This is a genomic window from Woronichinia naegeliana WA131, assembly GCA_025370055.1.
Taxonomy (GTDB): Bacteria; Cyanobacteriota; Cyanobacteriia; order Cyanobacteriales; family Microcystaceae; genus Woronichinia; species Woronichinia naegeliana.
Window position 1 is genome coordinate 1,153,430 of sequence record CP073041.1, and the last position, 57,671, is coordinate 1,211,100.

A 57,671-nucleotide genomic window follows, 5' to 3' on the forward strand; every position below is an offset into this window, starting at 1 on the left:
CCTGGTTTATCAATGATTTGTTGATTGACCCTAACTTCCCCTGCCCGAATTAACCGTTGCGCGATCGCCCGTGATTCACAGAGATGACGGTCAACGAGGAGGAGATCGAGGCGTTGTTTAGGCAAAGTAGTGAGACTGGGAGAGGGGGAGACTGGGGGAGAGAGTTAGGCGCGTTCTAGGGCGAGTTGGATGAGGCGATCGACTAATTCGGGGAAAGCAATGCCACTGGCCAACCAGAGTTGGGGATACATACTGAAAGCTGTAAAGCCTGGTAGGGTATTAATTTCGTTGATCACTAAATTGCCACTGTCTTCCTGATAGAAAAAGTCGATTCGACTTAAGCCCGCCGCATCTACCGCCTTAAAGGCTTTAATGGCCATTGCTTGGATTTGACTCACGATTTGCTCTGGTAACTGAGCCGGAATATGAAGTTGAGCGCGACCATCGGTATATTTGGTCTCGTAGTCATAAAAGTCGCTGTCGTAGGTAATTTCGCCAATGACGGAAGCTTGGGGCTGATCGTTGCCTAAAATGGCACATTCCACTTCTCGAATATTGGCAATACCGGCTTCGACGATAATACGACGGTCATAGCTGGCGGCACTGTCCAGGGCGGCTTCTAATTCACTGCGCGAACGAACTTTGGCAATGCCCACAGAAGATCCTAAATTGGCTGGTTTTACAAAGCAGGGATAACCGAGTTTTTCTTCAATTTGATCACATAATTCGGGAAAAACACAAGGATTTGACCAAATTTCGCTCCGTTCCACGGCCACATAATCCACCTGGGGCAAACCGGCTTGAGCAAAGGCCATTTTCATCGCTAACTTATCCATGCCCACACAGGAACCAAGAACATTACTACCGACAAAGGGAACTTGCATCAGGGAGAGTAGGCCTTGAATGGTTCCATCTTCACCGTTTGGGCCATGGAGAATGGGAAACCACACATCTATCTCGGCAACAGGGGCTGGAAATTGCCAAAGGTTAGCACGTTGAATGTCTTGATCGGCAAGGGGTTTGCCTGTGTTTAGGATCTGAGCCGCGATCGCGGGTTCTGTCCAAGCCCCATTTTTCTGAATATAAAAAGGAATGACTTCGTACTTACTCAGATTTTCTGCCTGTTGAAGGGCCTGTTGGATAGTCCGTGCTGAATTAATCGAGACTTCATGTTCTCCAGAACGTCCACCAAAGAGCAAGCCAACCCGTAACTTTGTCATTCTAATGTTCCCAGTCCTTACAGAAATATACAGAAATATGGATTGGCAGTGAACTTTTTTAGAGTCAACACCATCACTTTGAAGCTTAGGGTATCACAAAAATTTAGCCTTTCTGCTCAATAGTTCGGATTTCGGGATGAGTTGCTGTTTAAGCGTTGGTTGGCCAGGCGCGTTGACGAATCGTTTCTAGGGATTGCTCATGTACTAATTGTCCATCTTCATAGACCACTTGCAATAAATCCTCCGCAGAAGCCGCCACCGTTTGATAACCTAACTCGGTTTTAATCAGGGCTAATCGTCCTTGTTTGCTGGTTTTGCCAGGGTCAGTAATGGGGTCTTTATAAACCGTGATCGCCTTGCCAGCAACGGTGACTTCACTACATTTCATGGCAAATTTTTGGGTATCTCGATTCAGTTTTTGCAATAAGGCTCCTCCCATACCAAAAGCTAAATTAGTGGTACTAAATCCAAGGCTTTCCGTTCTTTTTAAAATGGCGGTAATACTGTCTTCATCCACGCCATCCCCCTGAATAACGCGCACAGCATTTAAGACTCGATAGCCTTTTGGATTGATGGTACTGCCAAAACGCGCCTCTAATTTTTCGAGGGTTTTAGCCACAATTTCGACGGGATCGCCCGAATCTGGCCGAATCACCAGAGTTGCGCCCGAATCAATCACCTGTTGTCGCAGGCGATCGCCCCATAAGTTATCAATGGCATTCCAGAGATCATAGGAATCAGAAACGACTGCTAAAACAGAACCAGGTTTGGCAAACTGAGTCAGCATATTTTGATAGGCCAAAACTTCACCTTCCTTTCCCCAGGCGGTAATCGTGGAATGTTCGGCGGCGGGAATCGAGTAGGCAGCCAGGGGACAATGATAATACTTTTGACTGTAAACCAAAGCTTGCACGGTATCGGAACCTTGAAAATTGACCAGGTGAGCCAGTCCCCCAATGCCCGAAGATTCGCAACTGGAAACCCCCCGCGCCCCAAAATCGTGGAGTTTGAAATTAATTTCCGTATTGGGATCATCGGCAGTACGCTCTAAGGATTCATAAATTCGCTTTTTCAAATGCCAACTTTGGGTGGCGACGGTAATCGGATACCAGACCCGCATTAATAGGGTTTCGAGCCAGGAAGCTAACCAAAAAACTTTTGGATCGGTGGATTCTACGGTCATTAAAACATTATGAACAGGGATAACCGAGCCTTCGGGAACGGCTTTAATGCGTACAGGTAAATGACCGTTTAAATCTTCGGCAATATATCGCCAACCGTCATAATTAAAGGGTAAACCGTGAGCAGTTAAAAGCGTATTCGCTTCTTCTACCATCCATGGTTCTATGGGTTGGCAAAGATAGCGTTTTAAAATATATTGCAGTCCAAAAAAGACGGTGACAGGATATTTTCCACCACGACTTTCGACATAGGAATACATAGCCGTTGTTTCGGGTGGATACTGTAACCAATGGCTCACTTTGTAGGAGTCAATATCGAGAATTAAATTGGTATTCATGGTGACTAATTTAGTTTTGTTAATTGTTGCTGTAAGTTTGATCCCCCTAAATCCCCCTTAAAAAGGGGGACTTGGAAGGACTTGATTTTGTTGATTGTTGCTGTGAGTTTGATCCCCCTAAATCCCCCTTAAAAAGGGGGACTTGGAAGACTTGATTTTCTAGGGAGTTTTTGAGCTTGATTCCCCTAAATTCCTTTTAAAAAAGAGAACTTGAAAGACTTAATTTTTAGAGAGTTTTTACGCTAAAATATTTCAGAATTAGAACTTATTGAGATAAAGTTTGATCCCTAAATATTAAATATTCTCCCCCCTTTTTAAGGGGGGCTGGGGGGGATCAACCTAAACTTTGCTGACAAAATGCTGAATGATTTGGAAATGATCTTCGTAGATTTGCTCTTCTTGGGCATAAAGATCCGCTAAGGACATCCACCAGGCTTTTTGGGCATCATCCCCACCTTTCACCGCAGGTAATTCTCCCCCTTGCAATTGAATAAAATAGGCGTGAGTTATTGTTCTCCCACGCAGCGATCGCCCTGGAGCATCAAACACATGACTTTCCACAATGGAACCGCGTAAAACGGGCAAAGGAACTTTAAGACGGGTTTCTTCTTTTAACTCCCGTAACATTCCTTCAATCAGGGTTTCATCTTGTTGGATAAAGCCCCCAGGCAAAGCAATTAACCCCAGACCTGGTTTGGCTTTACGCCGTACCACTAACACATGACCCGCTTGCACTACTACGGCATCCGTTGTTACAAAAGTCGGGGGATAGGGAGCCGTTGCCCAAGCCTGTTTATAAGCTTGTAAAAATTGATATTCATCACAAAGAGCGGTGTAACGTTCACTCTTTTGAAAGGTTTGTAAATAGTGGGCGATCGCCTGGGGAATTTTATCGAGATAATCGGTTTCTTTGCCCTCAAAATAGGCGGCTCGAATTTGGGTAGAGTTTAAGTCTTGATAGTGACCTGTTTCTAAATAATCCCATTGGGGAAAGAGATTTAAATAATAGGAAGAAGCATCTTTACGATGACCTAAAATAACAACGGAATTACTGCCTTCGGTAATTTCTAAAACCTGTTGTTGAACGGCGGCTAACCACAAATTATCGCTATAGAGCCAATCCCGAACGGTGAGAAAATGAATCTGTTGCAAGGTTTCGGGGGTTAAACAATTCTGAATCATCGCAATCCGTTCCTGCGATCGCCAGGGGTTACGGGTATCTGCCGCCACACGATGACTGCCTAAAATGAGGATGACTTGCTCGGCTTTTTCGAGGGCAAGGTTAAGGGTGCGTAAGTGACCTAAATGGAAGGGTTGGAACCGACCGATGTAGATTCCGTATTGATATTGGGTTTTCATACCAGACTCCCTGGATGGTTAACATCCTCTCTCCGAGGATTGATTTAATTATAGTGGTTTTTACCAAAATATGTCAAGGGATAAGAAATGTAAATTTTTGTTACGATGTTAGTTTAAGTCGAAAAAAGGCAAGTATGATGCCGTCATTATGGTTAACTGTTCCGTCTAACTTTTTTTTGAGGTGTTATGCAGACGTTTTCAGTATATCGCTCTGATTTGGTAGTGTTATACAGAAAGTTTCCGTATAATGTTCCTCTCAGGGGTAATATATCGAAAGTCTCCGTACAATCGGCAGTTATATTGTTTTATTTGTTGATGAACATTAATTAGAAATATTTAGTTTAGATTTTTTTTAATTCATATATGCTAAATGATTTACTCGAATTTGCAAATAAGTTGTCTGAAGGTACCGATACTTTCAGAAAAGCCAGAGATGAAGACCGTCAGCGCATTGCAATTTATCTCGGCAAAATTGAAACCTGTCTTAAGACTTGTGTAGAGGATCTCAAAAGTGGTGCAGTATCTGGGAGTGGGTGGGCGGAACTTCAGGTTTATGCTCAAAATTTACCAAGAAATATTGGAAAAGAATTAGGGAAAGATAAAGCTAATGAATTGGCTGATCTTTTAAATAAAACTGCTAACTATAAACCAGAGATAAGCGACATTAATTCAATAGAAGCTGCTGCTGGAAATTTAAGAGGGCTTGCAGCTAGAGTTTTGGCAGAACCTAGTTCAAATTGGTTGCAGCAGTTTGTTCATGCGAAGCTACCTCTTTGGACGATTGTACCATTGCTTCTGTTAGCTGGATACCCCTTAATTCTTACTTATGTAAAACCATCCACAGTAAGTCAGGAACCTCAGGTAACATCCCTACTTCTGCCAGCGAATAAGTTATGGTTGAATACTGGCATTCAAATAAAACCTAATCAGACTGTGAAAATTACAGCCACTGGTTCGGTTAATCTTGGCATCCATCGGCTTGTAGAAGCTGCTTACACGCATTCCTATCCAAGATGGAATTGGACTGATCCAGCAGGAGAATCTGGACCATCGAGTTCAACCCCTATAGACAAGGGTCTGAAGGCACTTTTTATTGCACCAGGACTAAAACCATGCGTGCTACTCGCCTATGTTGATGTTACTGGCAAGAATGATTTAGGAAAATACAATCCAAAACCGCAAGGAATTGAGGAAATAGGTAGGGGTAAAGAGATTACTAGTAAAGAAGGAGGAACACTCTGGTTAGTTATCAACGATGCAGTTCTAGATGACAGTGATAAATCTAGGGATGCTTATGTATTGCCACAAGATAAGCTGGATGAAACTTACGGGAAAGGAAAGGTTACAGAGGAAAAGAGACAGGAAGAATGGGAACGGATAAAAACAGATGATTACTTTGATGCCTTTTTTGATGATAATGCTGGTGAGTTTTTAGTTCAGGTTCAGGTTGTTCAGTGAAGCGCAACATAACAATTGTATGCACTAGAACAGGGTGTTAAGCTATCGATTGAGTGGCAAAATGTATTGCTGTCCGATGATGAAAAACGTTATACCGCTTGAGTTGCAGGTTGGTTGAACCTTGCAAAACGGCACTGGTTCAGCTTCGTAGAGTTGGCTATAGGTAGAGGCATTGGCCCAGGGCTGGGTGGATTGGGGGGTTCCTAATATGCTCGTAATTAGTAAATCAGCAGAGCCTAAATGCCAGGGCTTATTAGGATTCAAATTTAACCAGAGGGGGGTTAATTTTTGGAATAAACTGTTGTCTAATAGGGAAATACGCCACCAACAGGGTTTATCGGTGGGAATCGGGCGATCGCATTTTGATGAGATTTGGAAGGGCGATCGCGGTCTGTTTTTTTATGATTGAAAAGGGCGATCGCTGTTGATATATTGCAATTCTAAAATATGCTATGTGCTTAATCAGCAAATAACTAGGCGATCGCTAATTTAAACAGACGGACGTAGTACTCGAATCAACTTCCCCCGCAACGATTCCTCTGCTTTTACCGCGTCATCAACCCTCGCTGCAAACTGTTCCCAATTACGATTATTCGTACAAACCACAATCCCGAAATGCTCATTATCACGACGATGTAAACGGATAAAATCAACTCTATTGATAGTCAAAATTGATCGCTCTTGATTGACAGCAAACGCCAACACCTGATCATCAGGTATCCGTTGATTAGCATTTCCTGCTTCTTGCACCGTCAAAACATCATGCCCCAAATTTCTCAACAATTCCACAACCTGAAAGGGAAACTGCTCATCCGCATAAAAACGTGCCATTCCCTAAGCCGCCTCATTCTGAGCGATCGCCAAATCAATCTCATCCCCATGAGCCGCCGCATAAACCCAAGCATTCGCTAAATCCGTAGCGGTAATCGTCGGATAGCTCGTCAACAAATCAGCATCACTATAACCAATACGACGGGCTTCCACAAGCACCCAAACAGGAATTCTTGTATTCACAATGCAAGCCTGTCCACCACAAACCCTAGGCGTTTTCTCAATTCCCTGCCAATTGCCACCAAGACTTTGAGCAAGTAACTGAATCACCTGCACCTTTTCACTAGGTCTGAGGGCAAGAAGTTGCTGTTCTAACTCTTTGACGATCACAGATGCAAATCCTCATGACGTTTTAGCAAATTATATTCATCATTTTACAACTAACCCAGTGCAATCGCGGTCTTTTGATTGGTAGTGGCAAATGGCGATCGCTGTTTTATTGTTTATGATTGGAAATGTGATCGCGGTTTTGTTATTTATGAAGGGCGATCGCGGTCTTGTTGTTTTTGAAAATGCGATCGCTTTCCTGTGATTCATGATTAAGAAAGTGCGATCAGGTTCAACAAATGGCGAGACTCTACTCTAAAAAAACTCTAGCTGTGTGCCAAAATCTAGCGACACTGACCTGGCGAATCGGTTCTTCAACACGATAAATAATGCGATAGGGTCTAAGAATTAATTGACGGACGTTAACATCGTTAAATTCTGGAACCACTCGACCTCGAAAAGGAAAAACCCCTAACTCTTTAGTTTTATCTAGTAATTGTTGACCTAACTTTTTAGCTAATTCAGGATTTGTAATTGCAACATAGCGGACGATAGTTTCTAAATCACGAATAGCTTGCGGCGAAAGAATTACCCTATAGTCCATGATTCCATCATTTTTTCAACAGTTTCAACTGGCACACCTTTACCCAAGTCAATTTCTTCAAATCCCTCTTGAATAGCCGCAATAAACCTGACTTCTTCCGCGATCGCTGTTAAGGAAACGTTCTCAGGCAAACGTTTAACAAGCTCAATAACTGCTTCTTTATTACTCATGGCTTAAGCCTCTGGAGTCGAACAAGAAACATTGTAACATACAGAAACAAGGCGATCACCCGAATTTTTGAGAAAGGTAAGAGCGATCACCGTTTTATTATTGATGATTGAAAAGTGCGATCATGGTTTTATTGTTGGTAAGTGAAAATTGTGATCGCTGTCTTGCTGGTTATTGAAAATGTGATCGCGTCTTTTTCATTTTATAATTGAAATAGTGTAATTATTACTAAATCACTAACCATGACTAAACTTTTAGAAAAGGCTTTTCAAGAAGCACAAAAATTATCTGATAATCTCCAAAATGAAATTGCCCAACAACTGTTAACCGATATTGAAAATGAACTCAAATGGCAGGAAACCCTTGCTGATCCCGATATTAACCTAAACGTTCTCTCAAAAATGGCCCAAGCTGCATTAATTGAAGATCAAGAGGGTAAAACTGAAGCAAAAGGTTTTGGTGAAGAGTGATGAAATCTTCAAGAACTCAAAATTTTCGGCAACAATTCTTAAAATTACCACCCCAAATTAAAGAAACCGCGAGAAAAAACTACGAACTTTGGAAACAAAACCCATTCCATCCCAGTTTAGAATTTAAACCCGTAAAACCCAAAGAAAATATTTGGTCAGTTAGAATTGGTATCGGCTGGCGAGCATTAGGTGTAATCAAAACAGATGAAGACAAAATAGTTTGGTTTTGGGTTGGGTCACACGCCGACTATGACAAGATTCTCGGTAAAAAGTAAACGGGCGATCGCTGTTTTGTTGTTTGTGGTGGGAAAGTGCGATCGCTGTCTTGTAATTTATGATTGATAAAGGGCGATCCCGGTTTTGTTCTTTGTGAAGGGCGATCACACTTTTGTTCTTTGTGAAGGGCGATCACACTTTTGTTATTTTTGAGAAGGCGATCGCTGTTTTATTGTTTGCGATGAAAAAGGGCGATCACAGTCTTGTTGTTTTTGAAAATGCGATCGCCATCTTGTTGTCTTTGAAAATGCAATCGCGGTTTTGTTCTTTGTAACAGGTGATCGCGGTCTGTTTTTTATGATTGAAAAGGGCGATCGCGGTTCCATTATTTATAGTTGATAAAGTGCGATCGCTATTAAATGGTAATATCGTAACCAATAGTTTTTAATGGTGTCGCTATGGACTGGGAAACTCGAATTACTCTGAATCCAAATATTTTAGTTGGAAAACCCATTATCAAAGGAACAAGACTTGCGGTTGAATTTATCATCGATCTTCTAGCACAAGGTTGGAGCATTGATGAAATTCTGCGGAATTACCCAGGTATTACAGTTGCAGATATTCAAGCTTGTCTTAGCTATGCTAGTATGATGCTCAAGTCCGAAAAAGTATATGGTATCCCCGCTTAACTGATGCGTTTTCTAGCCAACGAAAATTTCCCTCTGGATGCTGTTGAAACACTACGGCAAAATGGCCATGACGTGGTGTGGATTAGGGTGGAATCACCTAACATCTCCGATCCAGAAGTTTTAAGTCGCGCCCAAGCAGAAAATCGTATTCTCTTGACATTTGATAAAGATTTTGGAGAACTCGCCTTTCGCTCAAAGTTGCCCGCCAGTGTCGGTATTATTTTATTTAGAATAAAAGCACCTTCTGGCTCTGTAGTAGCTGAGAAAGTTGTTAAAGTTATCTCATTACGCGATGACTGGCATGGACATTTTACCGTTGTTGAAGAAGACAAAATAAGAATGAGAGACTTGAATTAGCAGTGCGATCGTGGTCTTATGGTTTTTGAAAATGCGATCGCTGTTCTGTTACCTGTGATGTAAAAATGCGATCACTGGTAGAATAACTAAATCAACTAAGGCTAACTGCTTTGTTCATCCTACCGATTTTTGATTACAATTGACTAATCGTTTACTCATGCCAACTCATGCTCAGCTAGAGGGTCTTTATCAGATTTGCTATTATTTAACCTATCGAGCCTTGCAACCAATTCATCTTATCTGTACTGATGAAAGAACGAAAAATCTTTTTATTCTGGCAGGGGATGAGGAAGATATTGAAGTAGAAATTACACCCATTGGGGAGGTAGTCTAATGTCTGAGATTAATTATGCCACAATGTCCACTCAAGCACTACGAGAATACTTTTTAGAACATCGGAATGAACAGTTAGCATTGCAAGCCTATTTAGAAAGACGAAATGAGCAACCCAGAAAAATTATTACAAAAGTGGGGGATTCTGCAGGGTAATCGCATCTTATTTGTTACAAAAAATACAGACAAAAAGAGAGAAATATAGTGTAAAAAAGAAGCAGTCATCTAAGAGAAGAAAAGGCTATTATTTAAAAAAAGTAAGTGAGTGAGGTCAAAGATGGCAAAAGGCTTCGGCGCAAGAGTTCTAACCCCACAACAAGAAAAAGAAGTCAAAATTATCAAAAGAAGCATACTGAAACATTTTCAGTGCCTAAAAGAACCGAGAACAGGGAGAAGGCAAGACCATAACTTAACAGCAATTGTCACCATAGGAATATTGGCAGTATTGTCAGGGGCAGATGGCTTCGTAGCAATTGAAGCCTATGGCAAAGCCAAACGAGAATGGCTAGAAATGTTTCTAGTGGTCTGTCAATTTTCTATTTGTGGATAAAGACGCTTGAGACGAATACGAGCCTCAGCCGTCGTGAATTGCCAATCTACCGACTTTTGGGAATGATTGCGCTGAGTGTACCAAGCCGTTGTTTCTTGCTCTAAAGTTTCCCGATCTGGAATTCGACGAGCTAGGCATTGCCGAGTCATTGCGGACAGCTCGTTTTCAGCAATATTAAGCCAACTGCCATGTTTTGGGGTATGGTGAATTTCCAACCGTTCGACTAGACGACGAGCCGTGGAAGGCTCAAATGCTTCATATAGTGAGGCAAGTTTGTGAGTATTTAGCTGATCACATACTAAAATGACTTTGTCGTTATCAGCATAGTCGTTATCGAGTAAATTCTTAATTTCTGTTGCCCAGTCAACCGATGTTCTACGTTCACTGACAACTGTCTTTCGCCACCCAGACAAGGGTTCTGTAAACATAAAGATATTGGCTGTTCCATTGCGTTCATATTCGTAATCATGCGCCTCTGGCTGTCCAGGTTTGGCTGGTAGAGGAAGGCGGGTTTCTTTGACCAATTGTATAGGTTGCTCATCCATGCAAATCACTGGACAATTGGGGTCATAGGGTCGGTGATAAATTTCTAGAACATCTTCCATGTTAGACACAAATTCGGCACTCTTTTCTGGTGGAATCACGTACATCTGTCGCAGATGAGGTTTTAGTTCATTTTTTTTAACACTTGACGCACGGTTTCGTGACTAATTGCTGGCACAATTTCTAACTCGACCGCCTTGTCGGCTAGTAACCTCAATGTCCAACGGGCTTGACCAGCAGGCGGTTCTCCACAACGTAAGGCGATTAGTTTTGCTTCTACCTCTCCATCAATAATCGGTTGACGAGGCGGCGTTTTGCGGGGCTTGCGGCTTAATGCTGACTCCACACCTTCATTGACCAATCGCTCCCTGAGATTGGCGACTGTGTTACGGTGACAACTAAAGGCGGCGGCAGCTTCCTCATCCGTCCATCCTTGTCCATTCACATCAATGTTTAACAGAATATTGGCGTGCTTAATTTTGTAAGCCGCTCCTTTGCCGATGGATACCAAATCTTTTAGGGTCTGACGTTCTTCTTGACTTAATCGGACAATATAGGTCTTGAGCATGGTTACTTATTACGATATCTGTTGAGGTAATGAATAGCCTCTCCATTTTCCCTCAAATTCACAATCTTTAGCTTGACAGACCACTAGAGTTACCAAAGGGAATTCCCTCTCACGATACCTTTGGAAGAGTATTTGGAATGTTGGAAACAGAAGAACTAGAAAAAAGTTTTCTGAGCTGGATAAGCAGTCTAACGGAGAAAATGGACATAGAGCTGATACAGATAGATGGAAAAACGAAAAGAGGTTCTTATGATAGGGAAAAAGGACTAAATGCGTTACACAGCATAAGTGCGTGGAGTAGTGAGCGGGGACTGATGTTAGCGCAAAAGAAAGTAGATAGTAAATCTAATGAAATAAAAGCAGTCTCCTTGTTACTGAAGTTACTTAACATCAAGGGGGCAGTAGTAACCCTAGATGCAATGGGAACGCAGACAGAAATCGCAAAACAAATAAAGCAAGGTGAAGGTGACTATGTATTGGCTCTCAAAGGAAATCAGGGCAAACTTAATAAACAAGTTAGGGATTGGTTTAAACAAGCGGTCGCTCAGAACTGGCAAGGAATTGAATACAGTTATCATGAGAAGACAGAAAAAGGACATTACCGTTTAGAAACTCGTCAAGTCTGGACAGTGTCAATCAATCAGCTTTCCGCATTGCATCGCCAAAATCAGTGGGTCGGTTTAGCAACTGTTGTGATGGTTAAAAGTAAAACTCAATTCGGTCATAAAACAACAGAGACGTTTCGCTATTATATTAGCAGTCTTCCTACGGATGCCGAACGTCATAGCCATGTGATTCGTTCTCACTGGAGTATTGAAAATAGTCTGCATTGGGTTTTAGGGCACTGGTATCGTCTAGCTAGAAGCTATAAACGTTGCAATACAAGAGGTTCAACAAATCAGGCGAATTTGGAGTAAGTCCTCCCAAGTTAACCCTTTTTGAATTATACCGAGAGCTACCGCAGGAACTTTTTTCGTCGTAAAATGGCTGCGAACAAAGTTATGAACCATCCAGAAAATATCTAGCACTCGCTGTAATCCCACAACAGATTTAGCATAAGTATTTGTTCGACGACGAAAGGCGGCTAAATAGCGTCGTAGAGAACTATTAAATGCCTCAACGTGGTTGGCATGAACATCCTTGTCTTCTGGTTTTTCTGTTGTCTCAGGATGTTCAGTTTTCGGAGTTTCTACTTTCTCTAGTTTACCCTCAGAATCTCGACGTTTACTACTCTTATTTTTTAATCTTACCACCATACCCTTCGGTAATACTTTGGTGGGACGACCTCGCTTCCCAGTCCTTAATACTTCGTGACAAATATTAAATAGCAGTTGACTATATCGCTTTTCTCCATCTGTAAATAACTGGAGAGATTCTGCACTCCTTTCAAATAATTCCGCTACCGTCATCATTGCTTCTAGAAATAATTTCTGCTCTTTTTTACCACATTTTAAATGCCAAATAAAGCGGCTAGCCCTGTCCATGAGCACGATTGTCCACCCCTCAGAGGCACTTGCTTCTTTATTTTTTCCAACTTTTGTGTATAGTTCATCCCCTTCTATTACTAATTTAACAAATTCATTCACTAAGGCGTATAAAAATAATGTCTCTTGTAATCCTGATAATTTCTTTTCCCAATTCAATATTGTTGTTTTTGCGTAGCCGAATACTCGGGCTGCTGCATTTAATCCTATTCCTTCCATTCTGGCTTTTAATACTTTTACAATTTCACTTAATGGGGTTTCTAAGCCAGCGATTACGCTACCATAAGTCTCAGCAAAACAAGAACCACATTCTTGACAGATGAACATTTTACGTTCCCCGTTACCTTTCGTTTGGTAATGAGAATGTATTTTTACTTTTTCACTATAGCAATGAGGGCAGTTTTTCTGAAATAAGGCTTCCTCTTTCTCTTGGGGTAAGCCAATATCACTTAGGAGGTCAATTGAGCTTTTATTCAATGTTGACATTGCTTTCCGTTTTCCCTTTCTTTAATATAATGACAATAATAATAGTATAACAAAAACGGGAATATGTCCAGTCGTAAGTTATTTTCTATTTTCTCAAACTCTTACACCATAACTTTTTCTAGCTTTGATCACACGATACCAGTACCGGTTTTAGATGTCACTTTTAATGAGGATGCGAGTCGAGTGCGTCAAGGTAATGCGGCTGATAATTTGGGCTTGCTCCGTCGTTTAAGTATTAATTTGCTTAAACATGAGCCATCTCAAAAAAGCTTGAAGATGAAGCGTTATTTGGCGGCGATGGACAACAATTTTCTTCTACAGGTTTTAGCAGCTAGTTCACGGGAGTGATATTCATGAGTATATTTAGCTTCAAATAGGGCTTGCTGAAAAAGTCCACAAAACGAACCTAGATGCCACAGGGCGCGAAAAATGGTGACTTCAGAGCTCAGTTTCCAGTTTTACCTCACATTTTTCCAGCAAAGTGCATGGATTTTGAGCCTCCAAATGCCATAACCTTGCATCTGATCGTTTGTAAAATGCCTGAAAGTATTGTATAGCAAGGATTTTATCCTTATTCAGCAAGCCCCAAATAGGAGGATTGGCAAAATATTGACACCAACAATTATGAATTAGCGAAATTACTTAATCTTTTAGAGTTTAAGTTGATTTTCTTCTCTTTTTAGTTTTTGATATAGTCTATTTTTAAGCTAGATTTCTTTTTTGATTCCACTCTACTAATATGCGATTACCCTGGCCCATCCCCCCTTTTAAAGGACAATTTCAGCCCAATATTAACCGTATCCAACGTTTTCGAGTCTGGTTTGGCAAACAAGGCTCCATGGCCCTGGTCAGTCATTTAGATTTAGTTCGTTTATTTGAGCGAGCCGTGCGTCGGGCTGCTTTACCCATTTCCTTTACGGGCGGATTTCGGGCTGGCCCTCGGATTTCCATTGCCAATGCCTTGCCCTTGGGGGCTACCAGTAGCGGTGAAATTGTGGATTTCGAGTTAACAGAAAGCTTAGAATTAGCGAATTTTCAACAACGTCTCAGTGCGGTACTTCCTGCGGATATCCCCATTTATCAGGTGCAAGAAATTGATATCAAAGCTCCTTCGGCGACAAAATTATTAGATCAGGCGGAGTATTCGATTACCATTGGGATAGAACAAGCTGTTTCTCTGACCCAGTGGCAGCAATGGATTGATCAAATTTGGCAAGCAACAGAGATTTTACTGGCCAAAAAAACAAAATCAGGGAAACCAGTTACTTTAAACCCACATTCCGTACATAAAAAAAGAACAAAGAAAATAAGAAAAGTCATTATGACAAAAGATAATACTGACAAGTAGTAGCCCCAAAAAAGCGCAAAATCCTCTCTCGCTCAAGCGTTAGATTGATTATTTGGGGACAATTATCCAGTACAACCCAATGAACTCCTCTCAACATCTGAAAAATCCAACGCAGTGTCGGACGCTGAGTCGGCTTTCCCAACTGATTAGGCACAGTCTCCTCCTGCTCTGCCAGAGCCAGTCTCAGTTTACGTTGTCCCAAGCTGTACACCAGTAAACACAACACCATGATGAAACTCAATGCCATAATCCGCTCAGGGGTTTTGAGAAAAACACTGGACGCCAAAAACAGAGGGTCTTTAAGGAAGCGAAAACCTCGCTCTACCCCTTGCTGTTGCTTGTAGTGGACAAGCAGTTGCTCATCGCTCAAAGAGTCTCCATCTAGCTGATTCGTCGCCAAGACAAAACGTCCTGCTGCCCGCTCTGAAGCTTGAACTTTCGCACTATTGAGGCTGAAAGTGGCTTGGGCATGATAGCTACGACGAATGGGCTGTTCATGGGGACGGGGTTTACCTCGATGACCGTAATGACATTTTTCGACGACAGTTAGGTCTTGAAGAAGATGCCATTCTAAACTCTTCTCCCATCGGCTCAGGGCGGTTAAAGCATCCTCCCGACAAGCAAATTCCTGACGCTGTAATTGTTCTAATTGTCTTTGAGCTTGAGCCGTTGCTTTCTCTGTCTTCTTCGTCAGTTGTTTGAGGTCTAAAGCTTTTTTTTGCTCGCTATCTACCACTATCCAACGTTGTTTGACTCCCCCATATTCACTTTCTAAGGAGGTAAGACGATAGCCCTCTAAATCAGTTGTGATGAATTGCTCCGAGGCTAATTGACTGACCGCATCCTGCACTTCTCTAATCGTTTTCGGCACAGAACATAACCAGTATATGCCGGTTAACTTTTGCAAGTTATCGGCACTGTATAAGGCTGAATCTGCTATATACAAACCATCGAATTGCCACTGCTCATTGAACTTTTTCAAGAGTTTAGCAAACTCTTTTTTATCACTTTGATTGCCATCTCCTAATTCGAGAAAAGCGGGAATGTCGCCATCCCCCCAACAGACTAGATTCAAGACAAATTGTTTCAAGTCTGGTCGCTTATCCTTTGAATAGCCATGAGTGATATGGATTATTTGGCTTTCTTTGTCTTCTCTCTCCACCGATAATTTATATTCCCCTTGTACCGATAATGAACTGGAGTCTAAATGGGAACTTTTCATCACTATTTTGAAGATTTCTACGGCTTTTAGACAAATTCCGAGAAACAAACGGCTGATGCCGGCCATAAAGATTAAATCTAAGACTCTCCCTAAACGGTCATCATTCAGGTCGCTGGCTTTTATTCCTTTTCCTAAAAGATGTTCTACTGGTTTATCTTCAAAAAAACGACTGAACAAATATAAAGGAGAGTTGATAAAGCCTAAGCCATTGAGAATCATCGCTTTCACTACCAGACCCGCACTGATTTTAGCACGGTCATTTTCTCCTAGTTGTTCATTGATATAATCCACTAGACCTAGTTCATCAACTATCGCCGCGATTATTCCTAAATGGTCGAGATTTTTAACGTTTAATTGGGTCATTTTCTCTTGGGTTTATTAGCTTTTTTATTTTAACTATTCTGTAGCCATTTTTGAATCTATTTTTATTTTTTCAAAACTAGTACGGAATACGGGCTCTAACACAGAAGTCGAAGAAATTAGCATAGATGGTGGGAAGGTACGACTCAGAACTCCCAAGGGAGAACCCTTAATTTGGCGTGATTATAAAGGAGTCAGTTTTCATCAATTGGGGGTAGCTGCCTTTTTTCAAGATAACTCGGCTTTATTAGATTTGGTTAATTCTCAAATTTTGGCTAAGCCTTTAATTTGTTTGGGAGATGGACATGATGGTATCTGGAACTTATTTCGTGAGATAGGACAGAAACATGAGCGAATTGAAATTTTGGACTGGTATCACTTAATTGAAAACCTCTATAAAGTTGGGGGGTCATTCCAGCGAATTGAGGAGGTCAAGTCTTTTCTTTGGACGGGTGAAGTGGATGCCGCTATCTCCTGTTTTGAGGGATGGTCAGAGCCTCAAGCTGAGAATTTTATCATTTATTTAGGGCTTGCTGAAAAAGTCAAAAAACGAAAGAAATGTGGGTTAGGGAAGTATGGACTGAAAAAGCATAGATAACTTATCCTTATGGAAACAAATCAAAATACAGATTTTGTTTAATCTATTGTTCCTTTCTGTCTAAAAAGGTCAACACAAATCACTCCTCACAAAAGAGAGGAAAATTAACACCATTTTTCACAAGAAAAACGACTCTACAACTTTTTACTTTTTGTCTTCTGAAGTAGAGTAGAAAGATTCATTACCAAAAAGTTCATCGCAATTACCGTTTCCGAGGTCTCAGGTAGTTTGGCCATCACTCGACCAAGACTAAATTTCCTCTTTCCCTGTCCGAATTTACCCTCAATGGCATTACGCACTCTTTCATCTGAGCGTGCCTCTTTCTTTTTTTCTTTGCTCACCTCTTTCGGCGGTCTTCCCAATCGGGGACCACTCATTCTTATATCCCTTTCTTTACAATAAGCTCGATTCGCTTTTGTTCGATAGATTTTATCCACATGAACCGATTCCGGATAACATCCTGTTTCCCTTTTATATTCTTCTATTCGCGCTTGTAAATCTCCCGATTCGTTGTAATTATCCCAACTTAATTTGTCTAAGAAGACAAAGCCATTCACATTACTTGCCGATATTTTAGCTCCAAACTCTACTGCTTTTCCCGCTTTTCCACGCACTATTGGACGCACGTGAGGTTGGCTTACACTCACAATTCTGTTTTCTACTTTATTTGTCTTTTTTTCATACATTTCTAACTGTTGCTCATACACTTTTCCTATCGTTACAAGCTCTTCTTGCTCTTTTTTCGTTAGTTTTTCTAACTTTGCTCCCTCTTCTATCATTTTTTCTATATCAGACAAGTTTCTTTTTATATATCCTAGTTGTTTTTTTGTTCCTTTTCTTCTTTCTTTTTTTGACACACGACGTTTTTTTGCTATGGCTAAGTACTCTTTTCTTGCCACTTCCCTATAAGTCCTCGGCTTTTCTTTCCTTTTCTCTTTTATTTCTTCATACAGCTTATCTATTATTTTTTCTGTTTTTTCTCTGGCATCATTCAATATTCCTATATCCGTTGGATATTTTATATCTGCTGGTGTACAAGTCGCATCTAACAATAACTTTCCTTCATTTTCTTTTTTTTCTGACGCTACACCCGTCGCTTTTTTTTCTATTTCTTTATTAATTTTATTTATTAATTCCATTCCTATTTTTTTACGAAAATGAACCATCATTGACGCATTAAATGCTTCTTTGCTACTATAGCTTTCCATTTCTATAAAGTACTGTAAATAAGGGTTCTCTTTTATTTGTTCTACTGTTTCTCTGTCACTTTTTCCTGAAATTTCTTTGATAATTAATGCTCCTAATGCCATTCTAAATGATTTGGCTGGGGCTCCTTTTTTTTCTGTGAAGTTTTTTGCATATTCTTCCTCATATTCTTCCCAAAGAATCATTTTTGACATTTCTATCCAACGATTTTCTTCGTCTAACTGCCCGCCGAACAGATTTTTCAAGTTTTCTGGTGTTTCAATTGAGTACTGTTGCTTTCGGTACATCTGCTTTCTCTCTTCTTAATGCAATGGTTTTGAGGCATTCTACCCTATTTTCGTGCATTCTAGCGGTTCTTAATTCGCCTACTATTTTTCTCCGTAAAGGTTTCAGCTTTTTTCAGCAAGCCCTATTTAAACAAGCATAAACATCGGATTGTCAATTATGGTTATTTGCAGGCAGAGGGCATTTCTATTGGCTCTGGCTCTGTCGAATCTCAAGTTAAACAAATTGGTCATCGTCTTAAAATTACTGGTGCGAGTTGGAATTCTGACAATGTACCACAAGTCCTTCGTCATCGCTGTTCCTATTTAAATGATTACCTTTTTTGACTCTTTCATTTACCTCGTTAAGTATTTCTACTTATTGCAAAGGTGAGATGCTCCCCAGATATTAGATTTCTATCATGCCTCTGGTTACTTAGGTGCCTTGGCAGAAGCGTTGCATCCGAATACCGTGTCAAAACAAAAAGAATGGTTGACTGAAAATTGTCGAGAACTCAAGCATGAAAAAGGAAAAGCAGGAGAACTGCTAAATCTGATGAAAGAAGTCAAAGAAGAAAAAAGTCATTCTAAGAATCTTACCGAGAAACTACAAGCGGCGATTACTTATTACGAGAATCATCAGCATCAAATGGATTATGCTGAATACATAGAGAAAAAGTATCCGATTGGTTCAGGTGTTACGGAAGCAGCTTGTAAGACGTTGGTCAAACAACGATTATGTTGTTCAGGGATGCGATGGAAGGAAAAAGGAGCAGGAATTATTTTGAGCCTACGAGCTTTGGTATTGACCAAGGAACGATGGAGTCAATTTTGGGCAAAACTTGATCAATATGGGTTCCCTGTAGAACCCTGATTACAACAGCTTTTATCAACTAAAGGTCGCACCCGCCTTCGCTACATAGTATAGACTCCGAAACACCATCTCTACTGAGATTTTTTCTTTCGGTTGATTTAGAGCAATCGCCACTTCCCCTACCAATTGATTTAAGACCGTATAGAAAATCAAAGTGCAAATAATCTGGATTTGGACACCATTCTTATTCCCTACCCATAAATAGGCTAGTCCTAAAAGTCTTTTCGTTAATAAAAAGGCTTCTTCGATTGTCCATCGTCTTCGATATAAATCACAGACCTCTTCGGCGGACAGTTGTTCGGGAGACAACACATTTGTTAAATACTGATACCAGATTGTTCCCCATAATACTGAGACTAATCTCACCGGATGCTTGCAAGGATTAGAACGGTAATTTCCCATAATGATAATCTCATCTCTGTAATGACTACCTTGAGACAATACTTGTTTGGTTTTGTAAGATGTACCCGCTCTAAATCTGGTTAGAAAAAACTTTTTAGCTTCTGTTAACAAATCAAACCACACAAAGCTAAAAAATCCCATATCTACGAGAATTAAACCATTTTCTGGTAATTTAGCTGCCAATTCTTCACACCATATTTTATCATTTGATTTATCATTTTCTGTGTACCATAAAGTAACGGGTCTTTGGGTAAAGGCTTCCACTACCATCATTATTTTACCCCCCAATTTACTCTTTTCTTCTTTACTTATTTTCATATTTTTCCTTATCTGCTCTAGCGTTTAGCCATCTGCTATCCACACTGCACTAAACTTTTCTCTTATTTTTTCCCATTTTTCTCCTACTTGGAGCTTCTTCCCTTTTTCGGCTGCTTTTTCTAACACTCCTTTTAGTAATATTGCAAATATTTCGGCTGGCACATTCATCATTCTTTTTGATACTGCCTGTTTGCTTACTTTTAATGATGCTACCCATAGCAATCCCTCTTCCTCTAACAGTCTTACCGCTTCACTTATACCCGCTATTTGACGATACACTATACTTAACACTAATGCCACCATTACTGGTAAATTTAGCACCCTATCTCTCATCATTTTCTCATGAGTTCCCTGTAAATATTTTAATGGTGTAAACATTGTGGGTTCTAGTAATTCAAACAACTCTTTTGTTATTTCAGGGATTTCTACCCCTGGCTGATTTGTCTTACGACGTAAGTCTGGGTTTCCTTTTCTCCGAGGATGTTGTCTTGCCATTTGTTTTTTGCTCACTTTTTTATATACTAACCTTTTTTTCAGCCTACTCTTACTTCCGCCTGCTTTTAGGCTAATCTTTTGTGAGTAGGCATTTTGGCTTAAGTTGACACCAATGAAAGCCCATGCACGTCGTTGGAAAACTGGGGGTTGAAATTGGAAACAACTCTCTGAAGTCACCATTTTTCGCGTCCTGTGGCATCTAGGTTCGTTTTGTGGACTTTTTCAGCAGACCCTAAGTAGGAGATAAGCTGTCATCACTCTAAGTGGATATAAGGTAGAATATATAGACTTACTTTTTTGTATGACTATGCTGACGTTAAACTTCTTAGACCAAAAGACCAAGAAAGAGCTACAAAAAGCCCTTAAAACGGAAGAGCACGCAGTTACAAGAGAGAGAATATTGATTATGTTACTGAGAAATGAAGGAAAAACGTATGATGAAATATCAGGATTATTAGGATGTTGCAAACGACAAGTGTGGTACTGGTGCAATAATGGAAATCCGAAAGAGATAGAAAGCTTAAGAGACAAAAGAAAAAAAGGAAATCACAGGAAAGTAACAGAAGAATACATAGAGAAATTGACGGAGATAATAATCAAAGAGCCTGAAGAGTTTGGATATGAATTTGGACGTTGGACAGTAGCAAGACTATCAACTCATATGGAAAAAGAAACGGGTATATTGTTAGGAAATACACAACTTAGAAATATGCTTAAAAAAAAGCGATTTGTCTACATCTGGGCAAAATATAGTCTAGAAGATAAAAAAGATGAGCAAAAAAGAGAGGAATTTAGAAAGAAAGTTGAAGAGTACAAGAAGCTTTTGAAAGAAAAGCCAGAATCAATCCAGATATGGTTTTGGGATGAAAGTGGCTTCAGCTTAAGAGTAATACGGAGAAAACATTGGACAAAAAAAGGAAAGCGTAAAAAAGTGAGGGGAGATAGAAGAAAAGGAAGAGTCAATGTAATGGGTGGTATTAGATATACTGACAAAAAACGGTGGGTTGATTTGATTCCCACTGGTAACTCTCAGAACTTCAAGAGTGTATTATTAAAATTTTACAAAGACATACAAAGAGAATGGATAGAACAAGGAAATAAAAAAGAAGACTTTGAAAAGAATGGTCTGAAGATTGTGATTATTTTAGATAATGCGAGCTTCCACAAAAAGCAAGAAATTCTAGACGAGAGCACGGAAGAAATGCCAAACATTATTTTGGAGTTTTTACCCCCCTATAGTCCCGATTATAATTTAATGGAATTGGTATGGCATTCAGCAAAAGAATATATTGCAAATAAATTATTCAAATCAATTGAAGAATTAGAATCTCTCATCCATAAACTTCTTAATGAAGGTGGATTGACAATATGTTGGGGACGTAAAATCAAAAACAAGGGCTCAAGTATTATTGCAAGTTAAACTGATGACAGCTTAAAAGCTTTTAGACCACATACTTCATTTTAAAATTGACGAACTTAATCGCAAAAAAGCCCCCATTCCTAACAATTTATCCTCCCCATTCTCCCAGTCTCCCAGTCTCCCCCTCTCCCTGTCCCCCAGTCTCATATGAGTTAATCGCGCTTGTACTGATTCAGCTAATTGTTCTCATTCTTGTAACTAGGTTTCTACGGTTTGTTGATGACGAAGATAATAGGCGATCGCAACGCCGATGATTCCGAGAATCTACATTTTGATGATCAACAAGGAATTTAAACCCCTTAAGTAAGTGGGCTTAATTAATTGTTAGATAGTAGAACAGGCTTCTAGCCTGTGGACGGGCAGGATGCCATCCGTGTCAACTTAAAGGAATGGGTTCCCAAATTTGTTGATTGAGAGCGGCCTTTTCTCGATGTCGCTTTCTCTCAGCTTTGACCAAACCAAATAACTTAGCACGTTCAGCCAGATAGGTTACTGTATCAGGCTTTTCTCCTCTAGCAATAGCCTTCGCTACATAGTATAGACTCCGAAACACCATCTCTACTGAGATTTTTTCTTTCGGTTGATTTAGAGCAATCGCCACTTCCCCTACCAATTGATTTAAGACCGTATAGAAAATCAAAGTGCAAATAATCTGGATTTGGACACCATTCTTATTCCCTACCCATAAATAGGCTAGTCCTAAAAGTCTTTTCGTTAATAAAAAGGCTTCTTCGATGGGTGTGACCTTTAGTTGATGAAGGAAAAGAAAAGTGTTAACATGGGATGAAAAGTGACAAAGAGGAAACAATGATGACAGCAAAACTAATTAATGTAGAGGGTTCAAAGATAAAAATAGAACTAACATTAGAACTCAGTCGTTCAATGTTGGATACAGAAATAAATATTCAAAAAGGCTTAAACGAAGTAGGTTGCATCGCCAGCAAAGAAGCCTTGAAATATTTAGATACAGATGGTTCACCCTTAAAAATCGGTGAAGAAATCTGGAAGAGTAAGGGAGAGCAACCGAAAGAATATCAAACACCTTATGGTGAGGTTATAGTGAATCGTCATGTATATCAGCGTTCAGTAGGAGGAAAAACGTATTGCCCCTTAGAAAGAGAAGCAAGGATAATCATAACATCAACGCCATTATTGGCAAAACAGGTATCCTCAAAAATGTCAGGGATGGCAGGCAAAGAGGTGAAAAATGATTTATTAGAAAATCATGGTAGAAAAGTAGCGCTATCCTATATCCAAAGATTGAGTGAAGCAGTAGGAAGTGTGGTACAGGCAAAAGAAGAAGCGTGGAGTTATGCCCCGCCCAAGGAGGATAGCCAAATTGCAACAGTGGGAATAGGATTAGATGGAACCTGTATGCTGATGTGTGAGGATGGCTACCGTGAAGCAATGGTGGGAACCGTTTCCCTATACGATAGTGAAGGCGAACGTCAACCTACAATCTATCTAGGTGCGGCACCAGAGTATGGAAAAAAGAGTTTTCTAGAAAGATTAGAAAGAGAAATTGAGCGAGCGAAAAACCGTTATCCAGAGGCAACATTGGTCGGGATAGCAGACGGGGCAGAATCAAATTGGAAGTTTTTAGAAAAGCAAACGGAAGAACAGATATTAGATTTCTATCATGCCTCTGGTTACTTAGGTGCCTTGGCAGAAGCGTTGCATCCGAATACCGTGTCAAAACAAAAAGAATGGTTGACTGAAAATTGTCGAGAACTCAAGCATGAAAAAGGAAAAGCAGGAGAACTGCTAAATCTGATGAAAGAAGTCAAAGAAGAAAAAAGTCATTCTAAGAATCTTACCGAGAAACTACAAGCGGCGATTACTTATTACGAGAATCATCAGCATCAAATGGATTATGCTGAATACATAGAGAAAAAGTATCCGATTGGTTCAGGTGTTACGGAAGCAGCTTGTAAGACGTTGGTCAAACAACGATTATGTTGTTCAGGGATGCGATGGAAGGAAAAAGGAGCAGGAATTATTTTGAGCCTACGAGCTTTGGTATTGACCAAGGAACGATGGAGTCAATTTTGGGCAAAACTTGATCAATATGGGTTCCCTGTAGAACCCTGATTACAACAGCTTTTATCAACTAAAGGTCGCACCCTCTTCGATTGTCCATCGTCTTCGATATAAATCACAGACCTCTTCGGCGGACAGTTGTTCGGGAGACAACACATTTGTTAAATACTGATACCAGATTGTTCCCCATAATACTGAGACTAATCTCACCGGATGCTTGCAAGGATTAGAACGGTAATTTCCCATAATGATAATCTCATCTCTGTAATGACTACCTTGAGACAATACTTGTTTGGTTTTGTAAGATGTACCCGCTCTAAATCTGGTTAGAAAAAACTTTTTAGCTTCTGTTAACAAATCAAACCACACAAAGCTAAAAAATCCCATATCTACGAGAATTAAACCATTTTCTGGTAATTTAGCTGCCAATTCTTCACACCATATTTTATCATTTGATTTATCATTTTCTGTGTACCATAAAGTAACGGGTCTTTGGGTAAAGGCTTCCACTACCATCATTATTTTACCCCCCAATTTACTCTTTTCTTCTTTACTTATTTTCATATTTTTCCTTATCTGCTCTAGCGTTTAGCCATCTGCTATCCACACTGCACTAAACTTTTCTCTTATTTTTTCCCATTTTTCTCCTACTTGGAGCTTCTTCCCTTTTTCGGCTGCTTTTTCTAACACTCCTTTTAGTAATATTGCAAATATTTCGGCTGGCACATTCATCATTCTTTTTGATACTGCCTGTTTGCTTACTTTTAATGATGCTACCCATAGCAATCCCTCTTCCTCTAACAGTCTTACCGCTTCACTTATACCCGCTATTTGACGATACACTATACTTAACACTAATGCCACCATTACTGGTAAATTTAACACCCTATCTCTCATCATTTTCTCATGAGTTCCCTGTAAATATTTTAATGGTGTAAACATTGTGGGTTCTAGTAATTCAAACAACTCTTTTGTTATTTCAGGGATTTCTACCCCTGGCTGATTTGTCTTACGACGTAAGTCTGGGTTTCCTTTTCTCCGAGGATGTTGTCTTGCCATTTGTTTTTTGCTCACTTTTTTATATACTAACCTTTTTTTCAGCCTACTCTTACTTCCGCCTGCTTTTAGGCTAATCTTTTGTGAGTAGGCATTTTGGCTTAAGTTGACACCAATGGCAGGATGCCCATCCCACGTTTTATATTTAATTGTAACCAGCTACTTACCTCATAAGCTTGAAATATGGAATTAATTACTGAAATTCTGCTGAGAACGGGAGAACATCTCGTTTTAGTTCTGATTGCAATGGCAAGCGCGATCACGATCAGCATTCCTTTGGGAATTTTTATTACTCGCCAGAAACAGTCTGCCAAGCCCATTTTGGTGATTGCCAACGCTATTCAAACCATTCCCAGTCTGGCAATTTTTGGCTTTTTAATTACCGTTCCTCTGCTCGGTGGTATTGGTAAAGTTCCCGCTATTGTCGCCCTGACGCTCTATGCCCTCTTGCCCCTCATCCTCAATACCTACACAGGGTTAAATCAAGTTGATCCAGGTTTCATCGAAGCGGGCTTATCGATGGGAATGAGTCGCAGACAGGTTTTGTTTTATATTGAATTACCCCTCGCGCTCAACGTTATTCTGACAGGTATTCGAGTTTCGACTGTCATTTGTGTGGGCATTGCCACCATTGCGGCCGCGATCGGGGCGGGAGGTTTGGGAACCTTTATTTTTCGGGGAATTTCAACAGTTAATAATCAACTTATTTTAGCAGGGGCCATTCCCTCTGCTTTGATTGCCCTAAGTGCAGATTGGGGAATCGGTTGGTTAGAAAAACAATTAACCCGACGGACTCCTCGCCAACCTTTTTCTCGAAAAAAGCGATTAATTTGGTTGAGTTTAGCAGGATTTTTACTATTTAGCTCTATCGGTATTTTTTATCAACAAATAAACTTTAATAATAAAAGTGTTGGAGAAATTACGATTGGTTCTAAAAATTTCACGGAGCAGGTCATTTTAAGTGAAATATTAGCTCAACAAATTGAAAATAATACCAATTTAAAAGTTGATCGCAAGTTTAATTTAGGGGGAACGTTTATTTGCCATGAAGCAGTTAAAGCGGGCAAAATTGCGGGTTATGTGGAATATACGGGAACGGCATTAACGGCGATTTTAAAAGAACCGATTATTAATAATTCCCAGGAAGTTTACCGTCTCGTTAAACAGGCCTATCAAGAACAATTGGCTTTAACGGTCTTTCCTTCTTTGGGCTTTGAAAATACCTTTGCGATCGTTATTCGTGGAGCCGATGCCCAACGTTTAAAGATTAAAACTCTTTCAGAAGCGGCTCGTTATACCAATCAATGGCAAGCAGGATTTGGCTACGAATTTTTAGCGAGAGAAGATGGATTTCCTGGTTTAGCTAAAACCTACGGTTTAGAATTTGCCAAGGCTCCCAAGGAAATGGATTTGGGTTTAATGTATCGGGCTTTGGCGGATAAACAGGTAGATTTGGTAGCGGGAAATTCGACGGATGGTTTGATTCCTATTTTAAAGTTAGTGATTTTGCAAGATGATAAACATTATTTTCCGCCCTATGATGCGGTTCCTGTTTTTAATGAAAAAATTCTGCAAAAATATCCCCAATTACGCACGGCTGTTTTAAAATTATCGGGTCAAATTTCGGCGGAAGAAATGCAGCAATTAAATTATCAAGTTGATAATCAAGTTAAATCTGTGGAGGAATCTGCTAAGTCTTTTTTACAATCTAAGGGATTAATCAAGAATTAATTCTAGTAAGTGGGCTTAATTAATTGTTAGATCGTAGAACAGGCTTCTAGCCTGTGGACAGGCAGGATGCCTATCCTACATTTTATATTTAATTGCAACCAGCTACTTAATTAAACAGAGGGCGATCGCATTTCTAAGCAATTTTACATCAGACTGGGCCTTGATTGATATCTCAAAAATTTAGAGTGTTGGTTTTGCCCGTCTCATCTTTAAGATAAAATAAAAATGCTAAATTTAACCAAAAATTAGGGATATTGATATGGGCATAAAAGCTAAAGAAGTCATTAAGCAGATTACAGTCTCTTTAACCAGTGATATTTTTAATCAGTTACCTTCTCATCGTCGAGACGTTTGGATTCGGGAGGCGATCGCCGAAAAGTTACAACGAGAAAATCGGTTGATTGTCGGTTCTGCTGGGTACATCCCGGATAAAGTAGTACATAGAATCTGGGGTAAAATGGAAAAAAACTGATGAGCGAAAAAAGTATGTTACCGATTCCCCCAGAAGAAAAAGCACTGTTAAAACAGCATCTCACCGAATCAGCTCGTATCCTGCGCAAATATACGGAACCAGAGAAACAGAAGGACTTTGGAAGCATCGAAGTATACTTCAAACGTTCATAATCTGAGATTTATCAAAGCGTTGAAATCGTAAGGTGAGCAAAGAATCAAGCTCCTCCTTATATTTTACGTTAGCATCTTCAAGACATCCTGAAATTGCTGCAGAAAACTGCGTAAAATTTTCATAATATTTTGCGTATAAACACTTCTTCTTCACAAACTTCCACAGTCTTTCAATTAAATTCAAGTTAGGAGAATAAGGAGGTAAGTACAGTAACTCTATTCCTAATGATTCTGCCAACTCCTGCACAATTCGGCATTTTTGATAACGAGCATTGTCTAATACCAACGTAATCGGTATTAATAGTCCTAATTCTGCTATCTTTTCTAGCTGACTTTTCCCGTTAAGTGCGGATTGCAAGCTGCCAGCCTTGGCAAAGGTCATGCAACTTCAACCAACCGCGCCAAAGGACTTGGATACCGAGAGGAGTTTTACGACGATGTTCAAGATAACCACCAAGAAAAGCAACAGACTCGACAGCCCAAGCAACAGTCAAAATAGGGGGAAGTTTTTGAGAGGCGGCTGCTTTTAACACCTGAAGTTGAAGAGGATTAAGAATTTCAATCGCGAGAGCATCGGGCTGGGTACGATGAAGATAAGTAACGTGTAAAAGTTCAACAGCAATGACACTTAAAAAACCCAAAAGAGTTTTCATTCCATCAGAGGCAAGTCGATAACGCTCACTCTGACAACCAGACTTAAGGACTTTATGAAATTCTTCAACCCGCCATCGGTAGGTGTACCAACGAAGAATAGTGACAGCCATCTCAATAGTCTCAACAACTTCTGTAGTCAGAAGCATCCAAGATAAAGGAGTTTCGCCTTCGGGACAATCGATTTCTGTCGCATAAACAGCATAGACATTCAACGGGTCACGATTATCAAAACGATAGGGAGTTCGTAGATTAACTGAGCAAAATCGGACGGCAAGCTTAACCTTCCGTGCTTTTCTTTTTCCTGTACTCGGAATCTCGATTTCTTGATGAAAACGAATCGGTTCTGATTCCAAATGTTGCCAAAGTCGTTCACTATTTTTGTCTAAACTACGATTATGAGACGCTCTGACCAGCACTCCTGTATGCTTGAGTTGACGCACTGAGTCAAAGACTTCTGAAACATCTCCTTCTCTGTCAAATACATGAATTACCCTCGTTGAACTTTCTACCTGTTTCTCACAGGTGTTTAGAGCCTCTACCCATTTGTAGGATTCTTTTTCCTCAAATGGTCTTTGACGAGCTGCTTTTCTTTGTTCTTTCTGTCTTTCTTTTTTCTGCTTCGCCGTTTCATCTGTTGGGGGCTTTTCTTTTACCTCCCTATTCCACAGTTTTTGCCATAATAAACCTAATACTTGTCCTTTTTCTGGCTCAATTGCTAAAGCACTATGCAGTATTAATCCATTCCCTCCTTTTCCAGTCGGCCCATACCCTTCCCTTTTTTCCTTGATATTGCGATAATCTAAGAAGGTCGTATCTCCGACTGATAGCATTATCTTATATTCTTCTACGGCGGCAGTTGTCATTTCACAGTGCGGCTCTATTATCTTGACAAAGTCTGTTTTCGGATTCCCAAAAATTCATAGGCCCTCTTTAACTCGTTGGCACTGGTATCGTCTAGCTAGAAGCTACAAACGTTGCAATACGAGAGGTTCAAGAAATCAGGCGAATTTGGAGTAAGTCCTCCCAAGTTAACCCTTTTTCAATTATACCGAGAGCTACAGCAGGAACTTCTCTAGTCGTAAAATGGCTGCGAACAAAGTTATGAACCATCCAGAAAATATCTAGGACTCGCTGTAATCCCACAACAGATTTAGCATAAGTATTTGTACGACGACGAAAGGCGGCTAAATAGCGTCGGATAGCACTATTAAATGCCTCAACGTGGTTGGCATGGATATCCTTTTCTTCTGGTTTTTCTGTTGTCTCTGGATGTTCTGGTTTCGGAGTTTCTACTTTCTTTAGTTTACCCTCAGAATCTCGACGTTTACTACTCTTATTTTTTAGTCTTACCACCATACCTTTCGGTAATACTTTGGTGGGACGACCTCGCTTTCCAGTCCTTAATACTTCGTGACAAATATCAAATAGCAGTTGACTATATCGCTTTTCTCCATCTGTAAATAACTGGAGAGATTCTGCACTCCTTTCAAATAATTCCGCTACCGTCATCATTGCTTCTAGAAATAATTTCTGCTCTTTTCGACCACATTTTAAATGCCAAATAAAGCGGCTAGCCCTCTCCATGAGCACGATTGTCCACCCCTCAGAGGCACTTGCTTCTTTATTTTTTCCAACTTTTGTGTATAGTTCATCCCCTTCTATTACTAATTTAACAAATTCATTCACTAAGGCGTATAAAAATAATGTCTCTTGTAATCCTGATAATTTCTTTTCCCAATTCAATATTGTTGTTTTTGCGTAGCCGAATGCTCGGGCTGCTGCATTTAATCCTATTCCTTCCATTCTGGCTTTTAATACTTTTACAATTTCACTTAATGGGGTTTCTAAGCCAGCGATTACGCTACCATAAGTCTCAGCAAAACAAGAACTACATTCTTGACAAATGAACATTTTACGTTCCCCGTTACCTTTCGTTTGATAATGAGAATGTATTTTTACGTTTTCACTATAGCAATGAGGACAGTTTTTCTTGAATAAGGCATCCTCTTTCTCTTGGCACAAGCCAACATCATTCAGGATTTCCATAGAGCTTTTCTTTAATATTGACATTGTTTTCTGTTTCCTTCTTCTTTGATATAATGACAATAATGATAGTATAATAATAACGGGCCGATGTCTAGTCTTAAACTATTTTTCTATTTTCTCAAAGCCTTACACCATAACTTTTTCCAACTTTGATCAGACGATACCAGTTCCAACTCGTTTCCTCCCTTAAACACTTCTGATAAGGCTTTTCCAAACCCCTCACTTAACTTTTTCCCAATCGAGAAGGCACGATTGTTTAGCCTCTCGTCTCCCAATTCACAACTGGCAAAGTTTTTTGTCCACCATTCCAACATTTTTTGACCTGCCCTTTAAGATTTTCTCCATTTTACAGTCTCATACTCCCTTCATCCTTTGTTTTTGAAATTTGAACGATAAGCGGGATGATGGCTTCAGAATATTTTTTTCCTGTCAAGAGAATCATTACTCAAACCCTTGCCAGATAAAGCCTCTAGAAGTTTGCATTGCTGGATTTTGGACTTAACGGGAAAAGTCAGATCTTTTCTAGGAGTTCACAAACCTGAGTTCCCGTAATATAAGAACTGTTCGTTACCATAATTACTTCATGGGTAATTGCATTTAATGCTCCTAACACATTAAAACGTTTTCTCCCTGATGGTGACTTAATAAAAATCCTCTTGAAGCACCATATAAAATTTACAAATGCTCCCATTACAAAATGAGAGGCATCTACAAAGAAAACTGCCCTTTTTCCTGCTTTTGCCTCTTCTAGCCTTGGTTCTAGCTCTTTTTTCCTATAGCTATCCTGAGCTTCTACATCTGCTTTTGATGGAATTGTTCCCACCTTTAGACACCTCATTCCTATTGACTTTAAAAATTTTCTGACTTGCGTTGGACTTCTTTTTATTCCCGTTAATTCTTCTATTCTTTTTACTGCTTCATTTATTGTTGCTGGTGGATTTGACTCAAAATATGTCTCAATTTTCCCTTGATGCTCTGTTAACTCGCTTTTCGGGCGATTAAATTTTATTTCTTTTAGTTTTTCTATCCCGCCCTCTTGATAATCACGGATATAGCTTGTCACCGTATTTACTGAAACTCCTGCGAATTGAGCAATTTTTTGATGAGATAATCCCTGACTTTTTAACCATAAAACTTCCATCTTTAGCTGTACTCTAGGATGCGGGTGATTAAACCGACCGTAAGACAACAGTCTTTTGTCTTCTTCCGTAAATTCTAACTTAATCATTTCTCAGCCTCTTGACTACTTTTTCTATTTTTACTATATTATCTCTTATTTTTAAAATTCGCAACTTGTGACCGTGTTCAGTATAGTTGATTAATTGGCAATTTTCATAGCAAAACCCTTGCCAGTAAATAGGGCTTGCTGAAAAAGTCAAAAAACGAAAGAAATGTGGGTTAGGGAAGTATGGACTGAAAAAGCATAGATAACTTATCCTTATGGAAACAAATCAAAATACAGATTTTGTTTAATCTATTGTTCCTTTCTGTCTAAAAAGGTCAACACAAATCACTCCTCACAAAAGAGAGGAAAATTAACACCATTTTTCACAAGAAAAACGACTCTACAACTTTTTACTTTTTGTCTTCTGAAGTAGAGTAGAAAGATTCATTACCAAAAAGTTCATCGCAATTACCGTTTCCGAGGTCTCAGGTAGTTTGGCCATCACTCGACCAAGACTAAATTTCCTCTTTCCCTGTCCGAATTTACCCTCAATGGCATTACGCACTCTTTCATCTGAGCGTGCCTCTTTCTTTTTTTCTTTGCTCACCTCTTTCGGCGGTCTTCCCAATCGGGGACCACTCATTCTTATATCCCTTTCTTTACAATAAGCTCGATTCGCTTTTGTTCGATAGATTTTATCCACATGAACCGATTCCGGATAACATCCTGTTTCCCTTTTATATTCTTCTATTCGCGCTTGTAAATCTCCCGATTCGTTGTAATTATCCCAACTTAATTTGTCTAAGAAGACAAAGCCATTCACATTACTTGCCGATATTTTAGCTCCAAACTCTACTGCTTTTCCCGCTTTTCCACGCACTATTGGACGCACGTGAGGTTGGCTTACACTCACAATTCTGTTTTCTACTTTATTTGTCTTTTTTTCATACATTTCTAACTGTTGCTCATACACTTTTCCTATCGTTACAAGCTCTTCTTGCTCTTTTTGCGTTAGTTTTTCTAACTTTGCTCCCTCTTCTATCATTTTTTCTATATCAGACAAGTTTCTTTTTATATATCCTAGTTGTTTTTTTGTTCCTTTTCTTCTTTCTTTTTTTGACACACGACGTTTTTTTGCTATGGCTAAGTACTCTTTTCTTGCCACTTCCCTATAAGTCCTCGGCTTTTCTTTCCTTTTCTCTTTTATTTCTTCATATTGCTTATCTATTATTTTTTCTGTTTTTTCTCTGGCATCATTCAATATTCCTATATCCGTTGGATATTTTATATCTGCTGGTGTACAAGTCGCATCTAACAATAACTTTCCTTCATTTTCTTTTTTTTCTGACGCTACACCCGTCGCTTTTTTTCTATTTCTTTATTAATTTTATTTATTAATTCCATTCCTATTTTTTTACGAAAATGAACCATCATTGACGCATTAAATGCTTCTTTGCTACTATAGCTTTCCATTCCTATAAAGTACTGTAAATAAGGGTTCTCTTTTATTTGTTCTACTGTTTCTCTGTCACTTTTTCCTGAAATTTCTTTGATAATTAATGCTCCTAATGCCATTCTAAATGATTTGGCTGGGGCTCCTTTTTTTTCTGTGAAGTTTTTTGCATATTCTTCCTCATATTCTTCCCAGGGAATCATTTTTGACATTTCTATCCAACGATTTTCTTCGTCTAACTGCCCGCCGAACAGATTTTTCAAGTTTTCTGGTGTTTCAATTGAGTACTGTTGCTTTCGGTACATCTGCTTTCTCTCTTCTTAATGCAATGGTTTTGAGGCATTCTACCCTATTTTCGTGCATTCTAGCGGTTCTTAATTCGCCTACTATTTTTCTCCGTAAAGGTTTCAGCTTTTTTCAGCAAGCCCTAAATACATCGAGCCTTTTGTATCTTTGACTACATTCTGAATTTGGAATTGCTGATGTTAATAAACCTTAGACAACTAAAGCAACTCCCGCACATCCGCTACCTGACCCGCGATCGCTGATCAATCCAAAGCAAGGGATAACTGTACATAGGGCGTTTGCATTTCAGTTACCTTGGGAGTTTGTTGGAACTGTGGCCAATTGTCCTCAAACCATCCTTCCGAACTGCCAGGTAATTGGAGATCGCGTTCTAACCAGCGTTGAAAGACCAATTCTCGGCCATCCTGGGGAGAAACCAGTTGATAGATCCGCACCGTTTTGCGATTGATTTTTCGGGTTTTGAGTAAGATTAGACCATAGCCAATTTGCTCCAAACAGCGACGCACAATGGTGATCGGACTGGCATTTTTAGCAATCCCGATTCCCAGAATATTTTTAATATCGGCACGGTTTTGGATCGCAATAGTAGCAAGGGCTTGAAGATCGCTATCCAGGGGACAGAGTTCTCGTTGCGGATGGGTTAATAGGACTTTAAGACCTAAAACCTCCATCGTGCCGATCGCCGCCCCCAATTGGGAACGATTAAAGTCTGGAAGAAAAAGACTACCATGACCCTGTTCAATTAATAGTTTGGCAATTTTGGTATCTCGATCAGCGAGAAAAGGACGGCCCACCGTTAAAAAGTAATGCAGTCGCAGTTTTTGATACCAGCCCTGATCATCCAAGCTAACCAGTTCGGTGGTAACGGTTAAACCATAGCGTGCCTGTATTTCAAACTTCCGCATTGCCCGCCGTTCCTGGGGACTTTTCACCAGCCGTTTTTTCAGCCCTTGATAATCCGACTCAGGTAATGACGTTGCCGCCGCGATCGCCTCACATTCCGCTTGATAATTTTCTTCTCGCACTGCCTGGATTGCATCGGTCAATTGCTGTTGGGCCAGTAAGCTCTCCTGATTATCTTGAAGTTGTTTTTCTGGGGTCGATTTGCCTTTGCTGGCCGGAGAATAGATCGCTAGACAATGACCTTCTGCTCGGAGTAATGCCAACACTGACTCCCGATAATGAAGCATGGCCGCATTAATTCGCACCGCCATCTTAGCCCAACAGAGCAGAGACTCCGCCTGAAAACCCGTGTCAAGATCGTCTAAATTTTCCAGATCACACTGTTGCAGCAAACGAATATTTAATTCCGTCAGGCGATGGCCAGAGGTTAACAACGCAGGAATAGAAGTGGAACCGTTGCCCACTTGATTAAATCCATAGCCAGCGGCCCAGAGATGACGGGGAATATTGTCTCTCACCCGTCCTAAGGCCTGACAAACGGTCGTGGCGGTTTGCACCCCCTGGGCGATGCACCAAACCGAAGTGAAGTGATCTTTTAAATCAATACTGACTCCCGTTTCAATGGCCGGACTAGCCAAGACCACATCATAGTGAATCAATATTCTGTCTAATTGGCCCAGACAACCATGGGCAGGATGACTGGGATCAGCTAAAGACTCGGCATCCAATCGTAGGATTTTGGTTTCAGGAAATTGTTTTTGGAGATAGGCTTCTAAATTTTGGGTTCCCCAGGCACTGGTTAACTTTTGGGCAGAAAGACAAACAAAAGGCTTGCCCCCTGCTCGAATATGTTGGACTAAATGTTTTACCAATCGTCTGGGATCATTTTCGTCGTAGTGATAGACTGTCCAAGCTTCCTTTTCGCTGGGTTGCCATTGGTTCTGAATTAGGTAGGGCGTGAGGGGAATGCCAGAGAGACTGAGCAGATAATCCAGGGCAATATCACTTAAATCCGCATCGGCAACATAAAGCTGGCCTTCGCCACCGAGGGTATTTTGCAGCAACAGTTTCAGGGATTTGAGAATGCTGACCCGATGGGAGCGACAGGTATCAGAATTGAGAATATGCCAGAGAACCTGTTCTACTTCGTCAATGATGATTAAACAATCTGACCATTGCTGGGGGTTAAATTGGGATTGGGATTGGGGATGGAGGGAATCAATACAGAGTCCATAGCCCCGTAATTGACCCACCGGACTCTCCTTAAGATCGCTGATATAACCCAGTCCAAAACGTTGACAGAGTTCTTGTACCAGTCGAACGCGATGGCCAATCACTAATACGGGTTGATGACGGGCGATCGCCTGTTTAACAATGGTTTCCAAACAACGGGTTTTGCCGGTGCCTTTGGGGGATTGAATGGCTACAAACTGGGTCTGCTCAGGAATGTTTAAATCCGGCAGATAACGGTTCTGAAGAATCAAACTCGGCGCGTAGGTAAGACGATTGAGGCTCTGGGCCTGCCAAATGTCGTAGGAGAGGGCCTTTTCGTAAGCTTGATCAAAGTAGCTTGATCCCTGTTCAGCAATTAAATCATCCACTCCCTTGCCGAGTTGCGGCTCCCAGGTCACAATTTTGACTCGACATTGACTCTGGGCAAAGAGATAGGCTAACCGTTTAATGGCGGTATGAACCGCTTGCACTGTACTCGGTTTATTGTCTTGATCAAAAGCGATATAAATTTCTCGATTCGGGGTGGCTAATTTTTGTAAGGGGGGAATGAGATGGGATTTGCCAATTCTTTTGCCGCTTTCATCCCTGGGTGTCCGATAGCCGTTGTGTACCCCTGGTAAGGCGATCGCCGCATAACCGGCTGTTAATAGGGCCCCTGCTTTTTTCGCGCCTTCGGTAATACAAAGGGGAATTTCAGGGTGATTCATCAACCACTGCCAAAAGCCAAAATCGGGCTGTTCATGATCTTGATCGGTCGAAGAAACGGTCAGACCAAAACGCTTAGCAATCCGTTGCCAAAGATGGAAAGGAACCCTTAAGGCAAAAATACCCGTGGGCGTTTTCGGAGGATGTTCATATTTAATAACCTTTCCTCGCTCAGAATGCAGACGAGGGGAATTGGGCTTAAAACAGCCCCAAAGATCCTCTTCACCTGTCAATAAATCGATACCGGAACACCACCAACCACCCTCGGCAACGTGCTCGTAACGCTTGAGAATACTGTCACTCACCCGGCCATCATTGCGACGCGGTAGGGCCGGGGCATAAAGTAAATGTTCGGTCGGATCAGTACCCGCCAAAGTTGTGACATTGAGGTGGATGAGTTGCTCATCGACACCACTTTGCTGCCATTCAAATAAATGGTTCATTCGTCCGACTTGCCGAGGCAAGTTCCATATCTAGTGTGTGGGACTTCTAATGATAGAACCTGAACGCTAAATATGGAAGTTTTTGAAAAAGAAATTTTAGATTAATACGGAAAAGCCTGTAGGACTTGTCTTGCGCCAACGAAAATCAAAGGACAGCGAATTGGAACGATACTTTCTAAGTTGGCAATGACTACCTTTCGCTCTAGACTACAAATCAGGGACTTTTGTTTCTATGTCTCCCTAGCTCAATTGATACTTTATGCAGATTCGTGTCGCGCTTTTTGGTGTGGGTCGTTGGGGTAAACATTTTCTACGTTTGTTGTTACAGCATCCCCTCGTTACCTTAACGGCGATCGCCGATCCCCATCCCCAGGCCTTAGCAGACTGTCAACAGCAATTTAATCTAGACCCTCAGATCCTTTTAACGACTGACTGGCAAGGGTTACTGGCTTCCACCGCACTGGACGCAGTAATTGTCACGACTCCCGCTAGTAGTCATTATGACGTAATTATGGCCAGTTTAAGAGTGGGTTGTCATGTCCTAGCGGAAAAACCTCTCTGTTTAACCGTTGCTGAGTGTGAACAAGTCATCCAACTAGCTCAAGCGCAACACCGTCATCTTTGGGTTGATCATACCTATCTCTTTCATCCAGCCATTAAACAAGGCAAGGAAATTATTGAATCGGGTCAGTTGGGAGAACTGCGCTATGGTTACAGTAGTCGTACTCATTTAGGCCCGGTGCGTCAAGATGTGGATGCTCTTTGGGATTTAGCGATTCATGATCTCTGTATTTTTTCCCATTGGTTAGGAGAATTTCCCCAACAGGTACAGGCTCAAGGTCATTACTGGCTACAGGAAAATTTAGCTGATTTGGTTTGGGCAAATTTAAGCTATCCCAGGGGTTTTCAATCCTCTTTACATCTCTGTTGGTTGAATCCCGATAAACAACGCCGCTTGGTAATTGTCGGTAGTCAGGGGAGTTTGATTTTTGATGAATTAGCCCCTAACCCGCTTATTCTGCAAAAGGGAGAATTTGAACACCGCGACCATGCCTTTATCCCCGTCGCTCAGGAAACGATCCCCATAGTTGTTCCCTCTGCTGAACCCTTACAGCAAGTTTGTCATCAGTTTTTGGCTGCCGTTAGTCAATCTCTGATCCCGAACCTTGACCAGGCTTTGCTAGGGCTAAAATTGGTAGAGATTTTGACAGCTTTGAGCCTTTCCTGTCAACAATTGGGAAAACCGATGCTTATTTCTTCAGGCGATTGAGATTTGCAGATCTAGTCTGGGATAAAAACTGACAAACTTAACAGAGTGATCGCCCTTTCCTTTCTCAACCAGAAAAAAAGCGATCGCCCCTTCCCTAACTGAAAAAATCTGTAAGATGCTACAAATTAAGTTGCAATAGTGACAATGGACAGAGTAAGCTCTTGTACTATATTGGCACTATTCAAGATTATCTACGCAAGATCATCATTGCATAAGTGAGATGCTCCCTTGTGGGATTACAGCGAGTCCTAGATAGGGCTTGCTGAAAAAGTCCACAAAACGAACCTAGATGCCACAGGGCGCGAAAAATGGTGACTTCAGAGATCAGTTTCCAGTTTTACCTCACATTTTTCCAGCAAAGTGCATGGATTTTGAGCCTCCAAATGCCATAACCTTGCATCTGGTCGTTTGTAAAATGCCTGAAAGTATTGTCTAGCAAGGATTTCATCCTTATTCAGCAAACCCTAGATATTTTTTTGGATGGTTCATAACTTTGTTCGCAGCCATTTTACGACGCGAAAAGTTTCGGCCGTAGCTCTCGGCATCCTTCAAAAAGGGTTAACTTGGGAGGAGTTACTTCAAATTCGTGGGCTTTGTTGAACCCCTCTAAGGGTAAGTCTTTTCGTCTCCCGCTAGACGACACCACTGTCCTTGCATTGTTATTTTCGGTCAAAGTGTTGATTGACTACAAAGTCGGTTCTGAGGGAAAGTTATCCTGCGGTAAGTTAGGCTGGGAATTGGGGCTTAAAGGAGATGGTTGGTTAGGAAAATTGGCAGGAGTCGAGGGAACTGGCATAAACTTTTGCGATAAACTTCGAGGCGCGGGAGTCGCAAAAAGAGATTGAAAAACAGCTTGACGTTGATTAGCCGGTTCGGGAGCCACATCCCATAAAGTGGTGTAATAAAAGAAAGCCACACCCAAACCATTTGCCTCTGCTGCTTTGACTTTTTCCGTCACTAAAGGCATGGCAATTTGTTTTCGTTTTAATCCTGTTAAAATACCCACTGCTGTCGGTACTTTAGTTTTGGCTTCTTGCATTTCAGGACGTTGAATTGGTTCGATAAAACTGGCTAGATTAGTCCGATAAACTTGCACAATCAATTCATCTACTAATCCTTTCCGAATCCAAGCTAACCAATCTTGCAAATAAGTATTATAAGATAAACCATAAATAGCAGGTGAAAGGGAAAATAAAATATTCGGTTTAGCCGTTTTAATGGCTTTATTTAACTGTGCCACAAAGGCAGTAATTTTATTGGCTCGCCAACGCATCCAATTAGCATCTTTAGGATTAGAAGGGGGAGCTTTTTTGGTTTCCTGTTGATAGAGAGCAATAGTATAGGGATCATAGCCAAATTCGTAGGGAAGAGCTAAATGATCATCAAATTGGATGCCATCAATGTCATATTGAGTGACAACTTCTAGCACCAAATCAGTCATAAATTTCTGCACTTGAGGATGGAATGGGTTGAGCCATACTACTTCTCCGGCTGCCCCAATCGAGGTTTTGCTACCATCTTGACGTTGTGTTATCCATTGGGGATGATTACTGACTAGTTCAGACATGGGAGGAGCCATAAAACCGAATTCAAACCAAGGCAGAACTAAGAGTCCTTTTTGATGGGCACGAGTAATTAAATCCGCTAAAACATCCTGACCTTGATAACCTCTGGGATCAAAGGGTTGAATGCCTTCTCGTTGGCCAATGGGGCTATTGTAGAGAACGTAACCCGAATTCCATACCACTGGATAGAGCGTATTGAAATTCAGTTTTGCTAGGAGATTAACCGATTCCTGGGTTTTATTTTGATCCATGAAATGAGTTGTATCGTTGTTGGTAATCCAAACGCCTCGGATTTCTGGATAGGTGGATGGAGCGGTTGTGGGAGTTGTTGTGGGAACCGTTGTTGGAGCCGTCATGGGAGGCGGTATGATCAAGATTTCTTGAGATAAAAGCGGCGATCGCTGTCCCCAGAGACTAACGAGCAAACAGGTCAGACAAAAGAGAAGCACCATTGGCTTTCTAATGTGTTGGAGTAGAGCTTGGAGTAAAGGCATTATTGGGGGCATATGGTACAGAGATTATAGCAAATCCTTGAATCTCCATTGTTGTGACTCTTTATTTCATTCATAATTGAGGATAGAGTTAGTTCTTGATCTCTAAAGAACATGTCACTAACCCCGCCCTAAAAAGGACGGGGCTTGCCTAAACCAATTTAGGTAACATAAGTAGCGACTACCACACTGAGACACAACTTGGTACAGACCTCCGAATACTTCCCTAGTTCGGATTCCCTCTAAGCCTTATTGGTCAGGCGTTGTAAGACAAGCCATCTTAGTTGTGTTGTGGGAAGGGACTTAAACAAGTTTGTTGGTTCTTGACCTTATCGGCAATTAAAAACCAGCTTCCCGAAAGGGATTGTAAAGCCGTCCTTTTAGGACGGGGTTTCTACCCATTTTTCTGATGACTACTGTTCTCGCATCCGAAAATCCTCTGCTGATCGGGAAAGGATTACCTCCCTTTGATCGCATTGAAACGCTTCATGTTGTTCCGGCGATGACGCAATTGCTGACCGAGTTGGAACAAAGGCTATCCGACTTAGAAGTTTCAGTTACCCCGACTTGGCAAGGCCTGGTAGAACCTCTGACTCAACTAGAGGAACAATTAACCTGGTCTTGGGGCGTAATTAGTCATTTGATGGGAGTCAAAAATAGTCCCGAACTGCGGGAAGCCTATGAGACGATTCAGCCTCAGGTCGTGCAATTTATCAATCGTCTTGGCCAAAGCCAGGTTTTGTATCAAGCCTTCCAATCTTTACAAGCTGGGGATAGCTGGTCAACGTTAGCTCCGGCTCAACAGCGTATTATTGCTACCAATATTCGGGAAGCGGAATTATCTGGCGTGGGATTACAGGGGGAAAAACGAGAACGATTTAATGCAATCCAGTTAGAGTTAGCAGAACTTTCGACTAAGTTTTCTAATCATTTGCTAGATGCAACCCGTGCTTTTGAGTTGAAATTAACTCAACCGGAAGAAGTAGCAGGTTTACCGGCAAGTGTCCTAAGTTTGGCTGCCCAAACAGCGAGAGCCAAGGGTGAAGAGGAGGCAACATCGGAAAATGGCCCCTGGATCATTACTCTCGACTATCCCAGTTATTTGCCTTTTATGAAATACAGCCGCGATCGCGGCTTACGGGAAAAACTCTATAAGGCATTTGTTAGTCGGGCTTCCCAGGGAGAGCTTGATAATAATCCTCTGATTGAGCGGATTTTGGCATTGCGTCAGGAATTGGCTCAACTTTTGGGGTATCAAACCTACGCCGAAGTCAGTTTAGCTCGCAAAATGGCCCCCAGTGTAGCTGCGGTAGAAAAGCTGTTAGAAGAATTACGTCAAGCCAGTTACCAAGCAGCCCAACAGGATTTAGAGAATCTTAAAAACTTTGCCCAGCAACCCGATCTCAAACATTGGGATATTACCTATTGGTCAGAACGACAACGGGAAGCAGAATTTGACTTAAATGCGGAAGAATTGCGTCCTTACTTTCCTTTACCTCAAGTATTAGAGGGACTGTTCCGTTTAGCGCGACGAATTTTTGCTGTCACCATTAGCCCCGCATCGGCAGCCGTTCCCGTTTGGCATCCTGATGTACAGTATTTTCAAGTTGCGAATGAAATCGGAGAGGTTATTGCCCATTTTTATTTGGATCCCTACAGTCGGCCTGCTGAGAAACGGGGAGGAGCCTGGATGGGGGATTGTATTAATCGGGCTAAGGTGGAAGAGCAAGGTCAAGTTCATCTCCGCTTACCAGTTGCCTATCTAATTTGTAATCAAACGCCCCCAGTTAATGGCAATCCCAGCTTAATGACTTTTGATGAGGTGACAACCCTTTTCCATGAGTTTGGGCATGGTATTCATCATATGTTGACCCAGGTCAATTATCCAGGGGCGGCAGGTATTCAAAATGTGGAGTGGGATGCGGTAGAGTTGCCTAGTCAATTTATGGAAAATTGGTGTTATGACCAAGCGACTTTATTTAGTATGGCTAAACATTATGAAACAGGGGAAACCTTACCTGAAGCGGATTATCAAAAGCTTTTAGCTGCCCGCAATTATCAGAGTGGTTCGGCTATGCTCCGTCAAATTCATCTCAGTTTATTGGATTTAGAGTTACACCATCGCTATCAACCCCAGGGGCCAGAAACAGTTCAACAAATCCGCGATCGCCTGGCTAAAACAACGATGATTATGTCACCCTTACCGGAAGATAATTTCCTTTGTTCCTTTGGCCATATTTTTGCCGGTGGTTATGCGGCGGGTTACTACAGTTATAAATGGGCTGAAGTGCTTATGCTTAGTGCTGATGCGTTTTCTGCTTTTGAAGAAATCGGTTTGGACAATGAGAAGGCTGTGCAAGTAACTGGTAAACGTTTTCGCGATACGGTGTTAGCCTTGGGAGGCAGTGTGCATCCGATGGAGGTGTTTAAATCTTTCCGAGGACGGGAACCTGAAACGGAAGCCCTTTTAAGGCATAACGGTTTATTGGCTACGGTCTAGTTTTTTGTCTAGGCGATCGCCCCTTACCGATAAAGAAAAACAGCGATCGCCTCTTACGGATAAAGAAAAACCGCGATCGCCGATAAATGATTATCTAAATTTTTAATTGTTCTGATTAGCCACAAACTGATTGACCAAAGCAACATCAATATCTAATTCCTCAGCAATTTCCGCGATCGATAACCCTAATTTTGTCAGTAGGGGAATCGTCTCAAGTTTGCCCTCAAGAAGACCTTCCTGACGACCTTCCTGACGACCTTCCTGACGACCTTCCTGACGACCTTCCTGACGACCTTTCTGAAGACCTTTCTGAAGACCTTCCTGAAGACCTTCCTGAAGAATTTCCTGATAGAAAGCTGATTCTTTCATAATGTCACTCCTTAAAATCGTTTTAATCATTTCAGGTTCCATCACTAATCCTGCGAATACTGCCGTTGCAGCCATGAGATTAGCCCTCACCCCTTGCTTTTCTATTTTATCCAATCCCTTCGCAACCTCTCGTAACCGTGTTGTTGGCTCCTCACATTGGGTTAATATCGCTAGGGGCAATAAACCTGGACTTGTTAGAAATAAATCAGAAGACTGTTCCCAAAGACGAATGACTCGATAATGATGAGTTGTTGCTCCTAGTTGAAAGCTATCTTGATAAACCAAGGCCGATTTAGTTCGTTTCAGATAAATAACCACTTGGTGCATGGTTTTAAGCGGAAAACGACGATAAACCCTGACTCGATAATCTAACATCCGAAAACCCATTGTTTCATCAGGTTCAGTCTGAAATTCTAGGTGTAATACTAGGTCTTCCGATTGTTCCAATATTAGGGAATCAGCGCGAATCGGTTCTAAAGATAATTCCGTTGGACTCAGTTTCGTCAATGTGACGGGACGACCGAGCAACCAAGTAGCATAATCTTCAGAAAAGTTTTCGGCTAGAAATTTGCAGGCGTTATCAAACATGGACGAATTTTAACATTTCTGAGATCGCCCCTTACTCATTAGGAAAAACGCGATCGCCGTTCAGTGAATAGTTGATAGTGAATAGTTGATAGTGAATAGTTGATAATTAGGGCTTGCTGAAAAAGTCAAAAAACGAAAGAAATGTGGGTTAGGGAAGTATGGACTGAAAAAGCATAGATAACTTATCCTTATGGAAACAAATCAAAATACAGATTTTGTTTAATCTATTGTTCCTTTCTGTCTAAAAAGGTCAACACAAATCACTCCTCACAAAAGAGAGGAAAATTAACACCATTTTTCACAAGAAAAACGACTCTACAACTTTTTACTTTTTGTCTTCTGAAGTAGAGTAGAAAGATTCATTACCAAAAAGTTCATCGCAATTACTGTTTCCGAGGTCTCAGGTAGTTTGGCCATCACTCGACCAAGACTAAATTTCCTCTTTCCCTGTCCGAATTTACCCTCAATGGCATTACGCACTCTTTCATCTGAGCGTGCCTCTTTCTTTTTTTCTTTGCTCACCTCTTTCGGCGGTCTTCCCAATCGGGGACCACTCATTCTTATATCCCTTTCTTTACAATAAGCTCGATTCGCTTTTGTTCGATAGATTTTATCCACATGAACCGATTCCGGATAACATCCTGTTTCCCTTTTATATTCTTCTATTCGCGCTTGTAAATCTCCCGATTCGTTGTAATTATCCCAACTTAATTTGTCTAAGAAGACAAAGCCATTCACATTACTTGCCGATATTTTAGCTCCAAACTCTACTGCTTTTCCCGCTTTTCCACGCACTATTGGACGCACGTGAGGTTGGCTTACACTCACAATTCTGTTTTCTACTTTATTTGTCTTTTTTTCATACATTTCTAACTGTTGCTCATACACTTTTCCTATCGTTACAAGCTCTTCTTGCTCTTTTTTCGTTAGTTTTTCTAACTTTGCTCCCTCTTCTATCATTTTTTCTATATGAGACAAGTTTCTTTTTATATATCCTAGTTGTTTTTTTGTTCCTTTTCTTCTTTCTTTTTTTGACACACGACGTTTTTTTGCTATGGCTAAGTACTCTTTTCTTGCCACTTCCCTATAAGTCCTCGGCTTTTCTTTCCTTTTCTCTTTTATTTCTTCATACAGCTTATCTATTATTTTTTCTGTTTTTTCTCTGGCATCATTCAATATTCCTATATCCGTTGGATATTTTATATCTGCTGGTGTACAAGTCGCATCTAACAATAACTTTCCTTCATTTTCTTTTTTTTCTGACGCTACACCCGTCGCTTTTTTTTCTATTTCTTTATTAATTTTATTTATTAATTCCATTCCTATTTTTTTACGAAAATGAACCATCATTGACGCATTAAATGCTTCTTTGCTACTATAGCTTTCCATTCCTATAAAGTACTGTAAATAAGGGTTCTCTTTTATTTGTTCTACTGTTTCTCTGTCACTTTTTCCTGAAATTTCTTTGATAATTAATGCTCCTAATCTGGACAGTGGGAAGTTTATGGATGCCAGATAAGGTAATGACTATGCGACGAAAGTAAGCATATCAGGGCTTGAGGAAGAGGCAAGTTTAGCGGTAAGGAATTTAGGCAAAAGCAGACTGGGTGGACTTTGAGGAAAAATCATTTGGGCTTGATGTTGAAGGGCTAGTTGAGCAATCCGTTCACTAGGGTAGCCATGGGATGGTAATGTCCGAAACCATCGAGGAAAATTAGCCCAAATCCCCTGGGGTAACTCTAAGGCGAGAATTTGAAGTAGCCCTAAAGCAATGGCATTAAGGTTAACAAAACGCTCAAAGGCTTCTACCTTGTTTAAAATCTGAGTCTGAACAGCTTGTGGATAGTCACTGAGGATAAGATTGCTGGGCCAGGTAGGTAAAGTAGGAAGACTCTTAAGCCAAAAACGATAGGCAAAGCTGCCCAAAAGATGGACTAATTGACGAAAAGTGACTTCAATCTTAAATCGGAGACCGTAAGCGGCAATAATCTCAGGTCCAGTCAAACAGAGATCAGTAGAAAGCAGAATCAGTCGTCGTCCGTTAGGCAATTGGGTCAGAACAAACTTGACGAGCTGATGGGGACTATCCCAGTGGAACTCAAAGCACTGATAAGAAACCGTGACTTGTTGACCATAGAGCCAGACTTTAGCTGTCGGAAAGTCCGCCGCCAGAGCGAACAGCTTTTCTAGTTTTATCGAACTCCCCCAAATCCGTGGTCGTCCTCTCCCCGTCAGCGTCGGCACGGAACAAAAGGGGGCATAGGCGACGGTGGAGCAACGCACTCTTGTGATTAGATGCAAGGCGTTCTGGCGAAAACTTTTGAGCACTGGTTCGCAAGCAAAATAAGCATCCAAAATTACATAACTCCCTGCCTCTGCGTAAGTAACACAAAGGTCAGCCATTTTTGTCACCAGGCTCGTCTTCACCTTTTTTTTGCCTTTTCCCTCCCCCTTCTCGGTTGCTTTGGACTTGATGCCATCGTCTAGCCGCAACACTAAGGGCAAGGCAAAGCAGGCTTTCCCTACTCCCACCAAAATACTCAAGGCATTGAAGTAATGACCCCTTATCCACTCTGGCTTGGACACATCTTCCGATTCTTGGTGTAGTCGTTTTACACCTGGCATCTTGCGTCCTTCTTTCCCCACTTTGATGCCATCACCCACATACACCCGTTTCCCTTTAATTCTGTATAGACTTTCATGCTGACTTAGCCACTTTGACCATTGTAAAGTTAGTCCTTCGACCCTAAACGCCTTGGAATCAAACCAATGTAGAGCCTGATTGTAGTAGCTCTCTGTTCAGCCAATGGCATTGACATAGCTAGTTATTGCGCTGGGTTGGCTGTTGAGCACTACTCCCCAGACTAACAGGATAAACCATTGGAACGTTGCTTCTCGGCTAAAGGCTGGACGGAGATTATTGAGGATTTGCTCTAGTCGCTGACATAGTTGCATAATTGATAGATAGCACTGGCTATCGATTTTCTTATATCAGCCAGTTTCGGACATAACGGCACTCTTTTGTATCGGATGTCCGATTTTCTTTTCTCCACTTACAGGGTGCGACCTTTAGTTGATAAAAGCTGTTGTAATCAGGGTTCTACAGGGAACCCATATTGATCAAGTTTTGCCCAAAATTGACTCCATCGTTCCTTGGTCAATACCAAAGCTCGTAGGCTCAAAATAATTCCTGCTCCTTTTTCCTTCCATCGCATCCCTGAACAACATAATCGTTGTTTGACCAACGTCTTACAAGCTGCTTCCGTAACACCTGAACCAATCGGATACTTTTTCTCTATGTATTCAGCATAATCCATTTGATGCTGATGATTCTCGTAATAAGTAATCGCTGCTTGTAGTTTCTCGGTAAGATTCTTAGAATGACTTTTTTCTTCTTTGACTTCTTTCATCAGATTTAGCAGTTCTCCTGCTTTTCCTTTTTCATGCTTGAGTTCTCGACAATTTTCAGTCAACCATTCTTTTTGTTTTGACACGGTATTCGGATGCAACGCTTCTGCCAAGGCACCTAAGTAACCAGAGGCATGATAGAAATCTAATATCTGTTCTTCCGTTTGCTTTTCTAAAAACTTCCAATTTGATTCTGCCCCGTCTGCTATCCCGACCAATGTTGCCTCTGGATAACGGTTTTTCGCTCGCTCAATTTCTCTTTCTAATCTTTCTAGAAAACTCTTTTTTCCATACTCTGGTGCCGCACCTAGATAGATTGTATGTTGACGTTCGCCTTCACTATCGTATAGGGAAACGGTTCCCACCATTGCTTCACGGTAGCCATCCTCACACATCAGCATACAGGTTCCATCTAATCCTATTCCCACTGTTGCAATTTGGCTATCCTCCTTGGGCGGGGCATAACTCCACGCTTCTTCTTTTGCCTGTACCACACTTCCTACTGCTTCACTCAATCTTTGGATATAGGATAGCGCTACTTTTCTACCATGATTTTCTAATAAATCATTTTTCACCTCTTTGCCTGCCATCCCTGACATTTTTGAGGATACCTGTTTTGCCAATAATGGCGTTGATGTTATGATTATCCTTGCTTCTCTTTCTAAGGGGCAATACGTTTTTCCTCAAAGGTGAACGCTGATATACATGACGATTCACTATAACCTCACCATAAGGTGTTTGATATTCTTTCGGTTGCTCTCCCTTACTCTTCCAGATTTCTTCACCGATTTTTAAGGGTGAACCATCTGTATCTAAATATTTCAAGGCTTCTTTGCTGGCGATGCAACCTACTTCGTTTAAGCCTTTTTGAATATTTATTTCTGTATCCAACATTGAACGACTGAGTTCTAATGTTAGTTCTATTTTTATCTTTGAACCCTCTACATTAATTAGTTTTGCTGTCATCATTGTTTCCTCTTTGTCACTTTTCATCCCATGTTAACACTTTTCTTTTCCTTCATCAACTAAAGGTCACACCCCACTTACACGCCTCGAGAACTTCCCACTGTCCAGTCCTAATGCCATTCTAAATGATTTGGCTGGGGCTCCTTTTTTTTCTGTGAAGTTTTTTGCATATTCTTCCTCATATTCTTCCCAGGGAATCATTTTTGACATTTCTATCCAACGATTTTCTTCGTCTAACTGCCCGCCGAACAGATTTTTCAAGTTTTCTGGTGTTTCAATTGAGTACTGTTGCTTTCGGTACATCTGCTTTCTCTCTTCTTAATGCAATGGTTTTGAGGCATTCTACCCTATTTTCGTGCATTCTAGCGGTTCTTAATTCGCCTACTATTTTTCTCCGTAAAGGTTTCAGCTTTTTTCAGCAAGCCCTATTTAGGGCTTGCTGAAAAAGTCAAAAAACGAAAGAAATGTGGGTTAGGGAAGTATGGACTGAAAAAGCATAGATAACTTATCCTTATGGAAACAAATCAAAATACAGATTTTGTTTAATCTATTGTTCCTTTCTGTCTAAAAAGGTCAACACAAATCACTCCTCACAAAAGAGAGGAAAATTAACACCATTTTTCACAAGAAAAACGACTCTACAACTTTTTACTTTTTGTCTTCTGAAGTAGAGTAGAAAGATTCATTACCAAAAAGTTCATCGCAATTACCGTTTCCGAGGTCTCAGGTAGTTTGGCCATCACTCGACCAAGACTAAATTTCCTCTTTCCCTGTCCGAATTTACCCTCAATGGCATTACGCACTCTTTCATCTGAGCGTGCCTCTTTCTTTTTTTCTTTGCTCACCTCTTTCGGCGGTCTTCCCAATCGGGGACCACTCATTCTTATATCCCTTTCTTTACAATAAGCTCGATTCGCTTTTGTTCGATAGATTTTATCCACATGAACCGATTCCGGATAACATCCTGTTTCCCTTTTATATTCTTCTATTCGCGCTTGTAAATCTCCCGATTCGTTGTAATTATCCCAACTTAATTTGTCTAAGAAGACAAAGCCATTCACATTACTTGCCGATATTTTAGCTCCAAACTCTACTGCTTTTCCCGCTTTTCCACGCACTATTGGACGCACGTGAGGTTGGCTTACACTCACAATTCTGTTTTCTACTTTATTTGTCTTTTTTTCATACATTTCTAACTGTTGCTCATACACTTTTCCTATCGTTACAAGCTCTTCTTGCTCTTTTTTCGTTAGTTTTTCTAACTTTGCTCCCTCTTCTATCATTTTTTCTATATCAGACAAGTTTCTTTTTATATATCCTAGTTGTTTTTTTGTTCCTTTTCTTCTTTCTTTTTTTGACACACGACGTTTTTTTGCTATGGCTAAGTACTCTTTTCTTGCCACTTCCCTATAAGTCCTCGGCTTTTCTTTCCTTTTCTCTTTTATTTCTTCATACAGCTTATCTATTATTTTTTCTGTTTTTTCTCTGGCATCATTCAATATTCCTATATCCGTTGGATATTTTATATCTGCTGGTGTACAAGTCGCATCTAACAATAACTTTCCTTCATTTTCTTTTTTTTCTGACGCTACACCCGTCGCTTTTTTTTCTATTTCTTTATTAATTTTATTTATTAATTCCATTCCTATTTTTTTACGAAAATGAACCATCATTGACGCATTAAATGCTTCTTTGCTACTATAGCTTTCCATTCCTATAAAGTACTGTAAATAAGGGTTCTCTTTTATTTGTTCTACTGTTTCTCTGTCACTTTTTCCTGAAATTTCTTTGATAATTAATGCTCCTAATGCCATTCTAAATGATTTGGCTGGGGCTCCTTTTTTTTCTGTGAAGTTTTTTGCATATTCTTCCTCATATTCTTCCCAAAGAATCATTTTTGACATTTCTATCCAACGATTTTCTTCGTCTAACTGCCCGCCGAACAGATTTTTCAAGTTTTCTGGTGTTTCAATTGAGTACTGTTGCTTTCGGTACATCTGCTTTCTCTCTTCTTAATGCAATGGTTTTGAGGCATTCTACCCTATTTTCGTGCATTCTAGCGGTTCTTAATTCGCCTACTATTTTTCTCCGTAAAGGTTTCAGCTTTTTTCAGCAAGCCCTATTTATCCATTGTTAATTGTCCATTATCCATTAAAAAAGCGATCGCCCCCTTATTTTGAGTTAACTAAAAGCAAAGGTTGTCCCTAAGAGATTGACATTGACATCAGTAGCAACAAAGCCAGACGTGGCACTGGTGGTTAACAGTAACGTTCCTGAACCAAAGCCAGTATTACCTGAGATGCCATCACCCACTTTAAATAGGGTATTCGTGCCAGAAACCTGGACATCAATCGCGGTTATGCCCGTGAATTTGAGCAGATCTCCACTTGCTCCACGCACAAAGTTGTAAACCGTATCAACACCATCACCACTGGCATAGTTAACTGTATCTTTAAACGTATCACTACCGAGAGAGAGAAGATCATTGCCGCCGCCCCCGGTCAGGATATCTGCACCGCCATAACCGTAAAGAACATTAACACCCGTATTACCAGTGAGGTTATCGCCTGCGGTATTGGAGCCTTGGATATTTTCAATTTGGGAAAGGGTATCGGTTCCCCCTTCGCCATCACTAGCGATTCCTGTGGCCAGGTTAGCCGTTACTGCTCCCGTCACCAAGTAATAGTAGGCAATATCGGTTCCATTGCCACCAATGAGGCTATCGTTACCTGTCCCACCAATTAAGAGGTCATTGCCATCACCACCGTTGAGGGTGTCATTACCGCCATAGCCATAGAGCGTATTATTATTGGCATCCCCAGTGAGATTATCGCCTGCGGTATTGGAGCCTTGGACATTTTCAATTTGGGAGAGGGTATCGGTTCCTCCTAAACCATCGCTGGCGATTCCCGTTACTAAATTGACTGTAACGCTGGCAGTGGAACTGTAATAGTCGGCAAAATCGTTGCCATTACCGCCAATCAGGCTATCATTGCCTGCACCGCCATTGAGGGTATCGTTACCATCGCTGCCATTGAGAGTGTTATTGGCACTATTGCCGATGAGGATGTTATTAGCAGCATTACCCGTACCATTAATAACGCTAGAACCCGTTAAGGTCAGGTTTTCGATGTTGGCTAGAGAAGCGATTGTATAGGTGACAGAGGATTGAATGGTGTCAATTCCTTCACCAGCATTTTCGGTAATGATATCGGTTGTGCTATCAACTTGATAAATGTCGTTCCCAAAACCACCAATCAGAGTATCTACTCCAGTACTGCCATTGAGGGTATTGCTGGCACTGTTGCCGGTGAGGATATTGTTACCGCTATTGCCTGTACCATTGATGGCATTGACTCCAATCAGAGTCAGGTTTTCGACTCCATTGGGCAGGGTACTGGTTAGTTCACTATACCAAGTATCGCTAATGGTTACTTCTCCGATATTATCATTAGTATTGGTACTCAATTTAGCGTTAACAGGGTTAGAAAGGTTGACAGTAAAGGCTTCAGAGCTTTCGTTAATGTTGTCGTTGAGGATGGGAATGCTAATTGTAACGAAAGTACTATTTGGGGCTAGAGTTAGGGTTCCACTCGTGGTAGTATAGTCACTGCCGGCGGTAGCGTTAATGGCGGTGGTGGTATAGTTAACGCTGACAGTTTGGCTGATGGGATTACTGAGGCTAACGGTTAGGAAAGCACTGGCATCTTTACCTTCGATAACGGTGATGTCATTGATGGCGAGAGTCGGAGAATCATTGTCGTTTTGGATAGTGCCTGTAGCGGTGGCAGTGGTGATGGTTGTGCCGTTGCTGGGGTTGGTCAGGGTGAGGCTAAAGGTTTCGTCGGGTTCAAAGGTGGTATCGCCACTGACGGGAACGCTAATGACCTGGGAGGTGATGTGGGTTCCAAAAGTGACGAGTCCAGAGGGTAAAACGCCGCCCCCAAAGTCTGCTGCATTAGCGGGGTTGGTGCCGGTGCCGGTGACTGCCCATTGGACGGTATCGGTGTTGGTGGTTTCGCCGGTGCGGGTGACAGTAAAGGTGAAGGCTGTGCTGCCTGAGTTGCCTTCGGGTTGGATGGCATTGGTGGCGGCGAGACTGAGGCTTGTGGCTGCACCCGTGAAGTTGCTGACATTGAGGATTTTTAAACCGCCATCATTATCCGCGACATAGGCATAGTTGCCCACTACCTGTACCCCCTGAGCGTAGCCAGTGGTGTCATAGGTTCCAGTGAGAGTGGGGGCGGCGGGGTTACTGATGTTGATGATTTGCAGCCCTGAATCAAGATCCGCAACATAGGCATAATTTCCCACCACCTCTACCCCAACAGCCCCGCCTGTAGTGTAATAGGAACCAATGAGGCTGGGGGCGGCGGGATTACTGATGTTGATTATTTGCAACCCGCCAGTATTCTCAGCGACATAGGCATAATTTCCCACCACCTCTACCCCAACAGCCCCGCCTGTAGTGTAATGGGAACCAGTGAGAGTGGGGGCGGCGGGATTACTGATGTTGATTATTTGCAACCCTGAATAATAATCGGCGACATAGGCATAATTGCCCACTACCTGTACCCCCAAAGCGTAGCCTGTAGTGTCATAGGTTCCAGCGAGACTGGGGGCGTCGGGGTTACTGATGTTGATGATTTGCAGCCCTGAATCCCAATCCGCAACATAGGCATAGTTGCCCACTACTTGTACCCCATAAGCGCCGCCTGTAGTGTCATAGGTTCCAGTGAGAGTGGGGGCGGTGGGGTTACTGATGTTGATGATTTGCAGCCCTGAATCCCAATCCGCAACATAGGCATAGTTGCCCACTACTTGTACTCCATAAGCGTAGTCAGTAGTGTCATAGGTTCCACTTAGACTGGGAGCGGCGGGGTTACTGATGTTGATGATTTGCAGCCCTGAAGAATTATCCGCGACATAGACATAATTTTCTACCACCTGTAACCCATAAGCGATGCCAGTGGTGTTATAAGTTCCACTGAGGCTGGGGGCGGCGGGATTACTGATGTTGATGATTTGCAGCCCCGAACCACCATCAGCGACATAGGCATAATTGCCCACTACCTGTACCCCCAAAGCGTAGCCTGTAGTGTCATAGGTTCCAGCGAGACTGGGGGCGTCGGGGTTACTGATGTTGATGATTTGCAGCCCTGAATCCCAATCCGCAACATAGGCATAGTTGCCCACTACTTGTACCCCAACAGCGCCGCCTGTAGTGTCATAGGTTCCAGTGAGAGTGGGGGCGGTGGGGTTACTGATGTTGATGATTTGCAGCCCCGAACCACCATCAGCGACATAGGCATAATTGCCCACTACCTGTACCCCCAAAGCGTAGCCTGTAGTGTCATAGGTTCCAGCGAGACTGGGGGCGTCGGGGTTACTGATGTTGATGATTTGCAGCCCTGAATCCCAATCCGCAACATAGGCATAATTTCCCACCACCTGTACCCCCCTAGCGTAGCCAGTGGTGTTATAGGTTCCACTGAGGCTGGGGGCGGCGGGATTACTGATGTTGATGATTTGCAGCCCCGAATACACATCCGCGACATAGGCATAATTTCCAACTATTTGTACTCCATTAGCCCAGTCAGTAGTGTCATAGGTTCCACTGAGGCTGGGGGCAGCGGGATTACTGATGTTGATAATTTTTAGCCCCGAATCACCATCCGCGACATAGGCATAATTTCCAACTATTTGTATATCATGGCCATCTGAAATATCATAATTACCTTTAAAAACAGGGTTACTGGGATTACTAATATCTATAATCTCTAGGGTATCTCCCACCGCATAGGCATAGTTGCCCACCACCGCCACTGCCAGGGCGTAACTCAACCGATCCCACACCCCCACCTGAGTAATAGACTGCTCCACCGCCACCGCCAGCCCATTAACCACGATCGCCGCCTGGTCATTTTCCCCCTTCATCCGACCCAACTCCGATCCACTCACCCCCCGCACGATCGCCGAAAACAACTCCCCCTCATCCCCTGCTGTATCGGTTTGATTAACCTGAGCATCCACAAAATGCCCAATCTCCTCTAAGATTACTGCCTCTAAAGCCGATTGACTGGCCGTGGCCACAAACTGATCCGACAAATAAATGCTATTCGTACTGCTACCATAGGCTCCCCGTGCCTTGCCCAAAATCTCATCGTCAATCACCTCGATAGTTGGCAACTGACTAAAATTCCCGTTTTGCCACTGGGAACGTAGCGACTGCGCCACCGCGATATTGTATGCCGTTCCAAAAATCGAGTCAAAATTCGTCCAAAAACTCTCTAATCCCGCGAAAGCCGTCAATTGTCGATAAACCGTCGTCAAACCCGTCGCTAATACAGAACTAACCATGACAGACTCACCCTACTCAAATATTGCTGCCTTCATTGTATCTATACCTAAATCAAAAATACTAGTCTTTTTACAAAACTTTATAAACCTGTGATCATCAACACCACCCAACGGTGATCCCGATTACATCTCAACCCCAAAAAAGCGATCACCCCCTTACCGATAAATATAAACAGCGATCGCCCCCTTACCGATATAGATAAACAGCGATCGCCTATTACCGATAAATATAAACAGCGATCGCCCCTTACCGATACAGTAGAATGTGATCGCCCCTTCCCTTATTAAGAAGAAAAGCGATCGCCCCTTCCTTATTAAGAAGAAAAGCGATCGCCCCTTACGGTGAAGACAAAAAAAGCGATCGTCCCTTACCGATACAGAAAAAAGCGATCGCCCCTTACCCGATGATAAAAAGCGATCGCCCCTTAACGATACAGATAAAATGCGATCGTCCCTTACTGTGAAGACAAAAAAGCGATCACCCCTTATCGATAAAAATAAAAAGCGATCACCTTTTACCGATAAAGACAAACAGCGATCGCCCCTTACAGTGAAGAAAAAAAGCGATCGTCCCTTACCGATAAAGACAAACAGCGATCGCCGTTCAGTGAATAGTTGATAGTGAATAGTTGATAATTATCCATTGTTAATTGTCCATTATCCATTCAAAAAACGCGATCGCCCCTTACTGTGAAGAAAAACAGCGATCGTCCTCTTACCGTGAAGATAAACCGCGATCACCTTTTACTGATAAAGACAAACAGCGATCGCCCCTTCCTTTCTTAACCAGAAAAAAGCGATCGCCACCTTACGGATAAAGAAAAACCGCGATCGCCGATAAATGATTATCTAAATTTTTAATTGTTCTGATTAGCTACAAACTGATTGACTAAAGCAACATCAATATCTAATTCCTCAGCAATTTCCGCGATCGATAACCCTAATTTTTTAAGTAGAGGGATTGTTTCAAGTTTGCCCTCAAGAAGACCTTCCTGACGACCTTCTTGACGACCTTTCTGAAGACCTTTCTGAAGACCTTCCTGAAGACCTTCCTGAAGACCTTCCTGAAGAATTTCCTGATAGAAAGCTGATTCTTTCATAATGTCACTCCTTAAAATCGTTTTAATCATTTCAGGTTCCATCACTAATCCTGCGAATACTGCCGTTGCAGCCATGAGATTAGCCCTCACCCCTTGCTTTTCTATTTTATCCAATCCCTTCGCAACCTCTCGTAACCGTGTTGTTGGCTCCTCACATTGGGTTAATATCGCTAGGGGCAATAAACCTGGACTTGTTAGAAATAAATCAGAAGACTGTTCCCAAAGACGAATGACTCGATAATGATGAGTTGTTGCTCCTAGTTGAAAGCTATCTTGATAAACCAAGGCCGATTTAGTTCGTTTCAGATAAATAACCACTTGGTGCATGGTTTTAAGCGGAAAACGACGATAAACCCTGACTCGATAATCTAACATCCGAAAACCCATTGTTTCATCAGGTTCGGTCTGAAATTCTAGGTGTAATACTAGGTCTTCCGATTGTTCCAATATTAGGGAATCAGCGCGAATCGGTTCTAAAGATAATTCTGTTGGACTCAGTTTGGTCAATTGAACAGGACGACCAAGCAACCAAGTCGCATAATCTTCGGAAAAGTTTTCGGCTAGGAATTTGCAGGCGTTGTCAAACATGGATAAATTTTAACATTTTCAGCGATCGCCCCTTACTTTGTAAAAAGAAAACAGTGATCGCCGTTCAGTGAATAGTTGATAGTGAATAGTTGATAATTATCCATTGTTAATTGTCCATTATCCATTAAAAAAGCGATCGCCTCTTACGGATAAAGAAAAACCGCGATCGCTTTCCAATAAATGCTCTTAGGCAAATGCTTAACAAGCTCAATCGCTGCTTCTTTAGTTTCAGTCCAAAAGTAAATCCCTTGACATACTCCTGTATGGTGGCTAAGGAAAAAGCGAAAATAATACAAGTCAATCTAAATTGCCAAAAAAGCTCCCTATTTCTAGAGAGCTTACCAAGCTTAAAAATTATCAACGCACATTCAATTAGCTTAATAAGGCTTTAGCTTTAGCCAGAACATTATCAGCACTAAAACCAAATTTCTCCATACAGGTTCCCCCAGGAGCCGAAGCACCAAACCGATCAATGCTGACCGTATCGCCTTCAGTCCCCACATACTTGTGCCAACCCATACTGCAACCCGCTTCAACAGATAAACGTTTGGTGACAGCTTTAGGAAAAACCGATTCTTTATAGGCAGCGTCTTGAGCTTCAAACAATTCCCAGGAAGGCATAGAAACCACACGGACTTTTTTACCTTCACCAGCTAATTTTTCAGCCGCCGCGACACAGAGACTAACTTCCGAACCTGTACCAACTAAGATTAAATCAGGCGTTCCCTCAGCATCCACTAGGGTATAGGCTCCCTTGGTCACACCTTCGATGGAGGCTCCCGCTAAATTAGGTACGTTTTGACGGGTGAAGGCTAAAAGCGTCGGTTTGTTGGCTTTAGCATTCTCGATCGCCACTTTATAAGCCCCAGAGGTTTCGGTACCATCCGCAGGACGAATAACAGTGAGGTTAGGAATGGCCCGTAAAGAAGCAATGGTTTCAATCGGTTGGTGAGTGGGGCCATCTTCCCCTTGACCGATAGAATCGTGGGTCATCACCCAAATCACACCCGCTTCCGACAGAGCCGATAAACGAATCGCCGCCCGCATATAGTCGGTGAAAATTAAGAAAGTTGCACCGTAGGGAATTAAGCCGGAAGCATGGAGTGCGATACCATTGCAAATGGCTCCCATTGCGTGTTCCCGTACCCCAAAGTGAACATTGCGGTTTTGGTATTGACCTTTTTGGAAGTCGCCCGAAATCTTAATTTCTGTCAGGTTAGAGTGAGTTAAATCAGCCGAACCACCAATTAATTCCGGTAAAACAGTGGCCAACTGATTGAGGCAAATCTCAGAATATTTACGGGTGGGTAGAGCTTTGTCTTCAGGGGTATAGGTGGTTAAAACACTTTCCCAACCGTCGGGTAAACCACCACTCAAATAACGCTCCAAGGTTGCTGCTTCGGTGGGATACTTGGTTTTGTACTGAGCAAAGGCTTGTTGCCATTCAGCGTCATAGCTGGCTCCCCGTTCAATGGCTTTGTGAGTATGATCCAAAACTTCCTGGGGAACGACAAAGGGTTCGTAATCCCAACCCAGATTTTTACGAGTGGCTTCCACTTCATCTAGTCCTAGAGCCGCACCGTGAACGCCAGCCGTCCCTGCTTTTTTAGGAGAACCAAAACCGATGGTGGTTGTAACCTTGATCATAGTGGGTTTGTCGGTGACAGCCTTGGCCTCTTCAATTGCCTGGGCGATCGCTGCTAAATCCGTATTGCCATCCTTAACATGAAGAACGTGCCAACCGTAGGACTCAAAACGCTGACTGACATCTTCGGTAAAAGCTACATCGGTGGAACCGTCAATGGAAATATGGTTATCATCATAAAGGGCAATTAATTTACCTAATCCCCAGTGACCGGCGATCGAAGCCGCTTCTCCCGAAATCCCTTCCATGTTGCAACCATCACCCAAAATGACGTAGGTGTAATGGTCAACAATTTGGGCATCGGCTTTGTTAAAGGTTGCCGCTAAATGAGCTTCAGCAAGCGCGAAACCAACTGCGTTGGCAATCCCTTGACCCAGGGGGCCAGTGGTAACTTCTACCCCAGGGGTTTCAAAATTTTCGGGGTGGCCGGGGGTTTTAGAACCCCATTGACGAAATTGTTTAATATCTTCAATAGAGACGCTATCATAACCCATTAAATAGAGCAGTGCGTACTGCAACATGGAACCATGACCTGCCGATAAAATAAAGCGATCGCGGTTAAACCATTTGGGGTTTTTAGGGTTAAAGCGCATGAACTGATTGAACAGCACATAGGCCATCGGAGCCGCACCCATCGGTAAGCCAGGGTGTCCAGAATTCGCTTTTTGCACCGCATCAACGGCTAAAAAACGGATAGAATTAATAGAAAGAGTATCTAGGGATTGAGCAGCAACGACCATAATGTTTAAACGGTTTTGGAGAATAAAATCAAAACAACAGTTAGCTTAAACCGATAGGGAAGGGCAAAGTTGAAACCATCTTCCCATGCTTCGG

The 57,671-nt window shown here is 41.6% G+C and carries 47 protein-coding genes and 11 pseudogenes (1 of these 58 cut by a window edge); 23 read left to right on the forward strand and 35 right to left on the reverse strand.

Annotated features, from left to right (window positions below; genetic code table 11):
* From KA717_06055 to KA717_06070, 4 genes are all read right to left on the reverse strand, one after another.
* Positions 1–125, reverse strand: partial view of a TlyA family RNA methyltransferase gene (locus KA717_06055; GenBank protein UXE62356.1) — the start only. It extends 694 nt beyond the left edge of the window; 125 of the gene's 819 nt are visible here — the first part of the coding sequence; the start codon lies at positions 123–125; its stop codon lies beyond the left edge, outside the window.
* A gap of 39 nt (positions 126–164) precedes the next feature.
* Positions 165–1,220 carry a D-alanine--D-alanine ligase gene (locus tag KA717_06060; GenBank protein ID UXE62357.1) on the reverse strand — a complete coding sequence of 352 codons (1,056 nt, stop codon included), beginning with the start codon at positions 1,218–1,220 and terminating at the stop codon, positions 165–167.
* Between the two features lie 148 nt (positions 1,221–1,368).
* Complete coding sequence (locus tag KA717_06065; GenBank protein ID UXE62358.1) at positions 1,369–2,739, reverse strand: nicotinate phosphoribosyltransferase; 1,371 nt, start codon at positions 2,737–2,739, stop codon at positions 1,369–1,371.
* A gap of 339 nt (positions 2,740–3,078) precedes the next feature.
* Positions 3,079–4,098, reverse strand: coding sequence for a bifunctional nicotinamide-nucleotide adenylyltransferase/Nudix hydroxylase (locus KA717_06070; GenBank protein UXE62359.1), 1,020 nt, complete (start codon positions 4,096–4,098; stop codon positions 3,079–3,081).
* Positions 4,099–4,461: 363 nt separating this feature from the next.
* On the opposite strand from KA717_06070, the gene KA717_06075 reads away from it, so the two are divergent.
* Positions 4,462–5,556: a hypothetical protein gene (locus KA717_06075; protein UXE62360.1), complete on the forward strand. Its 1,095-nt coding sequence runs from the start codon at positions 4,462–4,464 to the stop codon at positions 5,554–5,556.
* 489 nt (positions 5,557–6,045) lie between these two features.
* Here the strand turns inward: KA717_06075 and KA717_06080 are convergent, their stop codons facing one another.
* The 4 genes from KA717_06080 to KA717_06095 all read right to left on the reverse strand — a co-directional run bounded on the left by KA717_06080 (position 6,046) and on the right by KA717_06095 (position 7,428).
* Positions 6,046–6,387: a DUF5615 family PIN-like protein gene (locus tag KA717_06080; GenBank protein UXE62361.1), complete on the reverse strand. Its 342-nt coding sequence runs from the start codon at positions 6,385–6,387 to the stop codon at positions 6,046–6,048.
* 3 nt (positions 6,388–6,390) lie between these two features.
* Positions 6,391–6,657: a DUF433 domain-containing protein gene (locus KA717_06085; protein ID UXE62362.1), complete on the reverse strand. Its 267-nt coding sequence runs from the start codon at positions 6,655–6,657 to the stop codon at positions 6,391–6,393.
* Between the two features lie 307 nt (positions 6,658–6,964).
* Complete coding sequence (locus tag KA717_06090; protein ID UXE62363.1) at positions 6,965–7,258, reverse strand: type II toxin-antitoxin system RelE/ParE family toxin; 294 nt, start codon at positions 7,256–7,258, stop codon at positions 6,965–6,967.
* Positions 7,243–7,428 (reverse strand): hypothetical protein, encoded by a 186-nt coding sequence (locus KA717_06095; GenBank protein ID UXE62364.1) that lies wholly within the window; start codon positions 7,426–7,428, stop codon positions 7,243–7,245. Before KA717_06095 ends, KA717_06090 begins: the two co-directional genes overlap by 16 nt.
* Before the next feature lie 240 nt (positions 7,429–7,668).
* On the opposite strand from KA717_06095, the gene KA717_06100 reads away from it, so the two are divergent.
* The 7 genes from KA717_06100 to KA717_06130 all read left to right on the forward strand — a co-directional run bounded on the left by KA717_06100 (position 7,669) and on the right by KA717_06130 (position 10,041).
* Positions 7,669–7,896 (forward strand): hypothetical protein, encoded by a 228-nt coding sequence (locus tag KA717_06100; GenBank protein ID UXE62365.1) that lies wholly within the window; start codon positions 7,669–7,671, stop codon positions 7,894–7,896.
* A complete protein-coding gene (locus tag KA717_06105; protein UXE62366.1) occupies positions 7,896–8,171 on the forward strand; it encodes a hypothetical protein in 276 nt (91 codons plus the stop codon). The genes KA717_06100 and KA717_06105 overlap by 1 nt, the downstream gene beginning before the upstream one ends.
* A 399-nt stretch (positions 8,172–8,570) precedes the next feature.
* Entirely contained in the window at positions 8,571–8,801 is a 231-nt protein-coding gene (locus tag KA717_06110) for a DUF433 domain-containing protein (protein ID UXE62367.1), read from the forward strand.
* 3 nt (positions 8,802–8,804) lie between these two features.
* Positions 8,805–9,158 carry a DUF5615 family PIN-like protein gene (locus KA717_06115; GenBank protein ID UXE62368.1) on the forward strand — a complete coding sequence of 118 codons (354 nt, stop codon included), beginning with the start codon at positions 8,805–8,807 and terminating at the stop codon, positions 9,156–9,158.
* Positions 9,159–9,315: 157 nt separating this feature from the next.
* The gene (locus KA717_06120; protein UXE62369.1) at positions 9,316–9,492 is read left to right on the forward strand and encodes a hypothetical protein; all 177 of its coding nucleotides are present in this window, start codon (positions 9,316–9,318) and stop codon (positions 9,490–9,492) included.
* The gene (locus tag KA717_06125; protein ID UXE62370.1) at positions 9,492–9,647 is read left to right on the forward strand and encodes a hypothetical protein; all 156 of its coding nucleotides are present in this window, start codon (positions 9,492–9,494) and stop codon (positions 9,645–9,647) included. The genes KA717_06120 and KA717_06125 overlap by 1 nt, the downstream gene beginning before the upstream one ends.
* 121 nt (positions 9,648–9,768) lie before the next feature.
* A complete protein-coding gene (locus KA717_06130) occupies positions 9,769–10,041 on the forward strand; it encodes a transposase family protein (GenBank protein UXE62371.1) in 273 nt (90 codons plus the stop codon).
* Here KA717_06130 and KA717_06135 read toward each other — a convergent pair.
* Positions 10,020–11,152 (reverse strand): IS630 family transposase gene (locus KA717_06135; GenBank protein UXE62372.1). Its coding sequence is split into 2 segments (ribosomal slippage): positions 10,020–10,732 and positions 10,732–11,152, totalling 1,134 coding nucleotides; the frame shifts between segments, so codons are not numbered across the junction. The two genes, KA717_06130 and KA717_06135, sit on opposite strands and share 22 nt — an antisense overlap.
* A gap of 137 nt (positions 11,153–11,289) precedes the next feature.
* On the opposite strand from KA717_06135, the gene KA717_06140 reads away from it, so the two are divergent.
* Positions 11,290–12,069 (forward strand): ISAs1 family transposase, encoded by a 780-nt coding sequence (locus tag KA717_06140; GenBank protein ID UXE62373.1) that lies wholly within the window; start codon positions 11,290–11,292, stop codon positions 12,067–12,069.
* On the opposite strand, the gene KA717_06145 is transcribed toward KA717_06140, so the two are convergent.
* Entirely contained in the window at positions 12,043–13,122 is a 1,080-nt protein-coding gene (locus KA717_06145) for an IS1 family transposase (GenBank protein ID UXE62374.1), read from the reverse strand. The genes KA717_06140 and KA717_06145 overlap by 27 nt on opposite strands.
* 63 nt (positions 13,123–13,185) lie before the next feature.
* Here KA717_06145 and KA717_06150 point away from each other — a divergent pair, with 63 nt between their 5' ends.
* Both KA717_06150 and KA717_06155 read left to right on the forward strand, forming a co-directional pair.
* Positions 13,186–13,470: a hypothetical protein gene (locus tag KA717_06150; GenBank protein UXE62375.1), complete on the forward strand. Its 285-nt coding sequence runs from the start codon at positions 13,186–13,188 to the stop codon at positions 13,468–13,470.
* 391 nt (positions 13,471–13,861) lie between these two features.
* Positions 13,862–14,470: a TIGR03936 family radical SAM-associated protein gene (locus KA717_06155; protein ID UXE62376.1), complete on the forward strand. Its 609-nt coding sequence runs from the start codon at positions 13,862–13,864 to the stop codon at positions 14,468–14,470.
* On the opposite strand, the gene KA717_06160 is transcribed toward KA717_06155, so the two are convergent.
* On the reverse strand, positions 14,442–16,055 hold the full coding sequence (locus KA717_06160) for an IS1634 family transposase (protein UXE62377.1): 1,614 nt from the start codon (positions 16,053–16,055) through the stop codon (positions 14,442–14,444). The two genes, KA717_06155 and KA717_06160, sit on opposite strands and share 29 nt — an antisense overlap.
* A 103-nt stretch (positions 16,056–16,158) precedes the next feature.
* On the opposite strand from KA717_06160, the pseudogene KA717_06165 reads away from it, so the two are divergent.
* Positions 16,159–16,578 (forward strand): annotated as a pseudogene (locus KA717_06165) (ISKra4 family transposase).
* Positions 16,579–16,805: 227 nt separating this feature from the next.
* On the opposite strand, the pseudogene KA717_06170 reads toward KA717_06165, so the two are convergent.
* Positions 16,806–18,143 (reverse strand): annotated as a pseudogene (locus KA717_06170) (IS5 family transposase).
* Positions 18,144–18,266: 123 nt separating this feature from the next.
* Between KA717_06170 and KA717_06175 the strand changes: the two are divergent.
* Together KA717_06175 and KA717_06180 are read left to right on the forward strand one after the other, a co-directional pair.
* A pseudogene (locus KA717_06175) lies at positions 18,267–18,467 on the forward strand (ISKra4 family transposase).
* 97 nt (positions 18,468–18,564) lie between these two features.
* Positions 18,565–18,993, forward strand: coding sequence for a hypothetical protein (locus KA717_06180; protein UXE62378.1), 429 nt, complete (start codon positions 18,565–18,567; stop codon positions 18,991–18,993).
* 15 nt (positions 18,994–19,008) lie between these two features.
* Here KA717_06180 and KA717_06185 read toward each other — a convergent pair whose 3' ends face one another.
* Both KA717_06185 and KA717_06190 read right to left on the reverse strand, forming a co-directional pair.
* The gene (locus KA717_06185) at positions 19,009–19,713 is read right to left on the reverse strand and encodes an IS4 family transposase (protein ID UXE62379.1); all 705 of its coding nucleotides are present in this window, start codon (positions 19,711–19,713) and stop codon (positions 19,009–19,011) included.
* A gap of 24 nt (positions 19,714–19,737) precedes the next feature.
* Positions 19,738–20,223 carry a hypothetical protein gene (locus tag KA717_06190; protein UXE62380.1) on the reverse strand — a complete coding sequence of 162 codons (486 nt, stop codon included), beginning with the start codon at positions 20,221–20,223 and terminating at the stop codon, positions 19,738–19,740.
* Between the two features lie 292 nt (positions 20,224–20,515).
* On the opposite strand from KA717_06190, the gene KA717_06195 reads away from it, so the two are divergent.
* Positions 20,516–21,628: an IS630 family transposase gene (locus tag KA717_06195; protein ID UXE64567.1), complete on the forward strand. Its 1,113-nt coding sequence runs from the start codon at positions 20,516–20,518 to the stop codon at positions 21,626–21,628.
* A 376-nt stretch (positions 21,629–22,004) separates the two neighbouring features.
* Here the strand turns inward: KA717_06195 and KA717_06200 are convergent.
* A pseudogene (locus KA717_06200) lies at positions 22,005–22,361 on the reverse strand (IS4 family transposase).
* Positions 22,362–22,438: 77 nt separating this feature from the next.
* Between KA717_06200 and KA717_06205 the strand changes: the two are divergent.
* Complete coding sequence (locus KA717_06205; protein UXE64568.1) at positions 22,439–23,719, forward strand: ISKra4 family transposase; 1,281 nt, start codon at positions 22,439–22,441, stop codon at positions 23,717–23,719.
* Positions 23,720–23,734: 15 nt separating this feature from the next.
* Here the strand turns inward: KA717_06205 and KA717_06210 are convergent, their stop codons facing one another.
* Together KA717_06210 and KA717_06215 are read right to left on the reverse strand one after the other, a co-directional pair.
* Positions 23,735–24,232, reverse strand: a complete 498-nt coding sequence (locus KA717_06210) for a transposase (protein ID UXE62381.1) — start codon at positions 24,230–24,232, stop codon at positions 23,735–23,737.
* A gap of 24 nt (positions 24,233–24,256) precedes the next feature.
* Positions 24,257–24,742, reverse strand: coding sequence for a hypothetical protein (locus KA717_06215; protein ID UXE62382.1), 486 nt, complete (start codon positions 24,740–24,742; stop codon positions 24,257–24,259).
* A 165-nt stretch (positions 24,743–24,907) separates the two neighbouring features.
* On the opposite strand from KA717_06215, the gene KA717_06220 reads away from it, so the two are divergent.
* The 3 genes from KA717_06220 (at position 24,908) to KA717_06230 (ending at position 27,079) form a co-directional block, all read left to right on the forward strand.
* Positions 24,908–26,455: an ABC transporter permease subunit gene (locus KA717_06220; GenBank protein UXE62383.1), complete on the forward strand. Its 1,548-nt coding sequence runs from the start codon at positions 24,908–24,910 to the stop codon at positions 26,453–26,455.
* Between the two features lie 259 nt (positions 26,456–26,714).
* Positions 26,715–26,927 carry a hypothetical protein gene (locus tag KA717_06225; protein UXE62384.1) on the forward strand — a complete coding sequence of 71 codons (213 nt, stop codon included), beginning with the start codon at positions 26,715–26,717 and terminating at the stop codon, positions 26,925–26,927.
* A complete protein-coding gene (locus KA717_06230; GenBank protein ID UXE62385.1) occupies positions 26,927–27,079 on the forward strand; it encodes a hypothetical protein in 153 nt (50 codons plus the stop codon). The genes KA717_06225 and KA717_06230 overlap by 1 nt, the downstream gene beginning before the upstream one ends.
* Here the strand turns inward: KA717_06230 and KA717_06235 are convergent.
* The 7 genes and pseudogenes from KA717_06235 to KA717_06265 form a co-directional block, all read right to left on the reverse strand.
* A pseudogene (locus KA717_06235) lies at positions 27,066–27,401 on the reverse strand (transposase). The gene KA717_06230 and the pseudogene KA717_06235 overlap by 14 nt on opposite strands.
* A gap of 19 nt (positions 27,402–27,420) precedes the next feature.
* Complete coding sequence (locus KA717_06240; protein ID UXE62386.1) at positions 27,421–28,596, reverse strand: IS4 family transposase; 1,176 nt, start codon at positions 28,594–28,596, stop codon at positions 27,421–27,423.
* A gap of 127 nt (positions 28,597–28,723) precedes the next feature.
* On the reverse strand, positions 28,724–29,803 hold the full coding sequence (locus KA717_06245; GenBank protein ID UXE62387.1) for an IS1 family transposase: 1,080 nt from the start codon (positions 29,801–29,803) through the stop codon (positions 28,724–28,726).
* Positions 29,804–29,889: 86 nt separating this feature from the next.
* Positions 29,890–30,093: a transposase gene (locus KA717_06250; GenBank protein UXE62388.1), complete on the reverse strand. Its 204-nt coding sequence runs from the start codon at positions 30,091–30,093 to the stop codon at positions 29,890–29,892.
* 212 nt (positions 30,094–30,305) lie between these two features.
* Positions 30,306–31,007: pseudogene (locus KA717_06255) on the reverse strand (IS630 family transposase).
* A 358-nt stretch (positions 31,008–31,365) separates the two neighbouring features.
* Positions 31,366–32,702: pseudogene (locus KA717_06260) on the reverse strand (IS5 family transposase).
* 243 nt (positions 32,703–32,945) lie between these two features.
* Positions 32,946–35,987: a DUF3854 domain-containing protein gene (locus KA717_06265; GenBank protein ID UXE62389.1), complete on the reverse strand. Its 3,042-nt coding sequence runs from the start codon at positions 35,985–35,987 to the stop codon at positions 32,946–32,948.
* 259 nt (positions 35,988–36,246) lie between these two features.
* Here KA717_06265 and KA717_06270 point away from each other — a divergent pair, with 259 nt between their 5' ends.
* Complete coding sequence (locus KA717_06270; protein UXE62390.1) at positions 36,247–37,257, forward strand: Gfo/Idh/MocA family oxidoreductase; 1,011 nt, start codon at positions 36,247–36,249, stop codon at positions 37,255–37,257.
* A 685-nt stretch (positions 37,258–37,942) separates the two neighbouring features.
* Here KA717_06270 and KA717_06275 read toward each other — a convergent pair.
* Positions 37,943–39,274, reverse strand: coding sequence for a family 10 glycosylhydrolase (locus tag KA717_06275; GenBank protein UXE62391.1), 1,332 nt, complete (start codon positions 39,272–39,274; stop codon positions 37,943–37,945).
* Positions 39,275–39,722: 448 nt separating this feature from the next.
* On the opposite strand from KA717_06275, the gene KA717_06280 reads away from it, so the two are divergent.
* The gene (locus KA717_06280; GenBank protein ID UXE62392.1) at positions 39,723–41,813 is read left to right on the forward strand and encodes a M3 family metallopeptidase; all 2,091 of its coding nucleotides are present in this window, start codon (positions 39,723–39,725) and stop codon (positions 41,811–41,813) included.
* A gap of 102 nt (positions 41,814–41,915) precedes the next feature.
* Here KA717_06280 and KA717_06285 read toward each other — a convergent pair whose 3' ends face one another.
* From KA717_06285 to KA717_06320, 8 genes and pseudogenes are all read right to left on the reverse strand, one after another.
* On the reverse strand, positions 41,916–42,770 hold the full coding sequence (locus KA717_06285) for an Rpn family recombination-promoting nuclease/putative transposase (protein ID UXE62393.1): 855 nt from the start codon (positions 42,768–42,770) through the stop codon (positions 41,916–41,918).
* Positions 42,771–43,106: 336 nt separating this feature from the next.
* Positions 43,107–44,255 (reverse strand): annotated as a pseudogene (locus tag KA717_06290) (IS5 family transposase).
* 42 nt (positions 44,256–44,297) lie between these two features.
* Entirely contained in the window at positions 44,298–45,440 is a 1,143-nt protein-coding gene (locus KA717_06295) for a transposase (protein ID UXE62394.1), read from the reverse strand.
* A gap of 129 nt (positions 45,441–45,569) precedes the next feature.
* The gene (locus KA717_06300) at positions 45,570–45,725 is read right to left on the reverse strand and encodes a hypothetical protein (protein UXE62395.1); all 156 of its coding nucleotides are present in this window, start codon (positions 45,723–45,725) and stop codon (positions 45,570–45,572) included.
* Positions 45,726–45,862: 137 nt separating this feature from the next.
* Positions 45,863–47,144, reverse strand: a pseudogene (locus tag KA717_06305) (ISKra4 family transposase).
* Positions 47,145–47,252: 108 nt separating this feature from the next.
* Positions 47,253–47,447: pseudogene (locus tag KA717_06310) on the reverse strand (IS5/IS1182 family transposase).
* 356 nt (positions 47,448–47,803) lie between these two features.
* Positions 47,804–49,141: pseudogene (locus tag KA717_06315) on the reverse strand (IS5 family transposase).
* A 184-nt stretch (positions 49,142–49,325) separates the two neighbouring features.
* Complete coding sequence (locus KA717_06320; protein UXE62396.1) at positions 49,326–53,504, reverse strand: hypothetical protein; 4,179 nt, start codon at positions 53,502–53,504, stop codon at positions 49,326–49,328.
* A gap of 442 nt (positions 53,505–53,946) precedes the next feature.
* On the opposite strand from KA717_06320, the gene KA717_06325 reads away from it, so the two are divergent.
* Together KA717_06325 and KA717_06330 are read left to right on the forward strand one after the other, a co-directional pair.
* Positions 53,947–54,123, forward strand: coding sequence for a hypothetical protein (locus KA717_06325; GenBank protein ID UXE62397.1), 177 nt, complete (start codon positions 53,947–53,949; stop codon positions 54,121–54,123).
* 31 nt (positions 54,124–54,154) lie between these two features.
* Positions 54,155–54,322 (forward strand): hypothetical protein, encoded by a 168-nt coding sequence (locus tag KA717_06330; protein UXE62398.1) that lies wholly within the window; start codon positions 54,155–54,157, stop codon positions 54,320–54,322.
* Between the two features lie 39 nt (positions 54,323–54,361).
* On the opposite strand, the gene KA717_06335 is transcribed toward KA717_06330, so the two are convergent.
* Positions 54,362–55,192, reverse strand: a complete 831-nt coding sequence (locus tag KA717_06335; protein ID UXE62399.1) for an Rpn family recombination-promoting nuclease/putative transposase — start codon at positions 55,190–55,192, stop codon at positions 54,362–54,364.
* A gap of 372 nt (positions 55,193–55,564) precedes the next feature.
* The gene (gene tkt, locus KA717_06340; GenBank protein ID UXE62400.1) at positions 55,565–57,577 is read right to left on the reverse strand and encodes a transketolase; all 2,013 of its coding nucleotides are present in this window, start codon (positions 57,575–57,577) and stop codon (positions 55,565–55,567) included.
* Positions 57,578–57,671 lie beyond the last annotated feature (94 nt).

Bases quoted from the DNA above. Each gene is read 5' to 3' on its own strand.
- KA717_06060 (UXE62357.1), bottom strand. From the start codon at position 1,220: ATGACAAAGTTACGGGTTGGCTTGCTCTTTGGTGGACGTTCTGGAGAA.
- KA717_06065 (UXE62358.1), bottom strand. From the start codon at position 2,739: ATGAATACCAATTTAATTCTCGATATTGACTCCTACAAAGTGAGCCAT.
- KA717_06070 (UXE62359.1), bottom strand. From the start codon at position 4,098: ATGAAAACCCAATATCAATACGGAATCTACATCGGTCGGTTCCAACCC.
- KA717_06075 (UXE62360.1), top strand. From the start codon at position 4,462: ATGCTAAATGATTTACTCGAATTTGCAAATAAGTTGTCTGAAGGTACC.
- KA717_06080 (UXE62361.1), bottom strand. From the start codon at position 6,387: ATGGCACGTTTTTATGCGGATGAGCAGTTTCCCTTTCAGGTTGTGGAA.
- KA717_06090 (UXE62363.1), bottom strand. From the start codon at position 7,258: ATGGACTATAGGGTAATTCTTTCGCCGCAAGCTATTCGTGATTTAGAA.
- KA717_06095 (UXE62364.1), bottom strand. From the start codon at position 7,428: ATGAGTAATAAAGAAGCAGTTATTGAGCTTGTTAAACGTTTGCCTGAG.
- KA717_06100 (UXE62365.1), top strand. From the start codon at position 7,669: ATGACTAAACTTTTAGAAAAGGCTTTTCAAGAAGCACAAAAATTATCT.
- KA717_06105 (UXE62366.1), top strand. From the start codon at position 7,896: ATGAAATCTTCAAGAACTCAAAATTTTCGGCAACAATTCTTAAAATTA.
- KA717_06110 (UXE62367.1), top strand. From the start codon at position 8,571: ATGGACTGGGAAACTCGAATTACTCTGAATCCAAATATTTTAGTTGGA.
- KA717_06115 (UXE62368.1), top strand. From the start codon at position 8,805: ATGCGTTTTCTAGCCAACGAAAATTTCCCTCTGGATGCTGTTGAAACA.
- KA717_06120 (UXE62369.1), top strand. From the start codon at position 9,316: ATGCCAACTCATGCTCAGCTAGAGGGTCTTTATCAGATTTGCTATTAT.
- KA717_06125 (UXE62370.1), top strand. From the start codon at position 9,492: ATGTCTGAGATTAATTATGCCACAATGTCCACTCAAGCACTACGAGAA.
- KA717_06130 (UXE62371.1), top strand. From the start codon at position 9,769: ATGGCAAAAGGCTTCGGCGCAAGAGTTCTAACCCCACAACAAGAAAAA.
- KA717_06140 (UXE62373.1), top strand. From the start codon at position 11,290: ATGTTGGAAACAGAAGAACTAGAAAAAAGTTTTCTGAGCTGGATAAGC.
- KA717_06145 (UXE62374.1), bottom strand. From the start codon at position 13,122: ATGTCAACATTGAATAAAAGCTCAATTGACCTCCTAAGTGATATTGGC.
- KA717_06150 (UXE62375.1), top strand. From the start codon at position 13,186: ATGTCCAGTCGTAAGTTATTTTCTATTTTCTCAAACTCTTACACCATA.
- KA717_06155 (UXE62376.1), top strand. From the start codon at position 13,862: ATGCGATTACCCTGGCCCATCCCCCCTTTTAAAGGACAATTTCAGCCC.
- KA717_06160 (UXE62377.1), bottom strand. From the start codon at position 16,055: ATGACCCAATTAAACGTTAAAAATCTCGACCATTTAGGAATAATCGCG.
- KA717_06185 (UXE62379.1), bottom strand. From the start codon at position 19,713: ATGAAAATAAGTAAAGAAGAAAAGAGTAAATTGGGGGGTAAAATAATG.
- KA717_06195 (UXE64567.1), top strand. From the start codon at position 20,516: ATGCTGACGTTAAACTTCTTAGACCAAAAGACCAAGAAAGAGCTACAA.
- KA717_06205 (UXE64568.1), top strand. From the start codon at position 22,439: ATGACAGCAAAACTAATTAATGTAGAGGGTTCAAAGATAAAAATAGAA.
- KA717_06210 (UXE62381.1), bottom strand. From the start codon at position 24,232: ATGAAAATAAGTAAAGAAGAAAAGAGTAAATTGGGGGGTAAAATAATG.
- KA717_06220 (UXE62383.1), top strand. From the start codon at position 24,908: ATGGAATTAATTACTGAAATTCTGCTGAGAACGGGAGAACATCTCGTT.
- KA717_06225 (UXE62384.1), top strand. From the start codon at position 26,715: ATGGGCATAAAAGCTAAAGAAGTCATTAAGCAGATTACAGTCTCTTTA.
- KA717_06230 (UXE62385.1), top strand. From the start codon at position 26,927: ATGAGCGAAAAAAGTATGTTACCGATTCCCCCAGAAGAAAAAGCACTG.
- KA717_06240 (UXE62386.1), bottom strand. From the start codon at position 28,596: ATGACAACTGCCGCCGTAGAAGAATATAAGATAATGCTATCAGTCGGA.
- KA717_06245 (UXE62387.1), bottom strand. From the start codon at position 29,803: ATGTCAATATTAAAGAAAAGCTCTATGGAAATCCTGAATGATGTTGGC.
- KA717_06250 (UXE62388.1), bottom strand. From the start codon at position 30,093: ATGTTGGAATGGTGGACAAAAAACTTTGCCAGTTGTGAATTGGGAGAC.
- KA717_06265 (UXE62389.1), bottom strand. From the start codon at position 35,987: ATGAACCATTTATTTGAATGGCAGCAAAGTGGTGTCGATGAGCAACTC.
- KA717_06270 (UXE62390.1), top strand. From the start codon at position 36,247: ATGCAGATTCGTGTCGCGCTTTTTGGTGTGGGTCGTTGGGGTAAACAT.
- KA717_06275 (UXE62391.1), bottom strand. From the start codon at position 39,274: ATGGTGCTTCTCTTTTGTCTGACCTGTTTGCTCGTTAGTCTCTGGGGA.
- KA717_06280 (UXE62392.1), top strand. From the start codon at position 39,723: ATGACTACTGTTCTCGCATCCGAAAATCCTCTGCTGATCGGGAAAGGA.
- KA717_06285 (UXE62393.1), bottom strand. From the start codon at position 42,770: ATGTTTGATAACGCCTGCAAATTTCTAGCCGAAAACTTTTCTGAAGAT.
- KA717_06300 (UXE62395.1), bottom strand. From the start codon at position 45,725: ATGCAACTATGTCAGCGACTAGAGCAAATCCTCAATAATCTCCGTCCA.
- KA717_06320 (UXE62396.1), bottom strand. From the start codon at position 53,504: ATGGTTAGTTCTGTATTAGCGACGGGTTTGACGACGGTTTATCGACAA.
- KA717_06325 (UXE62397.1), top strand. From the start codon at position 53,947: ATGCGATCGTCCCTTACTGTGAAGACAAAAAAGCGATCACCCCTTATC.
- KA717_06335 (UXE62399.1), bottom strand. From the start codon at position 55,192: ATGTTTGACAACGCCTGCAAATTCCTAGCCGAAAACTTTTCCGAAGAT.
- tkt (UXE62400.1), bottom strand. From the start codon at position 57,577: ATGGTCGTTGCTGCTCAATCCCTAGATACTCTTTCTATTAATTCTATC.